Source organism: Umezawaea endophytica, assembly GCF_025061645.1.
Taxonomy (GTDB): Bacteria; Actinomycetota; Actinomycetes; order Mycobacteriales; family Pseudonocardiaceae; genus Umezawaea; species Umezawaea endophytica.
Genome location: NZ_JANYMP010000047.1, coordinates 1 through 55,546, shown reverse-complemented (window position 1 = coordinate 55,546; position 55,546 = coordinate 1). Strand labels below are relative to the sequence as shown.

General features: G+C 70.8%; 42 protein-coding genes and 1 other RNA gene. 21 read left to right on the top strand and 22 right to left on the bottom strand.

The features are described 5' to 3' along the window. Positions 1 to 423 precede the first annotated feature (423 nt). Positions 424 to 4,059: an FkbM family methyltransferase gene (locus tag NZH93_RS51140; protein ID WP_259629959.1), complete on the bottom strand. Its 3,636-nt coding sequence runs from the start codon at positions 4,057 to 4,059 to the stop codon at positions 424 to 426. Positions 4,060 to 4,118: 59 nt separating this feature from the next. Continuing rightward, a complete protein-coding gene (locus NZH93_RS47445; protein ID WP_259629958.1) occupies positions 4,119 to 5,462 on the bottom strand; it encodes a glutamine synthetase family protein in 1,344 nt (447 codons plus the stop codon). Between the two features lie 57 nt (positions 5,463 to 5,519). Here NZH93_RS47445 and NZH93_RS47440 point away from each other — a divergent pair, with 57 nt between their 5' ends. From NZH93_RS47440 to NZH93_RS47430, 3 genes are read left to right on the top strand one after another with little or no spacing between them, the layout of a single operon-like run. Then, the gene (locus tag NZH93_RS47440) at positions 5,520 to 6,176 is read left to right on the top strand and encodes an LppX_LprAFG lipoprotein (protein WP_259629957.1); all 657 of its coding nucleotides are present in this window, start codon (positions 5,520 to 5,522) and stop codon (positions 6,174 to 6,176) included. Then, the gene (locus NZH93_RS47435) at positions 6,173 to 7,672 is read left to right on the top strand and encodes an MFS transporter (RefSeq protein ID WP_259629956.1); all 1,500 of its coding nucleotides are present in this window, start codon (positions 6,173 to 6,175) and stop codon (positions 7,670 to 7,672) included. The genes NZH93_RS47440 and NZH93_RS47435 overlap by 4 nt, the downstream gene beginning before the upstream one ends. Before the next feature lie 9 nt (positions 7,673 to 7,681). Next, positions 7,682 to 8,401, top strand: a complete 720-nt coding sequence (locus NZH93_RS47430) for a DUF3800 domain-containing protein (RefSeq protein ID WP_259629955.1) — start codon at positions 7,682 to 7,684, stop codon at positions 8,399 to 8,401. Positions 8,402 to 8,509: 108 nt separating this feature from the next. On the opposite strand, the gene NZH93_RS47425 is transcribed toward NZH93_RS47430, so the two are convergent. Next, positions 8,510 to 10,081, bottom strand: coding sequence for an alpha/beta hydrolase (locus NZH93_RS47425; protein ID WP_259629954.1), 1,572 nt, complete (start codon positions 10,079 to 10,081; stop codon positions 8,510 to 8,512). A gap of 72 nt (positions 10,082 to 10,153) precedes the next feature. Between NZH93_RS47425 and NZH93_RS47420 the strand changes: the two genes are divergently transcribed. Both NZH93_RS47420 and NZH93_RS47415 read left to right on the top strand, forming a co-directional pair. Then, positions 10,154 to 11,869, top strand: a complete 1,716-nt coding sequence (locus NZH93_RS47420) for an NAD+ synthase (RefSeq protein ID WP_259629953.1) — start codon at positions 10,154 to 10,156, stop codon at positions 11,867 to 11,869. A 139-nt stretch (positions 11,870 to 12,008) separates the two neighbouring features. After that, a complete protein-coding gene (locus NZH93_RS47415; protein ID WP_259629952.1) occupies positions 12,009 to 13,739 on the top strand; it encodes a hypothetical protein in 1,731 nt (576 codons plus the stop codon). Between the two features lie 49 nt (positions 13,740 to 13,788). Here the strand turns inward: NZH93_RS47415 and lysX are convergent, their stop codons facing one another. Continuing rightward, complete coding sequence (gene lysX, locus NZH93_RS47410) at positions 13,789 to 17,100, bottom strand: bifunctional lysylphosphatidylglycerol synthetase/lysine--tRNA ligase LysX (protein WP_259629951.1); 3,312 nt, start codon at positions 17,098 to 17,100, stop codon at positions 13,789 to 13,791. Between the two features lie 35 nt (positions 17,101 to 17,135). Between lysX and NZH93_RS47405 the strand changes: the two genes are divergently transcribed. Continuing rightward, positions 17,136 to 17,975 (top strand): alpha/beta fold hydrolase, encoded by an 840-nt coding sequence (locus NZH93_RS47405; protein ID WP_259629950.1) that lies wholly within the window; start codon positions 17,136 to 17,138, stop codon positions 17,973 to 17,975. Here the strand turns inward: NZH93_RS47405 and NZH93_RS47400 are convergent. After that, the gene (locus tag NZH93_RS47400; protein ID WP_259629949.1) at positions 17,953 to 18,324 is read right to left on the bottom strand and encodes a VOC family protein; all 372 of its coding nucleotides are present in this window, start codon (positions 18,322 to 18,324) and stop codon (positions 17,953 to 17,955) included. The two genes, NZH93_RS47405 and NZH93_RS47400, sit on opposite strands and share 23 nt — an antisense overlap. A gap of 137 nt (positions 18,325 to 18,461) precedes the next feature. On the opposite strand from NZH93_RS47400, the gene panB reads away from it, so the two are divergent. Further along, a complete protein-coding gene (gene panB / locus NZH93_RS47395; protein ID WP_259629948.1) occupies positions 18,462 to 19,322 on the top strand; it encodes a 3-methyl-2-oxobutanoate hydroxymethyltransferase in 861 nt (286 codons plus the stop codon). 23 nt (positions 19,323 to 19,345) lie between these two features. Here panB and NZH93_RS47390 read toward each other — a convergent pair whose 3' ends face one another. Then, on the bottom strand, positions 19,346 to 20,071 hold the full coding sequence (locus NZH93_RS47390) for a helical backbone metal receptor (RefSeq protein WP_259629947.1): 726 nt from the start codon (positions 20,069 to 20,071) through the stop codon (positions 19,346 to 19,348). A 238-nt stretch (positions 20,072 to 20,309) separates the two neighbouring features. On the opposite strand from NZH93_RS47390, the gene NZH93_RS47385 reads away from it, so the two are divergent. Continuing rightward, complete coding sequence (locus NZH93_RS47385) at positions 20,310 to 20,861, top strand: nucleoside/nucleotide kinase family protein (protein WP_259629946.1); 552 nt, start codon at positions 20,310 to 20,312, stop codon at positions 20,859 to 20,861. Positions 20,862 to 20,996: 135 nt separating this feature from the next. On the opposite strand, the gene npdG is transcribed toward NZH93_RS47385, so the two are convergent. The 8 genes from npdG to NZH93_RS47340 all read right to left on the bottom strand — a co-directional run bounded on the left by npdG (position 20,997) and on the right by NZH93_RS47340 (position 31,380). After that, a complete protein-coding gene (gene npdG, locus NZH93_RS47380; RefSeq protein ID WP_259629945.1) occupies positions 20,997 to 21,665 on the bottom strand; it encodes an NADPH-dependent F420 reductase in 669 nt (222 codons plus the stop codon). A gap of 10 nt (positions 21,666 to 21,675) precedes the next feature. Next, the gene (locus NZH93_RS47375) at positions 21,676 to 23,076 is read right to left on the bottom strand and encodes an RNB domain-containing ribonuclease (RefSeq protein ID WP_259629961.1); all 1,401 of its coding nucleotides are present in this window, start codon (positions 23,074 to 23,076) and stop codon (positions 21,676 to 21,678) included. Positions 23,077 to 24,208: 1,132 nt separating this feature from the next. Continuing rightward, positions 24,209 to 25,210 (bottom strand): C40 family peptidase, encoded by a 1,002-nt coding sequence (locus NZH93_RS47365; RefSeq protein WP_372507029.1) that lies wholly within the window; start codon positions 25,208 to 25,210, stop codon positions 24,209 to 24,211. Between the two features lie 7 nt (positions 25,211 to 25,217). After that, complete coding sequence (locus tag NZH93_RS47360) at positions 25,218 to 25,817, bottom strand: hypothetical protein (protein ID WP_259629942.1); 600 nt, start codon at positions 25,815 to 25,817, stop codon at positions 25,218 to 25,220. Position 25,818: 1 nt separating this feature from the next. Further along, a complete protein-coding gene (locus NZH93_RS47355; RefSeq protein WP_259629941.1) occupies positions 25,819 to 27,744 on the bottom strand; it encodes a hypothetical protein in 1,926 nt (641 codons plus the stop codon). Further along, positions 27,741 to 30,566: an ATP-binding protein gene (locus NZH93_RS47350; RefSeq protein ID WP_372507028.1), complete on the bottom strand. Its 2,826-nt coding sequence runs from the start codon at positions 30,564 to 30,566 to the stop codon at positions 27,741 to 27,743. The genes NZH93_RS47355 and NZH93_RS47350 overlap by 4 nt, the downstream gene beginning before the upstream one ends. A 19-nt stretch (positions 30,567 to 30,585) precedes the next feature. Beyond that, positions 30,586 to 31,092, bottom strand: coding sequence for a hypothetical protein (locus tag NZH93_RS47345; RefSeq protein WP_259629939.1), 507 nt, complete (start codon positions 31,090 to 31,092; stop codon positions 30,586 to 30,588). Between the two features lie 3 nt (positions 31,093 to 31,095). After that, positions 31,096 to 31,380, bottom strand: coding sequence for a hypothetical protein (locus NZH93_RS47340; RefSeq protein WP_259629938.1), 285 nt, complete (start codon positions 31,378 to 31,380; stop codon positions 31,096 to 31,098). Positions 31,381 to 31,759: 379 nt separating this feature from the next. Here NZH93_RS47340 and NZH93_RS47335 point away from each other — a divergent pair, with 379 nt between their 5' ends. Further along, a complete protein-coding gene (locus NZH93_RS47335) occupies positions 31,760 to 32,107 on the top strand; it encodes a ParB family protein (protein WP_259629937.1) in 348 nt (115 codons plus the stop codon). Positions 32,108 to 32,428: 321 nt separating this feature from the next. Here NZH93_RS47335 and rnpB read toward each other — a convergent pair. Further along, positions 32,429 to 32,826, bottom strand: an RNA gene (gene rnpB / locus NZH93_RS47330) — RNase P RNA component class A. Positions 32,827 to 33,179: 353 nt separating this feature from the next. Between rnpB and ssuE the strand changes: the two genes are divergently transcribed. Continuing rightward, a complete protein-coding gene (ssuE, locus tag NZH93_RS47325) occupies positions 33,180 to 33,755 on the top strand; it encodes an NADPH-dependent FMN reductase (RefSeq protein WP_259629936.1) in 576 nt (191 codons plus the stop codon). A gap of 21 nt (positions 33,756 to 33,776) precedes the next feature. Here ssuE and NZH93_RS47320 read toward each other — a convergent pair whose 3' ends face one another. Genes NZH93_RS47320 through NZH93_RS47300 form a run of 5 tightly spaced genes read right to left on the bottom strand, consistent with a single transcriptional unit; the run spans position 33,777 to position 38,765 of the window. Beyond that, positions 33,777 to 34,853: a bifunctional RNase H/acid phosphatase gene (locus NZH93_RS47320; protein ID WP_259629935.1), complete on the bottom strand. Its 1,077-nt coding sequence runs from the start codon at positions 34,851 to 34,853 to the stop codon at positions 33,777 to 33,779. After that, positions 34,850 to 35,587, bottom strand: coding sequence for a zinc ribbon domain-containing protein (locus tag NZH93_RS47315; protein ID WP_259629934.1), 738 nt, complete (start codon positions 35,585 to 35,587; stop codon positions 34,850 to 34,852). Before NZH93_RS47315 ends, NZH93_RS47320 begins: the two co-directional genes overlap by 4 nt. Then, positions 35,588 to 36,739, bottom strand: coding sequence for a Nif3-like dinuclear metal center hexameric protein (locus tag NZH93_RS47310; protein WP_259629933.1), 1,152 nt, complete (start codon positions 36,737 to 36,739; stop codon positions 35,588 to 35,590). It lies immediately after the preceding gene. After that, complete coding sequence (gene cobC, locus NZH93_RS47305; RefSeq protein ID WP_259629932.1) at positions 36,736 to 37,767, bottom strand: Rv2231c family histidinol phosphate aminotransferase CobC; 1,032 nt, start codon at positions 37,765 to 37,767, stop codon at positions 36,736 to 36,738. The genes NZH93_RS47310 and cobC overlap by 4 nt, the downstream gene beginning before the upstream one ends. 11 nt (positions 37,768 to 37,778) lie before the next feature. Next, positions 37,779 to 38,765, bottom strand: coding sequence for a polyprenyl synthetase family protein (locus tag NZH93_RS47300; RefSeq protein WP_259629931.1), 987 nt, complete (start codon positions 38,763 to 38,765; stop codon positions 37,779 to 37,781). Between the two features lie 171 nt (positions 38,766 to 38,936). Between NZH93_RS47300 and NZH93_RS47295 the strand changes: the two genes are divergently transcribed. Genes NZH93_RS47295 through NZH93_RS47270 form a run of 6 tightly spaced genes read left to right on the top strand, consistent with a single transcriptional unit; the run spans position 38,937 to position 43,192 of the window. Next, on the top strand, positions 38,937 to 39,290 hold the full coding sequence (locus tag NZH93_RS47295; protein ID WP_259629930.1) for a DUF4365 domain-containing protein: 354 nt from the start codon (positions 38,937 to 38,939) through the stop codon (positions 39,288 to 39,290). A gap of 46 nt (positions 39,291 to 39,336) precedes the next feature. Then, positions 39,337 to 40,494, top strand: coding sequence for a hypothetical protein (locus NZH93_RS47290; protein ID WP_259629929.1), 1,158 nt, complete (start codon positions 39,337 to 39,339; stop codon positions 40,492 to 40,494). Positions 40,495 to 40,526: 32 nt separating this feature from the next. Then, positions 40,527 to 40,982, top strand: coding sequence for a low molecular weight protein-tyrosine-phosphatase (locus NZH93_RS47285; protein WP_259629928.1), 456 nt, complete (start codon positions 40,527 to 40,529; stop codon positions 40,980 to 40,982). Beyond that, on the top strand, positions 40,979 to 41,785 hold the full coding sequence (locus NZH93_RS47280) for a fructosamine kinase family protein (RefSeq protein WP_372507027.1): 807 nt from the start codon (positions 40,979 to 40,981) through the stop codon (positions 41,783 to 41,785). Before NZH93_RS47285 ends, NZH93_RS47280 begins: the two co-directional genes overlap by 4 nt. A 7-nt stretch (positions 41,786 to 41,792) precedes the next feature. After that, positions 41,793 to 42,332, top strand: a complete 540-nt coding sequence (locus NZH93_RS47275; protein ID WP_259629927.1) for a DUF1349 domain-containing protein — start codon at positions 41,793 to 41,795, stop codon at positions 42,330 to 42,332. 26 nt (positions 42,333 to 42,358) lie between these two features. Next, positions 42,359 to 43,192, top strand: coding sequence for an SURF1 family cytochrome oxidase biogenesis protein (locus tag NZH93_RS47270; RefSeq protein ID WP_259629926.1), 834 nt, complete (start codon positions 42,359 to 42,361; stop codon positions 43,190 to 43,192). On the opposite strand, the gene NZH93_RS47265 is transcribed toward NZH93_RS47270, so the two are convergent. Beyond that, positions 43,154 to 44,092: a cobalamin biosynthesis protein gene (locus NZH93_RS47265; RefSeq protein WP_259629925.1), complete on the bottom strand. Its 939-nt coding sequence runs from the start codon at positions 44,090 to 44,092 to the stop codon at positions 43,154 to 43,156. The genes NZH93_RS47270 and NZH93_RS47265 overlap by 39 nt on opposite strands. A 116-nt stretch (positions 44,093 to 44,208) precedes the next feature. Between NZH93_RS47265 and NZH93_RS47260 the strand changes: the two genes are divergently transcribed. From NZH93_RS47260 to NZH93_RS47245, 4 genes are all read left to right on the top strand, one after another. After that, the gene (locus NZH93_RS47260) at positions 44,209 to 45,699 is read left to right on the top strand and encodes a DUF2397 domain-containing protein (protein ID WP_259629924.1); all 1,491 of its coding nucleotides are present in this window, start codon (positions 44,209 to 44,211) and stop codon (positions 45,697 to 45,699) included. Between the two features lie 148 nt (positions 45,700 to 45,847). Beyond that, positions 45,848 to 47,062 carry a TIGR02678 family protein gene (locus NZH93_RS47255; RefSeq protein ID WP_259629923.1) on the top strand — a complete coding sequence of 405 codons (1,215 nt, stop codon included), beginning with the start codon at positions 45,848 to 45,850 and terminating at the stop codon, positions 47,060 to 47,062. Further along, complete coding sequence (locus NZH93_RS47250) at positions 47,059 to 51,123, top strand: TIGR02680 family protein (RefSeq protein WP_259629922.1); 4,065 nt, start codon at positions 47,059 to 47,061, stop codon at positions 51,121 to 51,123. Before NZH93_RS47255 ends, NZH93_RS47250 begins: the two co-directional genes overlap by 4 nt. 526 nt (positions 51,124 to 51,649) lie before the next feature. After that, positions 51,650 to 52,198 (top strand): hypothetical protein, encoded by a 549-nt coding sequence (locus tag NZH93_RS47245; RefSeq protein ID WP_259629921.1) that lies wholly within the window; start codon positions 51,650 to 51,652, stop codon positions 52,196 to 52,198. Here NZH93_RS47245 and NZH93_RS47240 read toward each other — a convergent pair. Beyond that, complete coding sequence (locus tag NZH93_RS47240) at positions 52,169 to 53,365, bottom strand: ROK family transcriptional regulator (RefSeq protein ID WP_259629920.1); 1,197 nt, start codon at positions 53,363 to 53,365, stop codon at positions 52,169 to 52,171. The genes NZH93_RS47245 and NZH93_RS47240 overlap by 30 nt on opposite strands. A gap of 206 nt (positions 53,366 to 53,571) precedes the next feature. On the opposite strand from NZH93_RS47240, the gene NZH93_RS47235 reads away from it, so the two are divergent. Then, entirely contained in the window at positions 53,572 to 55,437 is a 1,866-nt protein-coding gene (locus NZH93_RS47235) for a ricin-type beta-trefoil lectin domain protein (RefSeq protein ID WP_259629919.1), read from the top strand. Positions 55,438 to 55,546: the final 109 nt, after the last annotated feature.

Below are 55,546 nucleotides of genomic sequence, written 5' to 3'. Positions count from 1 at the left end.
TCTTGTCGCTTTCAGCGACCCGATCCGGGGCGTTTGTTTGTATTCGGTGTTTCGTTTGTGTCTGAAGCTTAGCAACTCTGTTTTCGCTTTGTCAAATCGGCCGTTTCGGACCGTTTCGCTCAGCAGAAACTCGCTTCGCATTCAGTTTTGGTATACCCAGACGCTATCCGAACCGCATTTCTCTTGTCAAATCGGCCTCTTGGAGGAAACCGGCCCAGCAAGGAACTGGAGTTCATTTAGTTCTGGGAAGTTCTATCCGAACCGCCACTCTCTCGTCAAATTCGCGCACAGCGATTCTGATTCGAAAGTTGTAGTTCGGGGGCGGCCACAGACGCTACTCGGTTCGAAACGCGGAGTCAACCCCCGCTCGACCCGGTGTGGCTCGTGCGACTTGGAGAAAGTTACGCACCGCGCGCACAGAAGTCAAATCGCCTGGTCAGCGGCCTGCCGGACGGGTACGGCGACCTCCGGGCCCGGTGCTTTGGCCTGAACGGGCCGCGGCCGGAGCCACAACGTGATCGACCGGAGACCTTCCATCGCCGACACGATCTGCTCGGGGAGCGCGGGCTGCCTGGTCGCGACGGGCACCAGGTCGTACCCCCACATGCGGAACTCCTTGAGCACCGTCACCGGGTCGTCCCCGAATCCCTGCGTCGCCGACGCGGAGAACTCCAGGAACACGTGCGGCCGGTCCTTGCGCAGCAGCCGGACGAGTCCCGCCAAAGCGCGGTGCCCCCGCCCCGGCGCGTCGACCCGGACGACGGAGAGGCTCATGCCGTGGAGTTCGGGCATCTCCTCCAGCTCCTTGTCCAACCGGGTGGCGCGCACGCGCGTCACCTCGGCGGGCGCGTCCTCGGCCACCGGCTCGACGGAGATGCCACCGGTCAGCGCCGGTTCGCCGCGCAACTGGCCCGCGCTCTCCCAGGCGGCCGCCTCGACGACGAGGAGCCGTTCGCCGATGCGGTCGGGCAGGTTCACCTCGACGTTGTGCTTCAGCAGCTCCATCGCACCGGCCGACGGCTCGACCGCGACCACCGCGCCGCTGGTGCCGAGCCTGCTGAGCATGCGCACGGTCTGGTACCCGATGTACGCGCCGACGTCGAGGAAGATGCCGTCCGGCTCGACCAGGGAGTCGATCAGCTCGGACAGCTCCGGCTCCCACACCCCGTTGCTGGAGAGCAGCGGCAGCATGAACGCGTCGTCGGCGGGCAGCCGCAGCAGGCCAACGTCGGTGAGCACCAGCGAACTGCGGACCTCGGGTTCGGTCTCGCTGTGCCGCTCGTGCTCGCGGACGACGACCCGGCGGAGCGCGTCCGCGGTCAACTGGGCCTGGCTGGCGGCCCGGACCCCGGCGTCGAGCCGGTGGTCGCGGTCGCGCAGCACCTCCACGACCTTGGACTCCAGCGCGTCGATCCGGTCCAGTGTGCGGTCCAGCGCGTGGGTCAGCTTGTCCAGCCGGGAGCCGAGCGCCTCGTTCTGCTTCGCGCGCTTGGTCGCCTCCCCCACGACGGCGTCCTCGATCTCGCGCAGCCGCCTGGTCTGGGCGGCCATGTCCGCCCGCGTCCGCACGACGCTGTCGTCGGTGCCCACGAGCTGGTCGTTGAGGTGCGCCTGGCGTTCGGAGACCTGGTCGACCTCGGCGCGCACGACCTCCAGCTCGCCGAAGCCGACGCCCGCCTTGATGTCCTCCTGGCGGCGGACCAGCTCGCTCGCGGTCCGCTCGACCCCGTCGACCAGGGTCGTCAGGACTTCGCGCATGTGGTTGTCGTAGTGGTCGAGCACGCGCAGCACGACCTTGCGCAGCGCGGGGGCCATCGGGATCCGGCTCGCGGACGTGGTGTCCGGCTGCCGCAGCAGCGCGTGCTTCGCCGAGTGCAGGGCGCGCAGCGGGTCGACCGCGGCGGCCGGGTTCGCGGCGGAACGGCGTGCGCGCCAGCCGCGGTAGGCGTGTTCGACGCGTTCGCGGAGCTGGTCGCCGACGCGGGCGAGCGAGCGGGTGTGCAGCAGGTGCTCGCGGCCCGCCGCGCCGATGGCGACGGCGGTCGGCAGGTCGGAGGCGAGGCTGCGGATCAGCTTGGACGCGGCCTGGACGTCCGGTTCGGCTCCGCCCTGGTGGCACGGGACCAGCACGGCGGAGTCCTTGTCGAACAGCTCCGCCACGGCGCCGTGGTCGCTGAGCAGCACCGGGACGCCGCGCACCGCGAGTTCGGCGACGTGCCGCGAGATCCGGTCGCAGGCACCGCCCCGGTGCAGCGTGACGAGGCAGTCGACGGTGTCCGGGAGCGGTTCGTCCTCGACCAGCACGATCCGCGGGTCGGCGGCGGTGGCCAGGCGCAGGCGTTCGGCGGCTTCCGGGTGCTCGGCGGCGCCGGTCACGGAGATCAGCAGCCGCACGTCGCCGCGGTCGGGGAACGCGCCGAGGAACGCCGACACGGCGCCCAGGACGTTGCCCGCGCGGTCGACGGCGTGGTCGGCGAACGCGCCGAAGACCAGGTCGCGGCCTTCCGCGTCGAGCGGTTCGCGTTCACCGGTGTCGCGCACGGGCAGCGGGACGACGCGCACGACCGGGCCGCCGATGCGCTCGGAGGCGGCGCGGGTCGCCTCGGACGGCACCCACAGCTCCTGGGCGGTGTGCCGCTCCTCGTGCGCCCCGGCGTCGATGCCGTAGTCCACGACGAACCGGTCCGCGGGCACGTTCTCCTCGTTGCCCACGCGCACGACCACCGGGTAGCCCGCGGTCGTGGACGTCGGCAGGCCGGACGCTCGGGCGAGGTCCAGGACGAGCGCCGCCACCGGGCCCTCCCCCAGCACGGACACGCCGAGCTGGTCGAGCAGGGCGGGGGCGACCACGGCCGGGCCTGGCACGGCGGGCACGGGCAGGCGCCCGCTCGCGACGCCGACCCCGGCGCACCACTCGCGGAACGCCGTGGCGTGGACGCCGAACGGGTCGGGGAACTGCTTGCGCAGCGCTTCGTCGGCCCGCCAGACCGCGGCGGACCAGCGGGTGCTGCCGCGCAGGTCGGGCACGGGCTCGGCGGCCCAGGCCAGGAACGCCGCGCCGCCGTCCTCGCCGAACGCGGGCGGCGGGGCCTTGCGGCGGCTCGCCTCGCGGTAGTCGACGCGCAGCTCGTCGGGGATCGGGGTGCCGTCGACGAGCGCGCCGAAGCCGTACGGGACGGGCTGCACGGTGTACCCGCGGGTCACCAGCTCCGCGCGGTAGGTCGTGCACAGGTCGGCGAGCAGCGGGTGCTCGGACAGCAGGGTGCGCGGCCGTTCGGCGAAGCCCGCCGACAGCAGCCACGGGCGCTTCGGGTCGAACCCGGCGAAGTGGACCGTCCGCAGCGGCGTGCCGAGGATGGTCATCACGCCGTCCTCGCCGCGCGAGAGCTCGCGGTGGTTGGCGTTCCACACCGACAGGCCGATGGTGGAGTCGCGCAGCACGTGGTGGTTGACCAGCGCGGGAGCGGTGTCGAGGACGGCTTTCGTCGCGTCCGGCGTGCGCCGGAGCTGGGCCGCGAGGTTGTGCAGGAACGGCTCGGCCCCCGGCGCCACGACGAGGAAGCCGGGGTCGAAGACGCCCGTCTCCAGCAGTTCGGCGGGCTCCGGGCGCAGGCCGTCGTCCGGCAGCGGCCGCAGCGCGCGCGGCACGAGCACCAGCGGCCCGCGCTTGACCGCGGCCAGCACCGGCTCGGTGACCGAGTCCAGCACCTGGACCCACGGGTCGAGGTACAGCACCGGCAGGCCCGACGCGAGCAGCGTCTCCAGCAGCCGGGGCCGCAGCACGGCGCAGAGCTGGTCGGCGGTGCACGCCGTCGCCAGCTCGGCCAGTTCACCGGGTTCGACGCCCAGGTCGGCGGGCGTGATCAGCCCCGGCCCCCTGCTGGCCGCCGGGGCGTCCACCACGAGCGCGAGGAACTTCGCGTCCGGGTGCTTGGCCAGGAAGGAGCTGGAGAGCACCTTCACCGCGGGCAGTTCGGCGGCTGTCGCCACCGTGCACGCGATGAGCGCGGTCTCCGGCTCCGGCTCGATCAGGACACCTGCGGACGGAACTTCTGTCACGGTGTGCAAACCTAGCTTTTCCGGGCGTGCGCTGTGGACCACCCACACGGGTTTTTCGCTCACAAGACCGGCAACAGGGAACGCAGCTCGTACGGGGTGACGCTGCGCCGGTACGCGTCCCACTCGGTCCGCTTGTTGCGCAGGAAGAAGTCGTAGACGTGCTCGCCGAGCGCCTCGGGCAGCAGCTCCGAGTTCTCCATCTCGGCCAGCGCCTCCCCCAGGTTCTGCGGCAGGTTCGCGTACCCGGCGGCCCGGCGCTCGCGGTCGGTGAGCGACCACACGTCGTCCTCGGCGGGCGGCGGCAGCTCGTAGCCCTCCTGGATGCCCTTGAGGCCCGCGGCCAGGATCACCGAGTACGCCAGGTACGGGTTGCAGGCCGAGTCGAGCGACCGGATCTCCACCCGGCGCGACGCGGACTTGCCGGGCGAGTACATCGGCACGCGCACGAGCGCGGAGCGGTTCGCGTGTCCCCAGCAGACCGCCGTCGGGGCCTCGCCACCGACGATGAGCCGCTTGTAGGAGTTCACCCACTGGTTCGTCACGCCGGAGATCTCACGGGCGTGCCTGAGCAGGCCCGCGACGAACGCCTTGCCGGTGTCCGAGAGCTGGTACGGGTCCTCGGCGTCGTAGAACGCGTTCCGGTCGCCCTCGAACAGGCTGACGTGCGTGTGCATCCCCGAACCGGGCTGGTCCGAGAACGGCTTCGGCATGAACGAGGCGCGCACCCCCTGGGTGATCGCGACCTCCTTCACCAGGTAGCGGAACGTCATCACGTTGTCCGCCATGGTCAGCGCGTCGGCGTAGCGGAGGTCGATCTCCTGCTGGCCGGGCGCGCCCTCGTGGTGGCTGAACTCGACCGAGATGCCCATGGCCTCCAGCGCCTCGATGGCGTGGCGGCGGAAGTGCGTCGCGGTCTCGTGGCTGGTCTGGTCGAAGAAGCCGCCGTTGTCCGCGGGCTCGGGCACGCTGCCGTCCGCCGGGAGGCTCTTCAGCAGGAAGAACTCGATCTCCGGGTGGACGTAGCAGGTGAAGCCCATCTCGCTGGCCTTCGACAGTGTCCGGCGCAGCACGTGCCTCGGGTCGGCCCACGAGGGCGACCCGTCCGGCATCGTGATGTCGCAGAACATCCGCGCCGAGTAGTTCGTGCCCTCCGGCGTCTGCCACGGCAACACCTGGAACGTGCTCGGATCCGGCTTCGCGACCATGTCGGACTCGAAGACCCGCGCGAAGCCCTCGATCGCGGAACCGTCGAAGCCGATGCCCTCGCTGAAGGCGCCTTCGAGCTCCGCGGGGGCGACCGCGACGGACTTGAGGAAGCCGAGGACGTCGGTGAACCAGAGCCGGACGAACCGGATGTCGCGTTCCTCTAGGGTGCGGAGCACGAACTCCTGCTGGCGGTCCATGTGCGCAGCCTATGTAAAGCCGGTTAAGAGCGCGTTGCGGGGCACTACGATCCACCCATGTCCGCACGTCGTGCCCTGGTGGCGCCCCTGCTCGCACTCGTCACGCTGCTAGCGGCGTGCTCCTCCGGCTCCGGTGAGCCCCTCCCGGACGGCAAGGAGGTGCTCACCAAGTCCGCCGCGACCATGGCCGAGGTCAAGAGCACCCACTTCGTCATCAAGGTCGACGGCTCGCTGCCCCAGTTGGGTGTCCAGGGCGCCGAGGGCGACCTGAACGCCAGCGGTGACGCCAAGGGCAAGGCGAAGACCGACCAGTTCGGCCAGTTGCTGGAGGTCGACTTCGTGCTCGCCAAGGGCGACCTGTACATCAAGGGCCCGACCGGCGGGTTCCAGAAGCTGCCCGGCGTGCTGAAGAGCCAGGTGTACGACCCCACCGCGATCCTCGACCCGAAGCGCGGCGTCGCGGAGGTGCTGCGCAGCGCCAAGGACGTGAAGACCGAGAGCGTCGACGACAAGACGAACGTCGTCTCCGGGACCGTGCCGAAGGACGTCGCCGCGTCGCTCGTGCCGGGCATCACCTCGGACGTGAAGGCCCGCTTCACCATGGACAAGGCCAGCCTGCGGCTCCAGACCGCCCGGTTCGAACTGGACGGCGGCGCGGTCGAAATCACCCTGTCCGAGCTCGACAAGCTCGTCGAAGTCGCTCCGCCGGCGTGAGCGGTCGGAGGCTGGCGATCGGCGCGGGCGCCGCCGCCGTACTGCTGGGCGCGCTCGACGCGTACGTCGTGGTCGGCGTCCTGATCGACATGGTGCGCGACCTCGGCATCCCGGTGAACCACCTGGAGCAGGCCACGCCCGTCGTCACCGGGTACCTGCTCGGGTACGTGGCCGGGATGCCGCTGCTGGGGCAGCTCTCGGACCGGTTCGGGCGGCGGGTCGTGCTGCACGCGTGCCTGGCCGGGTTCGCCCTCGGTTCCGTGGTGACGGCGTTGGCCGACGACCTGCCGCTGCTGGTCGCGGGGCGCGTCGTGCAGGGGCTCGCCGGTGGCGCGCTGCTGCCCGTGACGATGGCGCTGGTGGCCGACCTGTGGGAGTCGTCCCGCCGGTCGACCGCGCTGGGGGTCGTCGGCGCGGCGCAGGAACTGGGGTCCGTGCTGGGGACCCTGTACGGCGTCGGGGTCGCCTCGCTGTTCAACGCGTGGTCGTTCTTCGAGTCCATGGAGCCGCAGAGCTGGCGGTGGGTGTTCTGGGTGAACCTGCCGCTGGCGCTGGTCGCGATGGTGATCGTGCAGCGGACCGTGCCCGCGGGTCGGCGCACGGCCGTGCGGATCGACTTCGTCGGCGGCGGTCTGCTGGCACTCGGGCTCGGGCTGCTCGTCGTCGGGCTCTACAACCCCGACCCGGAGCACGCCGTGCTGCCGCCGTGGGGACTGCCGGTGATCGGGGCGGCCCTCCTCGTGCTGGTGGGGTTCGTGCTGTGGGAGCGGCGGTCGTCCGTGCGACTGCTGGACCCGGCCGGGGTGCGGATGGGCCCGTTCCTGGCGTGCCTCGGGGTCTCGCTGTTCGCCGGGGCGGCGCTGATGGTGACGCTGGTGGACGTCGAGCTGTTCGCGCAGACGCTGCTCGGGCGGGATTCGGCGTCCGCGGCGACGTTGCTGGTGCGGTTCCTGGTGGCGCTGCCCGTCGGGGCGGTGCTGGGCGGCTGGTTGGCCTCGCGGCTCGGGGACCGGTGGGTGTCGTTCGGCGGACTGCTCGTGGCCGCCGTCGGGTACGTGCTGATCGCCCAGTGGCCCGCGGACGTCTCGGCCCTCGTCCTGACCCGCGACCTGGCCGTGGCCGGGCTGGGGCTCGGCGTGGTGATCGCCCCGGTGTCGGCGGCGGTGCTGCGCGTCGTGCCCGCGGAGCAGCACGGGGTCGCGTCGGCCGCCGTGGTGGTGGCGCGGATGACGGGGATGCTGATCGGCGTCGCCGCGCTCACCGCGTGGGGCCTGCACCGGTTCCGGGAACTGACGGCGTCGCTGAACACACCGCTGCCGTTCGGGGTGCCGCCGGAGGAGTACCAGCAGCAACTGGCGGCGTACCAGCGAGGGCTGACCGACGCGCTGCTGACGGAGTACCACGAGATCTTCCTGATCACGGCCGTGCTGTGCGCGGTGGGGGCGGGGTTGTCGTTGCTGATGCCCAGCAGAGATCGGTCACTGTCCGTTCGGTAGCGTTACACAGTGCTACTGACCTATGTGGACGAGTCGTACTCGAAGCAGAGCTACTTCATCGCCGCCCTGCTGTGCCCCGAGAACGAGGCGTTGTCACTGACGCGGGCGCTGGACAGCGTCGTCCAGCAAGTGACCGCCACCTTCGCCGACCTGTCCCTCGAAGCCGAACTCCACGGCTACGACCTGTTCCAGGGAAAACGCGACTGGACACCGCTCACCCGCCAGGTCCGCGCCAGGATCGACGTCTACGGCGACGCGTTCCAGGCCATCGCGGACCACGACGTCCGCATCATCATCCGTGGCGTCGACACACCGAAGCTGTGCGAGCGGTACCGGGGTATCGCCGCCGACCCGCACTCGGTCGTGCTCACCCATCTCCTGGAGCGGGTCGACGAGTACGCCGAGCGCGTTGGCGAACTGGCGCTGGTCATCGCTGACGAGCCTGGTCAACAAGGCCATCAGCTCCAGTACCGGGCGGACCTGCTGAGGTACCGGAAACAAGGGACCTGGGGCTACCGAGGTCGCGTGATCACGAGGATCGTCGACACGCTGCACTTCGCGCCGTCGTCGGCGAGTCGACTGGTGCAGGCGGTCGACTTGGTCGTCTTCATGCACAACCGCATCGAAAGCACCGCGCCGGACACGGACAAACGCGCCATCGCGGTCAACGAGTCCCTGTGGCGCCGAATCGAGAAGCGGATCGAACACCAGTACTGCTGGTACCCCTAGATGCACAAAGGCCCCGCATATGCGGGGCCTAGGGCGGGACGGCAGTTTCCTGCTGCAAGGTCCACAGTAGCAGCTAGTGACGGCTCCAGTGGCACCACGATCGGGTGGTCATGAGCACGTCGTCCCCGCGGGTGGCAGCTTCAGGTTGATCAGGTAGTCGGTGCCCGCGGTGTCGACGCAGCGGTTGCCCTGGAGGTAGACGGTGTGCTGGTTGCCCTGGAACGTGACCAGGCCGCCCGCCAGCGCCTTCGCGAGGTTCACGCCCGCCTCGTACGGGGTGGCGGGGTCGCCGGTGGTGCTGACCACGAGGATCGGGGGGACGCCGTCGGCCTTCGGGGTGTGCGGGGTGGCGGTCGGGGGGACCGGCCAGTAGGCGCACGGGTCTAGTGCGGCGGCCGGGGGGTTGCCGTCGTCCAGGAACGGGGCGGCTTCCTTGTACTTGCGGGCGATGTCGGCAAGTACCGCCTTGTCCGTCTGGCGGGGGTCGTCGACGCACTTGATGGCGGTGAAGGCGTCCGTGATGGAGCTGTACTTGCCCTGCTCGTCGCGGTCGTAGTAGGTGTCGGCCAGCAGCATGAGGGTGCTGGCGCGGTTGTTCCTCAGCTCCGCCAAACCCGCGTTGAGGGGGCTCCACAACTGCTCCGAGTACATGGCCTGGATGGCGCCGGTGATGGCGTCCGTGTACGACAGCTTGCGGCCCTCGACGTCGATCGGCTTCTGGATCAGCGGCAGCGTGAGGTCGCGGAACGCCTTGTTGGCCTGCGCGGGGTCGGTGCCGAGCGCGCAGTCCTTGCGGGCGGCGCACCACGTGCTGAACGCGGTGAACGCCTTCTGGAAACCGGCGCCCTGGGCGACCAGGGAGTCCGCCTCGCTCTGGGTCGGGTCGACGGCGCCGTCGAGGACCAGCGCGCGGACGTTCGCCGGGAACGCCTCGGCGTACTCGGAGCCGATGCGGGTGCCGTAGGAGTAGCCGATGAACGAGAGCTTGGCGTCGCCGAGCGCGGAGCGCAGCACGTCCAGGTCGCGGACGACGTCGCGGGTGCCGACGTTCTCCAGGAACTCGGGGCCGTTGCGCTCGGCGCACTTGTCGGCGTACGCCTTGTTCTCCGCCTCGGTCTGGGCGATGCCCTCCGGGGACGTGTCGACGTCCAGGTCCAGGCGGTCGGCGTCGCGTTCGGGGTCGGTGAGGCACCGGACGCTCGGTTCGCTGGCGCCGACGCCGCGCGGGTCGAAGCCGACGAAGTCGAAGCGGGCGCCGAGGTCGGACCTGCCGACGTCCTTCGCCATCGACGCGGCGGCGGCCATGCCGGAGCCGCCGGGGCCGCCGGGGTTGACCAGCAGTGAGCCGATGCGCTGGTCGGACGACGTGGCGCGCTGGCGGAGGAGGCCGATCTTGATGGTGCGGTCGGTCGGCTTCGCGTAGTCGAGGGGCACCTCGACGCGGGCGCACTCGATGTTCGACTTGTTGCTGAACGCCGACTTGGTGGAGCCGGTCGTGGCGTACGGGGTGCAGTCCTCCCAGCCCAGCGCCTGCCCGTAGAACCTCTCCAGCCCGGCGGGGACGACACCGGCCGGACCCCGCTGTTCTATCTCGGTTCCGGGGGTCGCTCTGCCGGGCATGACCGTCGTGCAGGCGGCCAGGACCGGGAGGGCGAGGAGCAGCAGCAGTTGGCGTCGCACCACCCGATCGTAGGTGTGACACGTCCGCCACAACGCGCGCCAAGGCCGGGCGGCGTGGGAGAAGATGGGTGCATGCCGCAGCTTCGCCTCGCCCTTGCCCAGGTCAACGCCACTGTCGGCGACCTCGCCGGTAACGCCGACCTCGTCGTCGAGTGGACCCGAAAGGCCGCCGAGTCCGGAGCCCACCTCGTGGTCTTCCCCGAGATGGTGCTGACCGGGTACCCGGTCGAGGACCTCGCGCTGCGGGAGTCGTTCGCCATCGCGTCCAAGCAGGCCCTCGAAGGGCTCGCGGTCAGGCTCGGCGAGGCCGGTCTGGGCGAGGTCGCCGCGTTCGTCGGCTACCTGGACCGCGACGAGCACGGCAAGCGCAACGCCGCGGCGGTGCTGCACGGCGGCCGGGTGGTCGCGACGCAGCACAAGCACCACCTGCCGAACTACGGCGTCTTCGACGAGCGCCGCTACTTCACCCCCGGCGACCGGCTGGAGGTCGTGCGGCTGCACGGCCTGGAGGTCGGCCTGGTCATCTGCGAGGACCTCTGGCAGGACGGCGGCCCGATCGCCGCGCTCGGCCAGGCGGGCGTGGACCTCGTGGTCTCGCCGAACGCGTCCCCGTACGAGCGCAACAAGGACGACCTGCGGCTGCCGCTGGTGGCCCGCCGCGCCGCCGAGGCCGGTGCGCCGCTCGCCTACGTGAACCTGGTGGGCGGTCAGGACGAGCTGGTGTTCGACGGCGACACGATGGTCGTGGCCGCGGACGGCTCGCTGATCACCCGCACCCCGCAGTTCGTGGAGCACCTGACCGTCCTGGACCTCGACCTGCCCGGCGGCGCCGCCCGCGCGGACGGTGACGTCGGCGGTTTCACCGTGACCCGCCGGACGCTGTCCGACGAGCCGCTCCCCGGCTACGAGCCGCTGCCCGTGCCGAAGACGGCCGAGCCGCTGTCGAACGAGGCCGAGGTCTGGTACGCGCTGGTCACGGGCCTGCGCGACTACGTGCGGAAGAACGGCTTCAACTCCGTCGTGTTCGGCCTCTCCGGCGGGATCGACTCCGCGGTGGTCGCGGCGCTGGCCGTGGACGCACTGGGCGCCAAGGCCGTGCACGCCGTGTCCATGCCGTCGGTGTACTCGTCGGACCACTCGAAGTCCGACGCCGCCGACCTGGCGCTGCGCACCGGCGTGCACTACACCGAGCAGCCGATCGCGGGCATGGTGGAGGCGTTCGTCGGCCAGCTCGGCCTGACCGGGCTGGCGGAGGAGAACGTCCAGGCCCGCTGCCGCGGCGTGACGCTCATGGGCCTGTCCAACCAGCACGGCCACCTGGTGCTGGCGACCGGCAACAAGACCGAGCTGGCGGTCGGCTACTCGACCATCTACGGCGACGCGGTCGGCGGCTTCGCGCCCATCAAGGACGTCCTCAAGACCCTCGTCTGGGACCTCGCCCGGTGGCGCAACGACGAGGCGGAGAAGCTGGGCGAACAGCCGCCCATCCCGGAGAACTCGATCACCAAGCCCCCGTCGGCCGAACTGCGGCCCGGCCAGGTGGACAGCGACTCCCTGCCGGACTACGAGCTGCTCGACTCCGTGCTGGACGAGTACGTGGACGGCGACAAGGGCTACCACGACCTGCTGGCCGCGGGGTTCGACCACGACCTGATCGACCGCGTGCTGCGGATGGTCGACAAGGCCGAGTACAAGCGCCGCCAGTACCCGCCGGGCACGAAGATCAGCGAGAAGGCGTTCGGCAGGGACCGCAGGCTGCCGATCACCAGCGGCTGGCGCGAGGGCTGACCGGAACCGCGTCGACGTCGGCGAGGTTTTCCGCCCCAGCAGGTATTTCAAAGTGGTCGAAACTGCTCTGAACCACATCGCCCCTCCGTACGTGTCGTAGGGGTATCCCGACGATCACTGCGAAGAGGTCCATCCCGTCATGACCGGCACTGGTGGCGCTGTCCCCGAAGTTGCGACGAAGTTCATCCGGCCCACGCCGCCGGGTGACGGTCCCGGCCAGTCCGGCGTGCCCGCGGGCGACTGGGCGACCGGGCTCTTCAAGAAGTTGGCACCGAGGCCGAGTGGGCAGGAGCCGTTGCGGGTCGACGTGGCCGGTGGTGGGCCGGTCGGGCTCTCGTTCGCCTGCACGTTGCGGGCGATGATGGGTGACCAGGTCGTGGTGCGGGTGTTCGACCGGCGGTGGCGCAGGCAGGGCAACCGGGTGCTGTGGCTGGGGCTGGCCGAGGGCAACCACCGGCGCGAGCAGGTGGTGACGTTGCAGAGCAACGTGTGGTCCACGCTGCCCGAGGCGGTGCAGAAGAAGCTGTTCGTCGAGGGCCGGTTCGCGGAGATGTGGCCGCTCGGCCCGGACTCCCCCGGTGAACGCGGGCGCCCGCGCAACCTCAAGATCCGCTGGATCGAGGACTGCCTGCTGGACATGGCGCAGGACGTCTACGGCATCGAGCTGGTGCCGGAGCCGTACACGCCGCCCGCCGAGTGGGGCGACACGCGGATCCTGGTGATCGCCGACGGCGCGAACTCGCCGACGCGCGAGAAGCTGAAGGAGCACTTCGGCACGTCGGACCGGAACTTCTACTCGGTCGGCGGCGAGCAGCTCGTGGAGACCGTGCTCGGGATCCGGGTGAAGGGCAACTTCCCCGACGAGTTCACGGTTCCGCTGACGGTGAGCCAGAACCGGTTCCTGTTCAACTCGCTGGGCGGCGGGTTCATCAACATGCGGCTGACCGCCGAGGAGGCGTCGGAGATCGTCGCGATCGGCGAGAACAGCCCGGTCGAGTGCATCAGCCGCTACCGCTGCATGATGCTGCCGCGCGGCGACCGGTTCGTCTGCGACCGGCACCGGGCCATCTTCAAGCCGTCCATCGACCGGCTGTCGTTCCTGTGGCCGCGGATCCTCGACGGCGCCCGCTTCTTCGGCGCGAGCCCGCAGGACATCCTCGGCATCACCATGTTCCGGCTGAGCATGACGCAGAACTCCCGGTTCACCGCGCAGCTCAACTCGAAGACGTTCGGCTTCCTGATCGGCGACGCGGCGAACTCGCTGCACTTCTGGCCAGGTCGCGGCCTCAACACCGGCGTGAAGAGCGCGCTGTCGCTGGCGGGCACGCTGCGGTCGCGCTGGCAGGGCAAGCAGTTGCGCTCGTCGGACTTCTCCGCGCACGAGGGCCTGATGCAGCAGCTCCAGTACCGCGAGAAGGCCCGCGCGTGGACCACGATGGTCATGCCGCAGGACGACGGGATGCCGCGCGGCATCGAGGCCCGGATCCGCGACGGCCTGACGACCACGACGGATCGGCAGGCGCTGACCAACGAGCTGTGGTCGCGGATGCGCACCATCAAGAACCGCCTCGGCAGCCGCATGGGCCACATGCCCGCCGACGACTGGTACCTGAGCCGGATCAACGGGTTGCAGACCAAGACGTTGCAGGTGCTGGTGGAGACCGGGTCGTGGATCACCCGCGAGATCGGCGGCGACGAGATCTCCGTCGACGTCGAGTTCCCGGTGCTCGACGCCCCGTCGGTGGTCGCGGAGCCCGTGCCCGCCGCGCCGTCGCGGCCGGTGATGATGCAGATCGACGCCGAGCAGACGGTGCTGAAGCCGATGCGCGACGTGATCGCCGCCCAGCCCGTCGTCGCGCCGACGCCCTAGACCGGAGGCCGTGCCCGGCACCGGTGGGGTTGCCGGGCCCGGCCTGCCGTTACTGGGGGCGGACGAACGGGAACAGGACGCTCTGCCGGATCGTGGTGCCGGTCAACATCATCAGCACCCGGTCCACGCCCATCCCGAGCCCGCCCGTCGGCGGCATCCCGTGCTCCAGGGCGCGGAGGAAGTCCTCGTCCAGCTCCATCGCCTCGACGTCGCCGCTGGCCGCCTTGAGCGACTGCGCCTCCAACCGCCGCCGCTGCTCCAGCGGGTCGGTCAGCTCCGAGTAGGCGGTGCCGATCTCGGCCCCGAAGGCGACGAGGTCCCACCGCTCGGCGAGCCGGGGGTCGTCGCGGTGCTGGCGGGTCAGCGGCGACACCGACGTCGGGAAGTCCGTGTAGAACGTCGGTTCCACCGTGGTGGCCTCGACGAGCTCGTCGTAGGCCTCCTGGAGCAGCGTCCCGTGGTCGGCGTCCTCCGGCACGGCGACACCGCGCGCCGCCAGCAGCGACCGCAGGTGCTCGGCCGGGGTGTCCGGGGTGATCTCCTCGCCCAGCGCGCGCGACACGGCGGTGTGCACGGGCACGATCGGCCAGTCCCCGGAGATGTCGAACTCCGACCCGTCCGGCCGGACGGCGATCTGCTTGCCGTGCGCGGCGAAGGCGCAGTGCTGCACCAGTTCGCGCACCAGGTGCAGCATCGTCGTGTAGTCGGCGTACGCCTGGTACGCCTCCAGCATCGTGAACTCCGGGTTGTGCGTGGCGTCCGCGCCCTCGTTGCGGAAGTTCCGGTTCAGCTCGAACACCCGGTCCACCCCGGCGACGCACAGCCGCTTCAGGTACAGCTCGGGCGCGATCCGCAGGTACATCCGCATGTCGTAGGCGTTGATGTGCGTCACGAACGGCCGGGCGTTGGCGCCGCCGTGCACGGCCTGGAGCATCGGCGTCTCGACCTCGAGGTACGACCGCTCGTGCAGGAACTCCCGGATCCCCCGCACGACGTCGCTGCGCATCCGCAGCAACTGGGCGGAGTCCTGGTTCACCATCAGGTCGAGGTACCGCTGCCGCACCCTGGTCTCCGGGTCCGCGAGGCCCTTCCGCTTGTCCGGCAACGGGTGCAGGCACTTCGCGGTGATCGTCCACTCGTCCACCAGCACGGACAGCTCGCCGCGCCGGGACGTGACCACCTCGCCGTGCACGCCGACGTGGTCACCGAGGTCCACGGTGGACTTCCACGAGCGGAGTTCCGCGTCGCCCAGCCGGTCCCGCTCCAGCATCACCTGGAGTTCGCCGCTGAAGTCCCGCAGCCGCGCGAAGCACAGCCCGCCGACCTCGCGGACGGCGACCACCCGCCCGGTGACCGTGACCCGTTCGCCGGTGTGCTTGTCCGGCGCCAGCTCGCCGAACCGCTCCCGGACCCCGGAGAGCTGCCCGTCGCGGGCGAAGCCGACCGGGTACGGGTCGACGCCCGCCGCGCGCAGCGCCTCCACCTTGGCGATCCGCACCCGCACCTGCTCGGGCCTGCGGCTGGGCTTGAGCACGACCTGCGAGGCCGCGGCCTCGATCTCCGCGACGTAGGTGGCGAACTGGACGGCGTCCGGGTCGTTCACGTCGTCCTGGAGCACCCGGTCCGAGCCGCGTTTGAGCAACGACCTCAAGCTGGGCACGAACCCCTCGGCGATCCCCGCCGCGACGCTCACCCGCGGCAGGTTCCTGGCCTTCGAGTAGCACAGGTACCGGGGCATCCACTCCGGCCCGTACTTCGCGTTCGACCGGTACAGCGATTCGAGCTGGGCGAACCGGGAAGCGATGCCGAGCACCTTGCGCCACAACCGCAGCACGGGCCCGGCACCGATCTTCTCGCCCTCCTCGAACACCGCCCGGAACATCGCGAAGTTCAACGAGATCCGTTGCACGCCAAGGCGTCCGCTGGCCTCGACCAGTTCGGCCACCATGTACTCGTTGAGCCCGTTCTCGGCCATCCGGTCGCGCCGCATGAGGTCGAGCGAGACACCGCGACGGCCCCACGGCACGAACGACAGCAGCCCGCGCAGGGCACCGGCGGCGTCGTAGGCCTCGACCATCACGCACCGGCCGTCGGCCGGATCACCCAGGCGCCCCAACGCCATCGAGAACCCGCGCTCGGTCTCCGCGCCGCGCCAGCGTTCGGCCAGCGACAGGATCGACCCCATCTCGAACGCCGGGATCTCCGAGTGCCGCCGCACCCTCGTCGTGTAGCCCGCGCGGGAGATCCGGCTCACGGCCTGGCGCACGGCCCGCCGCTCCGGACCGGCCAGGGTGAACTCGCGGACGTCCAGCACCGCCTCGTCGCCGATCTCCAACGCCTTGAGCCCGGCCTCGGTGTACACCCGCGCGCCGCGCTCGCTGGCCCCGAGCACGCCGGGGCTCCAGCCGAACTCGCGCGCCTCGGCCAGCCACGCCTGCACGGCCTGCGGCCACGCCTCCTCGTCGCCGATCGGGTCGCCGCTGGCGAGCGTCGTGCCGCCGAGCACCCGGTAGGTCAGCGCCGCGCGGCCGGTCTCGGCGAACACCACGCTCTTGTCGCGACGGGTCGCGAAGTAGCCCAGCGAGTCCGGTTCCCCGTGCGCGGCCAGCAGCCTGCGCACGCCCAACTCCTCGGTGTCGTCGAGCCACCGGCTGGACCGCTCGCCGCGGAAGAAGAAGTACATCGCGTAGATCGCGACCAGCGTCCCGGACAGGCCGAGCACGATGCTCAGCCACTGCGGGCCCTCGCCCACGTCGAGCCGCCGCAGCGGCAGCACCTCGCCGGTCACCTGGTTGGCGGCCCAGATGAACTTCTCGCCCATGTCGACGAGGCTGCCGGGGAAGATCTCCGTGAGACCGAACCCGACCAGGCAGAACAGGACCATCCCGCCGAGGAACCGACCGATCGCCCGCAGCCACGCCCCCGGCGCCAGCCGGGCCGGGAACGCGGGCCGCGCGATCCACAGGAAGCCGATGATCACCAGCGAGGCGACGACCCCGCCGCCGAAGAACCCGCCCAGCTCGGACCAGGTCACGCCCTCCTCGACCATGGAGTCGGGGTCCAGGGCGAACAGCGCGAGCACGGCGGACACCAGCAGCAGGCCCAGCGCCTCGAACACCAGCAGCGTCCACAACGCGGCGCGCTTGCGCCTGCGCAACGCGGCGCCCAGCACGACGAAGACCAGGACGATGAAGAGGTTCGCGTCGACCGGCAGGCCGAGCCAGTACCCGGCCAGCCGGATCAGCCCGGCGACCGCGCTGTCGTCGGGGATGACCAGCAGGACGAGGGAGCCCAGTGCGGCGAGTTGGACGACGGTGGCGACCGTTCCGGCGATGCGCCACTTCCACTTCGGCACGGGCACAACGTCTCCACAGGTTCGTAGGTCACCCTGAACAGGTGCGAACCACGATCATGACCGAGGCCGGAGAGGTGCACGTCACCTCCGCCGGGAACGGCGGCGGCCCGGTGGTCGTGCTCAGCTCCGGACTCGGCGGGGCCTGGTTCGACTGGACTGCCACGGTAGCCCTGCTGGCCGGTGCCGCGCGGGTGATCGTGTTCGATCGACCCGGAACGGGCGACAGCGCGCCGACCTCGGTGGATCCGACGCTGGCCCGCGAGGTCGCCGTGCTGGAGGCGGTGCTCGGCGACGAGCGGGCGGCGGTGTTCGTCGGCCACTCGATGGCGACCATGCACGTGGAAGCGTTCGCCCGGCTGCGCCCGGACCGGGTGACCGGTCTCGTGCTGCTCGACCCCGACCCCGAGTCGCCCGGCGCCGGGCGGCCGTTCGACCTGTCCGCGCTGGTCGCGCACTGGCTGCTCCAGCTCGTGCCGCGCGGCGCGGGCGCGGCGTTCGTGCGCAGGCACGGCCACCTGGTGCGGCGGTGGGCGATCGAGGGTTCGACGCTCGCCAAGCGCGATCCGGCGCCGGAAGCCCTGGTCAGGGCCGTCTACCGGCGACCGCACGTGGCGAAGGCCGTGCTCGCCGAACTCGCCGCCTACCCGGACCAGGTGGCGGACCTGGAGCGGCTGCGGGTCGAGCACCCGCTACCGGAGGTGCCGTTCCAGGTGCTCACCGCGGGCCGCAAGGTGTGGCCGGAGCACACGGCGCTCGCGAAGCTCGTGCCGTGGGGGCGCAACGTGCTGGTGCCCGGCAGCAGGCACATGATCCCGGTCGACCGGCCGGACGCCGTGGTGATGGCGGTCCGGGACGTCCTCAGGGCGTCACACGCCGTTTGAGCAGGCAGAACTCGTTCCCCTCCGGGTCGGCCAGCACGTGCCAGCGCACCGCCGACTGGCCGATGTCGATCCGCGTCGCGCCCAGCGCGAGCAGCCGTTCCAGCTCGGCGGACTGGTCGCGGTCGGTGGCGTTGACGTCCAGGTGCAGGCGGAGCTTCTGCTTCTTGGGATCGTCGGAGCGGCTGAGGATCAACGTGATCCGGTCCTCGGGGGCCTGGTCGGCCCGCCCGATCTCGATGCCCTCCGGGTCCCGGTCGAGGACCTGGTAACCGAGCACGCCGCACCAGAAGTCGGCGAGCTTCTCCGGGTCGGCGCAGTCGAGGACGAGTTCCGTGATGCGACAGGCCATAACACTCCTCTGAGCGGTGTGAGGCTACTCGCACACACTGCCGCGAGGAGCCCTCTGGTGTCACCCTGGACGGGTAACCGTGCAAACAGACCCGGGGACCCGCAACGAAGCGGGCGTCGAGGGAAGGACGGTCCACCATGACCTCTGCGGCTGAAGTAGCGGCGCCGTACGGAAACGGCCCCGCGCAGTCCGCGACACCCGCCAAGCGGGTGCGCATCCCCCACCTTCGCGAGATGAAGGAACGGGGTGAGCCGTGGCCCATGCTCACGGCCTACGACATGTACACCGCCGAGCTGTTCGACGAGGCGGGCATCCCCGTCCTGCTGGTCGGCGACTCGGCCTCGAACAACGTCTACGGCCACGAGAACTCGCTGCCGGTGACGGTCGACGAGCTGGTCCCGCTGGTCCGCGCCGTAACCAGGTCGGTGAAGAAGGCGCTCGTCGTCGCCGACCTGCCGTTCGGCAGCTACCAAGTGTCGGTCGAGCAGGCCGTCGCCACCGCGGTCCGGTTCATGAAGGAGGGCCAGGCCCACGCGGTCAAGCTGGAGGGCGGCAAGCACTTCGCGCCGCACGTCCAGGCGATCGTGCGCGCGGGCATCCCGGTCATGGGGCACATCGGCTTCACCCCGCAGAGCGAGCACCAGCTCGGCGGCTACCGCGTGCAGGGCCGCCGCGAGTCGTTCGACTCCGTGGTCGCCGACGCGAAGGCCCTCGAGGAGGCGGGCGCGTTCGCGGTGGTGCTGGAGATGGTGACCTCCGAGGTCGCGAAGCAGATCACCCACGACCTGCGCATCCCCACGGTCGGCATCGGCGCCGGTCCGGACACCGACGCCCAGGTGCTCGTGTGGCAGGACATGATGGGTCTGCGCCGCGGCAGGGCACCCAAGTTCGTGAAGCGCTACGCCGACATGGCGGGCCTGATGAGCGGCGCCGCCCAGGCGTTCGCCGCCGAGGTCCGCGGCCACCAGTTCCCCGGCCCGGAGCACACGTTCCACTGAGCTGAACGACGTTAAGGACGTCCTTAACGGAGTTGCAGAACAGCACGGGCCTCCACCAGCGACGGCCCGTACCAGGTGAGGTGGCGCCCCGACACGAGCACGCACCTCGTGTCGGGGAACGCCTCCGGCCCGTCGGTGGCGCTGAACGCGTACGGCTCGTCCGGCAGCACGACCAGGTCGGCGCCCGCGGCCCGGATCTCGTCCAACGACGGCCGCGGGTACCGCTCGGCGTGGTCGGCGTAGGCGTTCTCGACCCCCAGCCGCCGCAGCACGTCACCCGCGAACGTGTCCCGACCGAGCACGACCCACGGCCGCCGCCACACCGGGACGACCGCCGTCGCCCACACCGGCTCGACGTGCCGCCAGGTCTCCTCCGCCGCGACGAGCCACTCGGGCTCCTCGTCCCACGCCGTCGCCAGCAGCCTGCGCAGTGACGCGAGGGCCAGCGGCACGGTCGCGGGCGCGGCCGTCACCCACACCGGTATCCCGTTGGCGCGCAACCGCTCCACGTCCTCGGCCCGGTTCTCCTCGACGTTCGCGAGCACCAGGTCCGGCGCCAGCGCGAGCACCCGGTCGACATCCGGGTACTTCGACCCGCCGACGCGCGCCACCTCGACCGGGCAGTAGTCCGTCACGCCGACCAGCGACGAGACGGGCACCGACTCCGTCAGCGACGGCACCAGGCTGACGACCCGGCGGGGCCGGTCCGGGATCGGGACCGGCTCGCCGAGGTCGTCGACGGGCAGCATCAGATGTCGGTGATCTGTTCGCGCACAGCCGCTGAACAGGCGTTTCGGCCCGTTTCACACTTCTGGACCGTCACTGGGCCGTCGCTGGTCGTCACGCCCGGAGTAAACACCATCGATCACCCGCGCCCACCACACTTGGTCACTTTGACGGCGTGCCGTACCTGTCCTTGGTACTGACTCGCATCCAGGTGCCGCTGGAAGAAGGGCTACTACTTTGCAGCCAGACTCATTCGAGGCGTTGCTCATCGGAGGCCGCGCCGGCGTCGGCAAGACCACCGTCGGCTGGGAGGTCTCCGTGCAACTGCAAGCCGCACACGTCCCGCACTGCCTGATCGAGGGTGACAACCTGGACCATGCGCACCCAGCCCCGATCGGGGATCCGGCCCGCACGAAACTGACTGAGGCGAACCTCGCCGCGCTGTGGGGCAACTACGCCTCCTTGGGATATCGCAGGCTCATCTACACCAACACCGTCTCCGTGCTCGAGCCCGACTTGATCGCCCGCGCCATGGGCGGATCACCTCGCATCACGGCAGTGGTCCTGACTGCCGAAGACGCGACCGCTCAGCACCGCCTCCACGCCAGGGAGATCGGTAGCCAACTCGACGCCCACGTGACCCGAGGGGCTGCGATGGCCCAGCGCTTGGAAGCTGCCGCACCCAGTTGGGTCGTGCGGATACCGACAGACGATCGACCTGTCGTCGACATCGCACGCGATGTCATCACCGCAACCAACTGGTTGACATGCGTAACGCCGGCCTTGGATGACGATCCACGGCTGGAGTGCTAGGGGCATTGCCCTCGCCGGGCCGCGCAGGGGTCGCCGAGTGGTGCTCGACGACGAGAACGGCGCTGACCGACGGAGGCAATTCCGCCGGTCAGCGCCGTTCTCAGCTCCCTGACCCAGGTCTTTCCAACCTTCCCGTCAAATGTCGGTGATCTTCAGACCTGCGTGGGCCTTGTAGCGGCGGTTGATCGCGATCAGGTTCGCCGTGAACGCCTCGACCTGGTGCGCGTTGCGCAACCGCCCGCCGAAGACGCCGCGGAAACCGGGCACCACCTCGGCCAGCTCGCGCACGACGTCCGTCGCCTCGCGGTCGTCACCGAGCACGAGCACGTCCATGTCCACGGACTCGATCGACAGGTCCGCCAAGGACACCGCCGACACGTGGTGGAACGCCGCCGTCACCCGCGACTCCGGCAGCAGCGCCGCCGTCTGCTGCGCGGCACTGCCCTCCTCGACGGCCAGCGCGAACGGCCCCTGCTTGTCGAACCCGAGCGGGTTCACGCAGTCCACGACGATCTTCCCGACCAGCGCTTCCCGCAACGACGCCACCAGCTCGCCGTGCCCGTCCCACGGCACCGCGACCAGCACGACGTCCGACTGCTCGGCACAGCCCTGGTTGTCCGCGCCGGTCACGTGGTCCACACCGGCCAGTTCCCGCAACTCCTCGGCCGACTTCTCCGCGCGCTCAGCCGCACGGGAACCGATCACGACCTTCAGCCCGGCCTTGGCCCAGCGCAGCGCGAGCCCCTTGCCCTGCGCGCCGGTACCACCCAGTACACCCACGGTCAGCTCACGAATCGCAGTCACCGGGTCATCTTCACACGGCTTCGAACGCGACCTTGCGCCGAGCCGCGTCGGCCTGCACCAACCGCACCCGGATCCGCTCCCCCTCGGGCACGTCCTCACCCGAACAACGCCCCATCACCGGCGGCTCGGCCACGAACACATCAGCCCCGTTACCTTCGGACCGCAACACCACCGCGTCGAACTCCTGCCCGACCCGATCCTCCATCACCCACGCCTCGACCTGGTCAAGACAGGCCCGATCGACCTTGCTCGCAAGCGCGTCCGACCCACCCATCAACCCAGGCAGCTCGGGCAACGCCTTCTGCAACCACTCAGGCACCTCACGCCCCTCGGTCACGGCGAGGCACACCTCAGTGGCGAACCGATCGACCAACCGCCGGAGCGGCGCCGTCACGTGCGCGTAGGAAGCCGCGATCCCCGCGTGCGTGGCGATCTCCGGCACCACCCCGTTGAACGCCGTGTACCCCGCACCCCGCAACAACCGGGTCGCGTCCACGAACAACGCCAACGACTCCGGCCGAGACGGATCCAACCCGGCGAGCAACTTCGCCGGACTAACCCCATCAGCCCACGGCACGTTCAGGGCGTGCGCCGACCGCTTGATCGCCTCGACCGCACCCTCATCGGCGTCGGGAAGCGTCCGCAAGATCCCCACACGAGCGTCCACCATGATCTTGGCGGCGGACATGCCGGTCAACAGCGAGATCTCCGCGTTCCACGCGTCAACCTCAACACGAGGCCGCAGGACCAGCTTCCAATCACCATCACCGTTCGGCTCGATCTCCTGCTCGGGAAGCTGGAGTTCCACGGCACCGCGGTCCAACGCCCGCTCCCGCCGCAACCGACCGAAGTCCGGCAACGCCTCGATCGAGGGGTGCATCGTCCCAGCGGCGATCGTCGCCTGCACCGACTCGTAGTCGAACTGCGCAGTAGACCGCACCACAGCCCGCCGCACCCGAACAGACTCGGGCTCACCATCCGCACCACAGTCGAACGTCCACAACACCGCAGGCCGCGTCTGCGTAGGCAGCAAACTGGCCGCACCCTCGGACAACACGGTCGGGTGCAGCGGAACGTTCCCATCAGGCAGGTACAACGTCTGCCCGCGCTTGCGAACCTCGGCGTCCAACGCCCCACCGGGCACCACGAACCCACCGACATCGGCGATGGCGTAGTGCACGCGGAACCGCCCGCCAGGACGACGCAAGATCAACAGCGCCTGGTCGAGATCCTTCGCACCAGGCGGATCAATCGTGACAAGAGGAAGCGCGGTCGCGTCCTCCCGCTCACCGGGCGCACGCAACACCGCTTGCTCCGCCTCGGCCAACGCCAAAGCCGGAAACTCCTGCGGCAACCCGAACTCGGTACGGATCCCGCTGAAATCCAACTCGGCGCGACCGGTCCTGATCACCAAGGAGGCCACGCCCAACCATAGCCGCGATCGATCAGTCGCCGTCCCATTTACGCGACGCGTCATCAGCAGCAGCAGTCCGCTCCCGAGCAATATCAAGCGCGCGCGCAGCAGTGGCCTCATCAGGGTAGGGCCCCATCCGATCCCCACCCCGACAACCAACACCACGCTCAACAGCCTTGTGCGTCAAGCAGTAGTACCAGGCGTTCTCATCACCAGCCATGCCACAAGCGTTCCATGCAATGCCACGCATGTCACTTCGACAGGCGACCCACTACGAGACCGGCAGCCACCGCCCTAGAACCGTGGCCGATTTTACTTGGGGGATTCGACCCTTAAACTTTCGCCGGGCGGCAGCTTCACCCTCCGCCCTAAGTGCCCGGCGAAGGGTCGAATCTAGGGGCCCCAAGTCAAATCGGCCACACCACGCTGGAACCGGCACCCGCCCGCCGACCACCCTGGAACCGGCAGCCGCCCCCAAGTGACCACGTCGAAACCGACACCCTCACCACCGAGGCGCCTGCACAGGCAACGGCCCAGACGGATGCCCCGTCACCGCCCCAGGACCCCCAGGCCCTCCCGGACCTCCAGGCCCACCCGGCCCAGACCCTCCAGGCACCCCCGGATAAGGCGCAGCAAACCCCCGAGGCGGCGTATTCTGATTCGCATTAGCGAACTCCCCAGGTATCGGATCCACACACGACACCATCACCGTCCGACTCTCCGGGTTCGAGATCCGCCCCCCATTCCTCTCCCGATAAACCAACTCCCCATCAGAGTCGATCTCCATGATCGCCCCGACCTCGGCCAACTGCTCCTCATCCAGATCCACCAGCTTCTCCACCCGAGAAGGCACCACCCGGTAGTGCGGCCAGTGCAGGTGGGCGGCGTTGTGGTGCAACTCGGCCAGCAGGTGGGCCATGTGCTGCTGCCAGGGCAGCGGCATCGCCTCGACCAGCGACCGCGGTAACACCACGTACGACTTGTCCACGCCGGGCTTCGGACTGGACAGGTAGTCGCGCACCGGCGTGGTGGACGCGGGTGGCCCTACCGGACGCGGGATCGGGTCGGGGGTGAACATGTTCGGCGCTCCCTCCTCACAGGCGCTGCACCTCGCCTGGCCTTCGCAGACCTACACACCCGGCCGAACGGCCAGTGGCATCAACTCGAAGTAGTCCCAGTTGATCTTGCTGATCTTCACCACGTCACCCGTCTGCGGCGCGTGGATGTACTCGTCGCCACCCAGGTACATGGCGACGTGGTGGACCGTGACCGGGTCGGACGGGTTCGTGGCCCAGAAGATCAAATCACCTGGCTGCGCTTCCCGCACGGGGAGGAAGGCGCCGCCCTTCATGTACTGGTCGTTGGCCACCCGCGGGATCTGGATGTCGGCGGTGGCGAACGCCTTGACCAGGATGCCGGAGCAGTCCCAGGCGTCCGGGCCGTTGCCGCCCCACAGGTACGGCTCGCCCAACTGCTCCCTGGTGAACGCGATGGCCTTGGCCGCCGCCACCGACGTCGGCAGGAACGCCCCGTTGCTCTGCCCGCAGCCTGCCGGGTCGGCGACCTGGCCGAGTTCACCGATGAGGAAGGCCGCCATGGCCTCCCAGTTGTGGTACCGGTCCGGGAACGCCGAGCGCTCCACGGCCTGCGCGGACTCGCCGGGGCGCCTGGCCTCCCACTCCGGCACGGCCAGCAGGACGTCGTAGAACTTGTTGATCGCGTAGACGGGGTCGGTGACCTGGGCGGGCGTGCCCCACCCCATGGAGGGGCGCATCTGGAAGATGCCGAGCGAGTCGCGGTCGCCGTAGTCGAGCGGCCGCAACCCGGACTCCGTCATGCCCGCCTGGATCGCGATCTGCCACGCGAGCGGCGGGAGCTTGCGCTCCTGGCCGATGGAGATGATCTTGGCGACGGTGCCGCGCTGCTCTTCCTTCAGGTTGCTGGCGTCGTTCTTGCCCTTGTCCGCGCCGCCCGCGTCCCAGGGGCCGATGGAGGCGTTGCAGCTCATGTTGACGAGGCCGATGTTGCCCAGCGCGTTGCTGTTGTTGCCGACGACCGTGGTCACACCGTTCGTCAGGACGACCGTGAGCAGCACGGTCACCACCACGGACACCAGGACGCCGACCTTCAGCATGCCGTCACACCCTGTCGTACTTGTGCACGAGCCAGACCTCGGCCCTCTTCACCACCGTCATCTGGAGGGTGCCTCCGCCCTTCAAGCCGACCTCGAACACGACGGAGTCCGTGTGCGACTCCTTCTCCTGCACCCGGCCTTCCAGCGCCGTCGGCAGGTTGCCGGGGTCGACGGTCGCCATCTGGGGCAACAGCTCTTCGGTTGTGTACTTCCTGAGGGTCTCAAGCCAGGTGGAGTTCTTGTTGTCCGCCGGACGGGTGATCCACGCTTCCGCCCAGAGATCGGCCGTGACGGCGGCGTCCGGGTCCACGGGAGCCGAAGCGGGCGTGGACGACGGCGGGGCCGCCTTCGTCGGCAGCGAGATGGTCGGGACGCCGGACGGGAGCACGCCGACCTGGCCGGGCACCTGGGACGTGGTGGTGGCGGCGCCGGTCGAACCGCCGCCCCTGGCGCCCTTGGTGATGGCCGGGATCACGCTGGTGAACACGATGATCACCACGGCGAAGCCGACGATCGTCGCGATCAGGTGGTTCGGCGACCGCAGCGGCCAGCTCCACAGGCGTCGGTAGACCGCCGCGCGGCCCCTGTTCGTCCGGATCGGCATCTCAGTTGTCCCTGACTTCGAGCCCGCGCGACGGGCGGTAGATCACGTGCACCTGCCGCCCCGCGACGACCTCAGTCTCGGCCCGGCGGGGGCCCGGCACCACGGGGTTGTCCGAGACGCGGGCGAAGCTGCTGCTGTTGCTGCTGCTGTACGTGGGGACGCGGGAGGGCACGAAGACCGCGTCCTCGTGCCGGTCCCAGCCCCGGTCGGACGCCGGAGCCGTGTCCACGACGCGGCTGGAGCGGCCGGACGGCAGGGCCGCCGGTCCGCCGTGACCGCGGGCGGGCAGCGCGCGGTCGCCACCGCTGCCCGACGACGACGGCAGTTCGGCCGGGCCGGAGCCGCGGTCGAGCCGCTGCGCCGTCGCCATGACCGGGTTGTTCGCCTCGGGCCGGACGCGAGTCCGGTCGCGCTGCGGGGTCGGGTCGCCGTCCGGGTCGGTGTCGCGCACGGTGTCCCAGAACTCGTCCTGCGGCGTCGGGCCGTTGTCGGCCTTCTTGCCGCGCATCCGCGACAGCAGGCCCTGCCCCATCGGCAGCGCCTGGCTGGCCGACCCGACCGACATCTCCACCATCTGCCACATGCGGCGCAGCGGTTTGCCGATCATGAAGCAGATGACCGTCAGCATCAGCCCGAGCAGCGTCCTGGTGAGCAGCGACAGCCCGTTGGCGTTGAGGATCGCCTGGAGCAGCAGCGCGTGCGTGCCCGCCAGCACGGCGAGGATCAGCACGTTGAACACCGTCACCGCCGCCGCGCGGCCGACCTTGCGCAGCAGGTCGTGGTGGATCAGCGCGACCAGGCCGATCAGCGGTCCGGCCAGCGTCAGGATCCGCAGCAGGAGCTGGGCCAGCAGCACCGCGGCCTTCGCGAAGAGCTGGAACAGCGAGAACGCCACGGCCTGGAGCATCGCCAGGAAGCCGGAGCCCATGCGGCTGCCGTCCTCGCCGGTGAAGTAGCCCTTCGACGTGCCGAGGCCCGCGAAGATCGCCTTGTACTCGGCCTTCTTCGCGTCCAGCGCCGCCTGGTCGCCGTCCTTGTGCTGGGCCAACTCATCGGTCGTCCACGCCTGCGCGTTCAGCAGCCGCGACCCGAACTCGGTGGCCTGCGGGGCGTCCGGCGTGCCGAACTCGCCGCGCAGCCAGCTCTGGTAGACGACGGTGTCGTGCAGCTTGGACGGCAGCACGTGCAGCGTGCCCTGTTCCTCAGGCGACTCCACGAAACCCGCTTGGATCTCCGACGTCTTCGTCACCAGCGTGCTGTCGAGCAGCGTGTAGAACTGGGGTAACGCGAGCGTCGACGTCGCCAGCCACATCGCGGCCAGCGCCCACATGCCCCGCTTGCTGATCGTGGCCAGGTCGCCCTGCCAGATCTGCCGGAACATCAGGATCGCCAGCAGCAGCGCCACCAGGCCGAACCAGCGCAGGTAGACGTTGTCGTAGACCTTCTGGACACCGGACTTCACCGCGTCGTCCAGCGGCACCAGCAGGCCGCGGCCCATCACGGTGTAGTGCAGGGCGTTCGTCGCGCCGACGATGTTCTTGCCGACGTTGAACAGCTCGTTGCCCATCCAGGTGTCGATCACACCGGGCGAGTCCGGCAGGACCGTGCACTTCTCCTGGTACGTGTGCCAGACCATGCCCGCGTACCCGAAGTTCAGGTACGGCGTGTCCTTGAGGCCGTTGCCGATCGGCGGGTCGATCGCGCCGACCATGCCGGACCCCGGCCGTTCGGGGTTCGGGGACTCACCGCACGCCGCCGCGTTCGCCGCGGGCGCGCCGATGACCGCCTGCAACGCCAGGATCGCCACCACCACGCCGAGCGGGCGCCACCGCTTGGGCCCCGGTCCGGCCGGGCCCCGGAACCGCTTGTACAGCCGCCGCGCACTCGGCGCGGCGGCTGTCGCGAGGACGATGAGGAGGAGCGTCATGCCGCGCCTTCCCGGCCCGGTCGACGGTTCCCTCCCTCGCCGTGTGTCGAGTCCACCAGCTCGTCGTCGTCGACCAGCCCGACCTCCAGGTCGGCGGCCAGCTCGTCGTCGTAGTCGTCGGTGTGGTTGCGCTCGTTGTAGGTGAGCCGCTCCTCCAGGGGCGCGGACACCTCCACGACGTCGCCCTCGTTGTGCCGCAACGCGTCCGGCGTCGTGTCCAGGCCCTCGCGCAGGTGCGCCAGGTGCGGGCCGCTGAAGTCGATGCGGATCCGCTCCACGCCGCCCGCGCCGTCGCCGAAGATGAACTGGCGGGGCGCGCGGTCGCGCTCGGCGGCGTTGCGCACACCACCGGGTCGACGGCCGAGGCTCGCCACGACCTGCTCGTAGCCCGCGCCGATCGGCACCTTGAGCAGCCGCAGCGCGTCCGACTGGGCCTGGTCGTCGTCGAGCCTGCCGACGAAGACCGAGTCCAGCAGCGTGACGAAGCCCTGGATCTTCAGGAAGTCCGCCGGGACCTGCGACGACAGCAGCACGCGGACGTTCCACTTGCGCGAGTCGCGCGCGAAGCGGTTCATCAGCACGCGGCCCGTCGGGACCTCGGACAGGAAGAACGCCTCGTCGATCCAGACGCCCTTGCGGAGGTCCTTGGGGCGCTCGTAGATCGACCGCTGGGTGAGCCACGCGGCCAGGTTCAGCATCTCGACGCCCAGCGCCTCGGCGTCCGTCCAGTGCTCGCGGCCGACGTTGTCCTTCGGCAGGTTCAGGCCCGCCATGGTCAGCACCGTGAGCCGGTCGTCGCGCTGCTCGTCGTACGGGTCGGCGTTGCGCTCGGGGATGAGCAGCGACATGCGCTCGCGCATCTCGTCCAGGAAGTCCGCCACGACCACCGCGTGCTCGTGGTGCTCGCTCGCGTCCCGCCGCAGCGCCTCGAAGACCTGGCCGGGGTGGGCGTCGAACCGGCCGCCGACCGTCCGCACCGCGCGCAGCAGCACGATCCGGGTCTGCGGCAGCTTCGCCACCTCGTACGGCAGCAGGCCGCTCAGGACGTCCAGCACCAGCCGTCGACGGGTGGCCGCGGCCAGTGCCTTCTCCCGGCGCCAGGCCCGCTCGGGGTCCTCCTCGTCGATGAAGTGCTCCAGCATCGGCTCGGCGACCACCCGGTACGGGTTGAGGATGCCGGGCTGGGCGTTGAGCAGGTTGATCGGCCGCGCGTACGGCTTCAGCTCGGGCAGCTCGCAGAGCGCCGCCAGCGGACCCGACGGGTCGAGCAGCGTCCAGTGGGCGCCCGCGCGCAGCGTCTTGTAGACGATGCCGCCGCCGAGGAACGACTTGCCCGCACCGAGGCCCGCGACCATCGCCGTGAGGCCCGACGCGTCGCGCAGCTCCTGCGCCATCCACGGGTCCCACGCCACCGGCCGCCGGGTGGCCGTGCACGTCTCGCCGAGCAGGATGCCGCGCCGGTCACCGACCTCAGCCGTCGCCGTCGGGACGGCCGAGGCCGCCCACAGCACCGAGCCACGGCGCAGGTACGCGCCGGACGACAGCGACTCGCCGGGGATGAACTCCCTGGCGATGGCGAACTGCGCCTCGGGGTGCTCGATGGCGACCTTCGGCTTGTAGAGGTCCAGCAGCGACTGCGCCAGCCGCAGCGCGTCGCGCTCGGTCGGCCCCGAGACCGCGAGCCGCCACCACGAGCGCACACGGGTGCCCATCGCGGTGAAGCCCGACGTCATCTCGTCGTCGATGTCCAGCACCCGCGACGCCTGGCGCGCCAGCGACTGCGGCGGCTCCAGCTCGTGCTCGTCGGTGTAGTGCCGGACCTGCGAGCGGACCTTGTTCATCTGCCGCTGGAGCTCACCCGAGACGTCCTCGGGTTTGCGCACGTAGATCCGCGCGGACCACTCGACGCTCGCGGGCAGGCGGTCGGCCCGCTGCACCCACGGGTCGTCGACCTCGGGGATCTGCAAGCCGTGCATCAGGCCGACGGTGAGCACCACGACGTGGCGGCGGATGCCCGCGTTCGACCCGGTCCGGCCACGCACGGTGACGGTCGGCGAGTACGGCTCCTGGTGGAAGTCCGCCGCGTCGGTAAAGCTGGCCAGGTCCTCCGGCTCCCACGCGGCGCCCGGCACGGCCGGGAGGTTGCGCGGGGCGGGCAGGCCGAGCGAGCACGACCGGTGCATCAGCCAGGACATCTCCTCGGCCGTCGCCGGACGCCCTTCGAGGCCCGCGGAGCCGATGACCTGGTCGAGGTGGTCGACCTCGCTGTCCAACGCCACCAGCTCGGCGTCCACGGCGTCCGGGAAGACCTTGCGCAGCACGGGAGCGGCGCGTTCGACGGCGCGGTCCATCATGTTGCGGGTCTGCACCTGGACGCCCAGGTAGACCTCCTTCTCCGCCATCGAACGACCCATGAGCTGCTGCTGCTCGCCGACCATGTAGTCGTCGAACGACAGCGTGCCGGGGGTGTCCGGGAGGCGGCGCACCGCGTTGTGGACGTGCGCCTCGGCCCACATCCGGATCGGGTACGGGCGCGTGGTCACGCGCAGGTGCATCCAGCGGCCCTGCAGCTCCGCGTACTGACCGGCGATGGCCGCGATCAGGTCCTGGCGCTGCGAGTCCGACCGGAACGACCAGCGCTGCGGCGCGAGCTTGTACCAGGCGTAGACCTCCTGGCCGGTGCGCAGCAGGTGGCCGTCGATGCTGCGGGCGGCGATGGACGGCGTGTAGCTCGGGATCGCCTGTTCACCGGTGAGGCGGCGACCCCGCTTGCTGTACACCTTGCGATCCGAGTGGTCCGCGGCTGCCGCGTGCTGGGCCACGTGCGCCGCGGAGCGTCGGTCACGGTCTCGCCGGCGTCCGAACACCGCGTACCTCCTTCTTACGGCCGCCTGACCGCCGTCGATTCTTCTGGGCCTGTTCCGAGACCTGGACGGTGGAAGCTGTGGAGCGTCTCGAACCCTTCCCCCGCTTTTTCTGACGCCTGCGGGGGCGTTGGGGGTTGACCCGAATCCGGGCGGCGCTGGCCGCTCCGCCCACGCCCGCGGTGCGTTCACGCGGGGCGAGCAGTTCGCGGACCCACATCGCCATGGCGGCCGACAGCGGCCTCTCGTGGCTGATGCGCGCGCAGATGAACCGCGTGAGCACCACCGTGATGATGAGCGCCCAAGCGGTCGTGAAGAAGCTGAAGCCGAAACCGAGCTGCCGCTCGACCGTCAGGACCAGGAGGAACACCGCGATCCCCACGCCCCAGGCCACGTAGCGCGCACGCCAGGGGAAGGTCGCTTTCGGTGGTCCCAGCCAGACGGCGTCGACCCGGTAGACCTCGTCGTCAGTGCGTACCCGCACCCGTCAGCCTCCGGTGAACAGGCCAGCGAGCCACGTGCCGATGTTCGCGCCGGCGTTCGTGGTCACGGCCAATCCGATGATCGCCAGCGCGACGATGACACCACCGAGCCTGCGCATCACGCCGGCGTTGTCACCCTTGCCGCCACCGAGCCAGAGGAGGAGGACTGCGACGGTGAGGAGGAGCAGCGGAACCAGGTTGTTCAGGATCCAGTCGCGGATGCCTGTTGTGCCCAGGCCGCCGCCAGGCTGCTGCTGCTGCGCGAGTGTTACCAGGGCCATGGCGGTCATCTCGTACTCCTGAGTACGCCGAGCGACTCCGGGCGGTGTAGGGGGTCCCGTCCGGGGCTTGCGCTATCGAGTAGAACACGTCTTCGTCACGAGGTGTATCAGTCGCCGAGCCGTCCGTTGATCAAAAGCCGTTCCCCTCGCACTCGATTACGTCTAATCTGGCACGCACATCATGGTTGAGGGGGTGTCGTTGGTGAACCACCCAGGCCCGATTCTCCCGGTTGCCGAGATAGTTCACCCGACCGCGAACTTGCGGGTCACGCACAGTGCGCACGCCCGCCGCTCCCTTGCTCCCCTGATCACCTGACTGACCTGTTCGGCCGGACCACTAGCCCGAACAGGGGTACGTCCCGGTCTCGCGCTTCGAGGAGGCTCGCCGATGACCCTGCCGCCCGAAACCGCTGCCACCACGGACGCGGAGGTGAAGGAAATCACCGTCTCCACGACCGAGCTGGGTACCGCAGAGGTTACCGGTGAGGACCGGCAAACCGGGCGGCGGGTGCAGCGGACGATCAACTTCGACAGCGAGGTGCTGGAGAGGGCAAGAGCAGCCGCCACCTACCTGGCGGCGTACGAGCCACTGGCAGGCGTGAGAAGCCTCGCGGACATCGTCAACCCCGCCGTGGAGGAGTACGTGGGCGAACTGGAGGAGCGCTTCAACGGCGGCCGACCGTTCCGCCCGGTACACCGCATGCCACCAGGACGACCAGCACGACGGTCTTCGTAGGGCCTTCCAGGCCTTGACTGTCATCCCAAGGCGCGGCCGACCGATTTCCTGCCGCCAGGCACCAATCACCCTTGCCCAGCATTACCGGACCTCACCTGCACCCATTATCTGTGCACTCTGACCAGCCCGGACACGACGCAAGGTTCCACTAGCCCGCAACTGTGTTCGATTTTACTTGGGGGATTTGCCCCTTAAACTCGCGTCGGACGGCAGCTTCACCTTCTGCCCTTTATTGTCCGACGAAGGGGCAAATCTAGGGGCCCCAAGTCAAATCGAACACACCCCGCCGGAACTGCCCTTAACGCCAACCCGGGAACAGGGCGGATGAGCCGGCATGTAAGCCGGATCCTGTTCCACGGGCACCTCACGGTGCACCGCTCAGCGGCCATCCATCTCGACCCGCCGTTGCCGACGGGCTCTTGCGGCCTACCCGCAGGCATCGGGCGGGCAGCCCTCGAACGCCTGCGCAGGTGCCTGAGCACCCTCTTGGCCTTGCTCCGGGTGGGGTTTACCTAGCCGCCCCTGTCGCCAGGGGCGCTGGTGGTCTCTTACACCACCGTTTCACCCTTACCCCGGCTCACGCCGAGGCGGTCTGTTTTCTGTGGCACTGTCCCGAGGGTCGCCCCTGGTTGCCGTTAACAACCACCCTGCCCTGTGGAGTCCGGACTTTCCTCGGCGACAGACATAAATTCTGTCGACGCGGCCGCCCTGCCGACTCATCCGCACACCCAGGATAGTGGGCACGTCCCAGGTCGTGGAATCCGGGGGACGTGGGGTTGTTGTGGCCGGTCGGGACTGCTCTACTCGACGCATGGTCGGAACCGGGGTGTTGACCCGTCGCCGCCACGTCGACTTCGGTCGGGTGGCCGCTTCCTTCTGTTGTATCTGACGACCTTTCCCCTTTCGCCTCCACGGTTTTCCCGCGCGTTCGAGGGAGTCGGGTTCGTCCGCGGAATTCGCTCGTCGATCGTGACCGCAAACCTTCCACGTCACTGATCCCCGGAGGCCACCCGGCGTACTTCGCGAGCGCCGGGAGGCCTCCGGCCCCGCCCGAACCGAGGTGTCACACCTGATGTCCACGATCCTCACCATCTCCGGCAGCCCTTCGGCGTCGGCCCGAACCGGAGTGCTGGTCGGCCACGTCAACACCCGGCTGGTCGAAGCGGGCCACGACGTGCGGACGTTGCAGGTCCGCCAACTCCCGACGTTGCCGCTGCTCACGGAGGACATGAACGACCCGGCCATCGCCGAGGCGGTGACCTCGATCCTCCAGGCGGACGGCATCGTCGTGGCCAGTCCTGTCTACCGGGCCGCCTACAGCGGACTGGTGAAGGCGCTGCTGGACCTGCTCCCCAAGCGCGCGCTTCGGGGCCGGGCGATCCTGCCGCTGGCCACGGGCGGCAGCCAGGGCTTCCTGGTGGCGATGGACTACGCGCTGAACCCGCTGCTGGCCAGCAAGGGCGCGGACCACGTCGTGCGCGGCGAGTTCGTGCTCGACAACCGCATCCGCCCGGAACTGGGCGAATCCGCCCTGGACCACGACGCCGCGGTGGCGGTGTCGGCGGCGGTGGACCGGTTCACCGCCGCGCTGGGGGACGTCAGCTACCGACGACGCCGCGGCACGACCCAACTACGACCCGCGGTCTGACCAGGGGCCGCTCCCCCGGCACTACCCGGCCAGATGCGAAGTGTCGTTGACCAACCGAACAGAAGCGTGACCATCCGGGTAGAACTCCGTCACCGACAGCGACGCCAAGTCCAGGTGAAGCCGGAACAACAGGCTCGGACCGACGTCGAGCGCCATCCGCAGCAGCGTCTTGATAGGCGTCACGTGGCTGACGACCACCAGGTTCTGCCCGCCGTACCGCGCGACAAGATCATTCCGAGCCCGCCTCACCCGCTGGTGGACCGCGTCGAAGCTCTCCCCACCGGGCGGCGCGACCGACGTGTCCCCCAGCCACCTCCGGTGCAGCTCCGGGTCACGTTCGGCGGCCTCGGTGAAGGTCAACCCCTCCCAAGCCCCGAAGTCGGTCTCGATCAACCCGTCGACGACCACGGCCTCCAGGCCGAGCGCCCCGGCAACGGCCTCGGCCGTCTCGCGGGCACGCCCCAGGGGTGAGCACACCACCGCGGCCACGTCATCCAGCTTCGCCAACCGCCGCGCGGCCCCGGCCGCCTGCTCACGGCCGACCTCGGTCAACGGCGGGTTCCCCCGCCCCGAGTACCGACGACCGACGGACAACTCCGTCTGACCGTGCCTGAGCAGGTGCAGCCGGGTCGGCGTGCCGCCAGCGCCGGACCAGGACGCCGGGGGCTGGGTGGCGGCGGCCGGTTTGGCCGCGTCCGCCTGCTCGTCCATGGCCCGGTTCGCCAGCCGGTCCGCGTCCTTGTTCCGCTCGCGCGGGATCCACGTGTAGCCGACGTGCCCGAACCCGGCGGCCAGCGACCGGGCCTCGGCCGCGAGCGGCTGCATGGACGGGTGCTTGACCTGCCACCGCCCGGACATCTGCTCGACCACGAGCTTGGAGTCCATCCGTACCTCGACGGACTCCGCGCCCAGCTCGGCCGCCGCGCGGAGCCCGGCGATCAGGCCCTGGTACTCGGCCACGTTGTTGGTCACGTGGCCGAGGCCACCGAAGCGCTCGGCCAGGAGTTCGCCGGACTCCGCGTCCCGCACGACCGCGCCGTACCCGGCGGGGCCGGGGTTGCCGCGCGAGCCGCCGTCCGCCTCGATGACGACCTTCACAGGCCGGATTCCGCCGTCCGCACCATGATCGCGCCGCACTCCTCGCACCGGACGACCTCGTCCGGTGCGGCTTCGCGGACCATCGAGTACGCGCTGCGGTCGAGCTCGATCCGGCAGGCGCCGCACCGGCGGGACCGCAGCAGACCGGCACCGATCCCCTTGTGGGCGCGAACCTTCTCGTACAGCGCGAGCAGGTCGGCCGGGAACCCGGCGCCCGCCTTCTCCCGGTCGGCCTTGCGCTTGGCCTCGATGGAGTCCAGGTCGGCGAGCGTCGCGTCCCGGCGACGGGCGGCGTCGGCCAGCGCCTCGGTCGCCTTGTCCAGCTCGATCCGCGCGTGCTGCACGTCGGCCTCGACGGCCTCGCGCCGTTCCATCAGCTCCAGCAGGTCGTCCTCCAGAGCCGCCTGGCGGCGCTCCAGGGTCGCCAGCTCGTGCTCCAGCTCGGTGAGCTGCTTCGCGCCGACCGTGCCGCCCGACATCAGCTTCCGGTCGCGCTCTTCCCGCGCCCGGACCTGGTCGATCTCGGTCTCCTGGCGCTTGACGTCCCGGTTGAGGTCCCCGAGCGTCGTCTCGATCGTCGTCAGCGCGTCGGTCTTGACCCGGAGCTGCTTCTCCGCTTCGGCGATCTCCACGATCTCCGGCAGCGTGCGCCTGCGGTGGTCGACGCGCGAGAGTTCGGCATCGACCTCGGCGAGCGGGAGCAGCCTGCGCTGCACGGCGGGATCGGCCTTCATTTAGTTGGTCCTCCTGTGTCGGCTCGTCGCACCGACGGTCCACGGATCGGTTCGGCGGGTGGAGACGAGTGCTTCGACCGTACCGCCGAAGGCCTCGCGGACCACCCCCGCCGCCTGCTCGCACCACGGCCACTCGCTCGCGAAGTGGGCGACGTCGACCAGCGCCGGCGCGTCGGGGCTCGACGCGAGGTGGTCGGACGCCGGGTGGTGGCGCAGGTCGGAGGTGACGTAGGCGTCGACGCGGGCCTTGGTGGCGGCGGTCAGGTAGCTGTCGCCGGCGCCGCCGCAGACGGCGACCCGGTGGATCATGCGATCAGGATCACCAGCGGCGCGGACGCCCCAGACGGTTTTCGGGAGGGCGTCGGCGACGCGCTGGGTGAAGTCGCGCAGCGGTTCGGGCGCCGGGAGTTCGCCGATGCGGCCGATGCCGGTGCTCGACGGGAGGTCGGCCATCTCGTGGAGGTTCAGCGCGACCTCCTCGTACGGGTGGGCGGCGCGCAGGGCGGCGACGACCTGGGTGCGCAGCCGTCGTTCGAGCACGACCTCGACGCGGGTCTCGTCCACGTGCTCCAGGGCGCCGACGGTGCCGATGGCCGGGTTGGCGCCGTCGACCGGGCGGAACTGGCCGGTGCCCGCGACGGTGAACGCGGCGTCGCGGTAGTCGCCGATCCGGCCCGCGCCCGCGGCGTGCAGGGCGGCCAGGACGTCGGCCGCGGCGGCGTGCGGGACGAACGTGGTGAGCACGTCCAGCGGCGGCACGGGGTTGGGGCTGAGCGGGCCGGTGACGGTGAGGCCGAGCAGCGCCGCGAGCGCGTCGGACACGCCGGGGTCGGCCGCGTCCGCGTTGGTGTGCGCGCTGAACAGCGCCACGCCCGCGCGGATCAGCCGGTGCACGAGCCTGCCCTTGGGGTCGTTCGCGGGCACCCCGGTGACGCCGCGCAGCATCAGCGGGTGGTGGGCGACGATCAGCTCGGCGCCGACCTCGATCGCCTCGTCCACCACGGTTTCGGTGACGTCGACGACGCAGAGGACGCGGGTGACCGGTTCGGCCGGGTCGCCGCAGACCAGGCCGACCGCGTCCCACGACTCGGCGGTCTTGGGCGGGTACACGACCTCCAGCGCCGCGACCACCTGCCCGAGGGTGGTGCTCACCGTTCCTCCAGCGCGACTCGCAGTGCGTCGACCAGCAGGTCGAACTCGGTGGGCGGCCGGGTGGCGACCCTCAGGTGGTCGGGGGTGAGGCCGGGGAACGTGTCACCGCGGCGGACCGCGAAACCCTTGTCCCGCAAGGATTCCCGGACCCGTTGCCCGTCGGGCACGGTGATCAGCAGGAACGGTGCTCGCGGCGGCACGACGAGCAGGTCGGCCAGTGCGCGGGCGGCGTGCGCGGTGTGCGGCACGGTCTCCTCGGCGACCAGCTCGGCCGCCGCGACGGCCTCGGGTTCGCAGCAGGCCGTGACGGCTTCCAGCACGAGGCTGCCGACCGGCCACTGCGGACGGTGGTGGGCGAGCCGCGCCAGCAGGGCGGGATCGCCGAGCAGGTAGCCGGCGCGCAGACCGGCCAGGCCCCACGTCTTGGTGAGGCTGCGCAGCACCAGCAGACCGGGGAGTCGTGCACCGGCCAGCGATTCCGGCTCGCCGGGCACGGTGTCCGCGAACGCCTCGTCCACGACCAGCACCCGGCCGGGGCGGGCCAACTCGGCGATGGCGGAGGCCGGGTGCAGCACGGACGTCGGGTTCGTCGGGTTGCCGATCACGACCAGGTCGGCCTCGTCCGGCACCAGGTCGGACCGCAGCGCGTACCCGTCCTCGGCGCGCAGCGGCACCCGGTGCACCGGCACGCCCGCGTCGGCCAGCGCCACCTCGGGCTCGGTGAACGACGGGTGCACCACGGCCGCGAGCACCGGCCGCAGCGCGGGCAGCAGCGCGAACCCCTCGGCGGCGCCCGCGAGCACCAGCACCTCGTCCGGCGTGCGGCCGTGGCGTTCGGCGACCGTGCGGCGGGCGGTGAGGTCGGCCAGGTCGGTCGGGTAGCGGCCGAGGTCGTCCAGCGCGGCCACGAGCCGGTCGCGCAGCCACGCGGGTGGGCGCGGCAGGCGCACGTTCACGGCGAAGTCGACGAGGCCGGGGGCGGCGTCGACGTCTCCGTGGTGGCGCAGGAGGGCGCGCTCGCTGGTCATCGCCCGGAATTCTAGGCGATGAGCGTGGTCGCCCAGTTCAGGTAGGCCAGGGGCAGTTCGCGCAGGATGTCGGCGGTTTCCGAGGCGGGCAGCACGGGCAGCGCCTCCACCGTCCGGCGGGCCAGCGCCCGGCAGTAGGCCAGGGTGTCCTCGACCATCGGGCCGCGGCGCAACCGGGCCAGCACCTCCGCCACCTCGTCGTCACCCGGCTCGCGGGTCAGCAGCGCCCGCAGGTCCGGGTCCATCACCCGGAGCAGCGGCACCGTGTAGACGCCCTGGCGGAGGTCGTTGCCGACCGGCTTGCCCAGCCGCAGCCGCGTGGACGCCAGGTCCAGCAGGTCGTCGAGGACCTGGAACAGCAGCCCGAAGCTCGCGCCGTACTCGGCCATGCGCGTCGCCGTCGCCTCGTCGGCGTCCGCGCAGTGCGCCGCCAGCACGCAGCCGACCCGGAACAGCGCACCGGTCTTGAGCGCGATCGACCGCAGCGCGTCGTCGACCGTCCGGTCCGGGTTGTGCAGGTCCAGAACCTCCAGCACCTGGCCCTCGACCAGGTCCGCCACGGCCGCCGCGAGCTGCTCCGCGGCGAACGGCGAGATCTCCCGCAGCGCCACCTGGCTGGCGCGGGCCAGCATGAAGTCACCCACCAGCACCGCCGGGCCGGGCCCCCAGTCGGCGTTGACGGTCCGCACACCCCGCCGTTCGGTCGCGCCGTCCATCAGGTCGTCGTGCACCAGCGACCCGGCGTGCAACACCTCCACGCACGCCGCCGCCGTGACGGCCTTGTCGGTCACGGCACCGCGCATGGCCAACGTGCCAGCCAGGATGAGGACGGAGCGCAACCGCTTGCCGCCCGCCGCCGTGACGCGGCCGGAGAACTCGTTCACGATGGGCAGCGAGGACGAGGTCGCCATCCGGCGGATCTCGACCTCCACCCGCGGGAGTGCTTGAGCCAGGGCCGGGATCGCCAGGCCGATGGTCGGAGCGGTCGTGGTGGACACGTCGTGGTCGCGCGGACGACCTTAGAGGCCGCTGAGACGTTCTCCTGGCTACCACCGCGACCAGGCGCCTCCCTCGACTCTTTCGGATGAATCGACGGTGGAACGCGCCGCATGGGCGAAACAGCCTCACTAGCGTGCTGCCGATTCACCTCTCGATGGGAAGGCAGGTGCATGTCCGACGTCGACGACGGCCCTCGGGCAGTGGGAACGATCGACGCGCCGGACGGCGATCTGCCGCACAACGCCCGCAAGGAGCACTTCAGCCTGGCGTTCGTCCGGATGGTGGTGGCCGCGGCGGGCTGTTCGATCAAGGCCCACGAAACCGACTACGACGGCGTCGACATCACCATCGCTTCCTCGGCGGAGTACAGCACGTTCTACTGCCCCGACTTCGAGCTGCAGGTCAAGTGCACGACCCGTCACGACCTGCTGACCGAAGAACACCTGGCGTGGCCGATGGAAGCATCGGCGAGGATCAGGGCTCGAGAACCGTGCACCTGCCAAGACGCAACCTGTTCGACGTGAACGGGCTGTCGGGAATCATGCGGACGATCGGCGAAGGAGGCCAGTGGTGAACACCTCTTCACCGGATGGCTACTGGGCCATCGCGACGGCCCTGACTCCTCCCGCCGTTTCGCAGTACCTCGCGGCCCACGACTGGGAGCTCGAGTCGAAGCACCCGAACGTCCGGGAGATCTGGCGTCTCGTCGGTGAGCGTGGCCCGATGGGGCGGATCATGCTTCCGCTCGCCACCGACTTCGTCGACTTCTCCCAGAGGTTCCTGGACGCCCTGCACGCCCTGGGCAGGATCTACGACTGGGACCCCTCCCAGTTGGCCGAGCGGATCATGGCCGCTCGCGCCGACCTGTTCTTCGTGCGCCTCGACCAGGCGATGACCGACGGCACGATTCCGTTCCGCCAGGCCGAGAAGACGATGGACGCCCTGTTCAAGATGATGAAGGCCGCAGCCACCACGGCAGCGGATCCGGCTCATCCCCACCGGGGCAGGCGTCCGTCCAGCGTGACCGACTTCCTCGACGACGACGTGAGGCTCGGCCACACCAAGACCGGCAGTTTCGTGTTCACCGTCGTCACCCGCCTCGGCGACCCGCTGCCTCCACTCGACGACGGATCAGCGGCGGTGTCCTTCCCGCGCAGGGTGATGGAGACCTTGGCCACCGGGCTGGAGACCACGCGCGACCTGGCCCGACGATGGGACAGCGGCACCGCGGACCAGGCGGGGCACCTCGGGCTCAGCGCCGGTCTGGTGGAATCGCTCCAGGACCTCACCCAGCCCGAGGCGCTGCGTTCGCTCGACCTGTCGTTCGACTGGGCGTCGTCCGAGCCGCGACCCTCGGTCGGACGAACGCCCATCGTGGTGGACCGGGACGTCATCGCCGCGTTGCCGCGGGTTCGCGAGAGGCTCGTCCGCCAGGAGGAACCACCGCGCACCGAGACCCTGGTCGGAACCGTGCGGGCCCTCACCCGCGAGGATCCCGGCGGCCAGGACCTGGAGACCGCGACGATCGTGCTGGCGACCTACGTCCGCGGCCGAGCGCGCAGCGTCCACATCACGCTCAACGGGGAAGACCACGAGTGGGCGATCCTCGCCTACCACCGCAAGCTGCCCTTCACGGTCACCGGTGATCTGGTCTTCGAGCGCGGGGCGTGGCGGCTCACCGGTGTGGTGACCGTGGATTCGAGCTTCCTGGAGCACCGCGGTCCCTGAATCCGCCGGGCCGCTGAGATTAGGGTCGGGGCATGCATGTGACCTTCGTCTGCACGGGCAACATCTGTCGTTCGCCGGTGGCCGCGATCGTGTTCCGGGAGCACGTTCGGCGGGCCGGGTTGGCTGGCGTGGTGGAGGTGTCCAGCGCGGGTACGGGTGGGTGGCACGTCGGGGACGCGGCGGACGAGCGGGCGGCGAAGTCGCTCGTGGACGCGGGGTACCCGGCTGAGCACGTGGCGGCGCAGGTCGGGGAGGCGCACCTGGGGGCGGATCTGCTGGTGGCGTTGGACTCGGGGCACGCGCGGGAGTTGCGGCGGTTGTCCGGGGACGCGGAGCGGGTGCGGTTGCTGCGGTCGTTCGACCCGGACGCGGACGGGGTGGACGTGCCGGACCCGTACTACGGGGACCGCGAGGGCTTCGACCGGGTGCTGGAGATGACCGAGGCGGCGGTGCCGGGGTTGTTGGCGTGGGTGCGCGAACGGCTGTGACCGCGGTCGTCGAGCTGGCCGGGTTGGACGCCCGGTCGGCGACGGCGATCAGCGGTGGCGTCTACGACGTCGCGGTGGCCGGTGGGCACGTGGTGGCGAAGGACACCCCGTCGGCACCGGCCGAGGCGGCATCGCTGCGGTGGTTGGCCGTGCCCGGTGGACCGCCTGTGCCGCGGGTGCTGGGGCAGGACGGGACGTGGCTGGTCACCGACCACGTGCCGACCGGACGGCCCACCGCCGAGGCCGCGGAGGCGTTCGGGCGCGAGCTGGCCGTGCTGCACGACAGCGGCGCGCCCGCGTTCGGCTCTCCCCCGCCGGGCGGGCCGGTGGACGCGGCGATCGGGCTCGCGCCGATGCGCAACGAGACCGGCGAGCGCTGGCCGGAGTGGTACTGGGCGCACCGGGTCGAGCCCTACCTGCGGACGGCCGTCGACCAGGGCCTGCTCACCGCATCGCAAGCACAGCTCATCACCGCGCGGGTCGAGCGGGCCGAGGACCCCGGTGAGCCGCCCGCCCGGCTGCACGGCGACCTGTGGAGCGGCAACGTCCTGTGGGCGGCGGACGGGCGGGTGTGGCTGGTCGACCCGGCGGCGCACGGCGGCCACCGGGAGACGGACCTGGCGATGCTGCGGCTGTTCGGCTGCCCGCTCCTGGACCACGTCGAGCGGGCTTACCAGGAGGTCGCGCCACTGGCCGACGGGTGGGAGGACCGGGTCGGGCTGCACCAGTTGTTCCCGCTGCTCGTGCACGTCGTGCTGTTCGGCGGCGGTTACGCCACTCAAGCGGTCGCCGCGGCGAGATGATGGCCCCATGGACGAATGGATCAACGAGCCCGCGAAGTGGTCGACCGGTCCCGACGGGGAGCTGTTCGTCACAGCGGACCCGGACACCGACTTCTGGCGCACGACCCACTACGGCTTCATCCGCGACACCGGTCACGTCCGCGGGCGGTGGGTCGACGGCGACTGCGCGGTGTCGACGACCTTCTCCGCGGACTACGCCGAGCTGTACGACCAGGCCGGGATCGCGTTGCGGATCGACGAGGAGAACTGGATCAAGGCCGGGGTGGAGCTGGTCGACGGCGAGTTCCAGATCAGCGCGGTCGTGACCAGGGGCGTTTCGGACTGGTCCGTCGTACCCACCGCGACCGCGGACCGGGTCACCATCTCCGCCGAGCGGGTCGGTGACACGGTGACCGTCCGGTACGGGCTGGGTGACGACGAGCCGGTCACGATGCTGCGGCTCGCGTACTTCCCGCCGGGGGTGCCCGCGCTGGTGGGCGTGATGTGCGCGGCCCCGACCGGCAAGGGGTTCAACGTGAGGTTCGAGCGGACCCTGATCCGCTCCTGATCCGCGCAGCGCCTACCGTGGAGGCCGTGCGGTTCCGGTTCCTGCTCCGACCTGGGTGGCTCGCGTTGACGCTGGCCGTCTGGGTGTTCGCGGGCGCGTGTTTCACGATGCTCATGCCGTGGCAGTTCGGTCGCAACGACGAGCGGGTGGCGCAGAACGACGCGCTGACGACGGCGATGAAGACCGACCCCGTCCCGGTGGGCACCGTGCTCGACCGCCCGAACGCCGAGGTCGAGTGGAAGCGGGTGGCGCTCACCGGGCGGTTCCTGCCCGACGGCGAGGCCGTGGCCAGGCTGCGGACCGTGCAGGGCGAGGCCGCCTTCGAGGTCGTGACGCCGTTCCGGCTGGACAGCGGGCAGGTCGTGCTGGTGGACCGGGGTTACCTGCGGCCCGCCAGCGGCGTGAGCGTGCCGGAGATCCCCGTCGCGCCCACCGACGAGGTGACGACGGTGGCGTGGGTGCGGGCCGGTGAGTCCGACGACCGCGAGGCGTTCACCGAGGACGGCCGCAGGCAGGTATACGCGATCAACTCGGCGGTCGTCGGCCGGGCGGCCGGGCTGGACGTCCGGCCGGGCTACTTCCAGCTCTCCGAGGGCCAACCGGGGGTGCTGAACGCGCTGCCGCTGCCGCGGATGGAGTCCGGGCCGTTCTTCTCCTACGCGTTGCAGTGGATCGCGTTCGGCGTGATGGCGCTCGGCGGCTGGGCGTACTTCACCTGGCGCGAGATCCAGCCCGGTGGGGCGCTCGCGGAGCCGAGGCCGAAGCGGAAGTCGGTCGCGGAGATGCTCGCTGAAGACGAGGCCGCCGCGTCGGGGTCCGAGCTAGCGGCGGCGGGCGAACAGCGCCAGGGCCGCGGCTAGCACCGCCGACAGCCCGCCTACCACCCTGGACAGCTCGACGGCCCTGGTCACGTGCCCGGCGTCGGGGTTGCGGCCGTGCCCCATGACGGCGCGGTCCTCGGCTCCGTAGGAGTAGACCGTGCGCCCGCCGAGCCGGATCTCCAGCGCGCCCGCGAACGCGGCTTCCACCTGGCCCGCGTTGGGGCTGGGGTGCGCCGACGCATCGCGCCGCCACACCTCCCACGCCTCAGCGGCCGAGCCGCCGACGACGGGGGCGGCGACGACGGTGAGCAGTGCCGCGGCGCGGGCCGGGACGAGGTTGGCGAGGTCGTCGAGCTTGGCGGCGGCCCAGCCGAAGCGCAGGTAGCGAGGTGACCTGTGGCCGATCATCGCGTCCAGGGTGTTGACCGCGCGGTACGCCAGCAGGCCGGGCACGCCCGCGACCGCGCCCCACAGCAGCGGCGCGACGACGGCGTCGGAGGTGTTCTCGGCGACGGACTCGACGGTGGCCTTGGCCAGCGCGAGCGTGTCCAGCGAGGCGGGCTCGCGGCCGCACAGGTTCGGCAGCCGGTCGCGCGCGGCGGCCAGGTCGCCGCCGTCGAGCTCACGGCCCATCGCCGTGCCCTCCTTGGCGAGCGAGGCCCCACCGAGGACGACCCAGGTCGCGGCGGCCGTGGTGACGGTCTTCAGCAGCTCGCTGCGACCGCTCAGCCGCTCGACGACCACGCCCAACGCCACGACGCCGCCCGCGAGCAGCGCCGTGTGCTGGACGCCCGCGGTGCGGCTGTCGCGGTACGTGGTCCGTTCGGTCACATCCGCGGCACGGCCGAAGAACGCCACCGGGTGGTGTCTCCGGGGGTCGCCGAAGACCGCGTCCGCCGCTACTCCCAGCAACAATCCGGCCGCTCGTCCCACGCCCAAGGCAGACCTCCCCGAAGTCGACACGGCACCGTATAGCGTCGGCTGTCACCCGTTCGAGCTAGGGGCGCGGTTCCCGATGTCCGGGGGTGTCGGTGGCCGGCGTTAGGGTGCCGACCGTGGAACCAGCGGGCCGGTTGAAGCTCTACGCGTACCTGGACGCGCGCGACTACCAGCGCACGTACCTGGCGATCATGCGCCTGTTCACGTCCACCCTGCTCGCCGACCTGCCCGCCGGGGAGGTCGCAGGCGCCCTCGCGGGGGCGGAGCGGCTGGGCACCGTGGACGCGGGAGAGTCCCGGATCGAGAACGTGATCAACAGGCTCAAGCAGCTCGTGGAGTGGGGCAACCTCGTGCAGGGCCGTCGCGAGGTCGTCGCGACGAGCATCGCCGAGTTCCAGCACGGCAGCGTCCGCTACCAGGTGAGCAAGCTCGCGGTGCGCGTCCAGCGGGACGTCGACCAGCTCCTCCGGGTGCCGGAGGGCGCGCGCGAGGTGTCGCGGGAGCTGCTGCCCGCGATCGAGCGCGGGCTGAGCGAGCTGGGCGGCGCGCTGTCCGAGGCGCTGGTGACGGGCGAGGGCAGGCGGTCCCGCGAGGTGCTGGCCGAACGGGTGACGACGGTCTTCCTCCAGCACGCCGAGCTGGCGGCCACGGTGCGTGACTTCTACGCGTACCTCGGGCAGGTCGTGACGCGGCACCACCTGGCGCCCGAGGAGATCTCCGGGTTCCGGAACCTGCTGGTCGAGTACATCCAGATGGTCGTGGAGGACGTGCTGCGGCACACCCCGGCCATCGCGGACGCGCTGGCGGGCCTGGCGCGGGGGCGTGGCGAGCTGCTGCGGCTGCTCGGCGCCACGGACGGGCTCGGCGTCGAGGTCGAACGGGCGCGGGGCCGGTCCGCGGCGGACTGGCAGGAGCTGGCGGGCTGGTTCGTCGACCGCCCCGGCCACCCGAGCCAGGTGACGGCGCTGCGCGAGGCGACCGCGCGGGCCATCGGGTCGCTGCTGGCGTCGGTGAAGCGCGCGACCTCCGGCGGCGGCCTGCTGCCGGGGCGGCGCGCGGAGCTGCTGAAGCTGGCGGCGTGGTTCGACTCCGGCACCCGCGCGCAGGGCCACGAGCTGTACGCGGCGGCGTTCGGTCTCTACTCGGCGCGGCACGTGCTGCCCGCGCCGGAGCACGACAGCGACAACGAGCGGACGGCGTGGCGCGACGGGCCGGTGCGGGACGTGACGGTCAGCGTCCGCAGCCGGGGCGACCGGGGCGCGCGCGGGCGGACGTCGCGCATCCTGGACGACCCGATCACCGAGCAGTCGCTGCTGGCGGCGGCCCGCGAGGCGGACGAGCACCGGGCCGCGTCGGTGGCCGAGCTGGCGTCGGCCGCGCCGCGGCTGGCGTCGACGACGCTGTCCGGCGACGCGCTGGGCGTGCTGTGCGAGCTGCTGACGCTGGCGATGGCGCAGCGGGAGAGCGCGGCCGACTCCGGTTCGGCCGCCGACCCGGTGCGCGGCCTGCGCGTCACCGTCGACCACTCGCCGGGCGAGACCACCAGGATCACCTCGAAGGCGGGGACGTTGACCCTGCACGACGCGCGGCTGGCGTTGAGCGAGTGAGCACCCCCGACGCGCGGCGTTCGACGACCGGCGGCCCTGCGGCACGACCGGTCCTCGGCGAGGGCGCACCAGGCGACCACACCCGACCAGCCCTGCGGCCCCACGAGGTCGAATGCGCCGGCCAGACCCCGGCACCCCGGAGGAGCGAGTGAGCACCCCGCTGGACGACCTCCCGGACATCGACGCGGCGAACGTCGTGCGCTGCGCGCGCACGCTGCTGCGCAGGCCGCTGCTGCGCGGCGACGGGCCGGACGGGGAACTGCTGGCGCTGGTGTACCGGCACCGGTTCGCGTTGCAGGACCTGTTCGCCGGGCTGCTCGGCTACCGGCTGGTGGTGGAGCGGCGGTTCGCGCGGCTGTACAAGTCCGGGCCCGGCGTGGACGACACCCGCGGCGTGCCGGGGATGTCGCCGCGCGGGTACGCGTACCTGGCGCTGACGCTGGGCGTGCTGACCGGGGTCGGGCGGCAGGCGCTGCTGTCCCGCCTGGTGTCGGACGTGCGGGCCGCCGCCGTCGAGGCCGGGATCGACGTGGTGGACGACGTGGTCGACCGGCGGGCGCTGACGGCGGCGCTGCGGCACCTGGTGTCGCTGGGCGTGCTGCACGAGACCGAGGGCCAGGTGGGCGCGGACCTCCAGACCGAGGCGCTGATCACGATCGACACGGACCTGCTCGGGCAGCTACTGACCGGGCCGGTCGCCGAGGCGGACTCGCCGGAGCGGCTGGTGGCGCTGGCGGCCCGGCCGGGGCCGCGCGGCGTCGAGCACGCGGTGCGGCGCAGGCTCGTGGAGACGCCGCTGGTGCTGTACGCCGACCTGCCGCCGGAGCAGGCGGACTGGTTGCGGCGCAACCAGCGCAAGGAGTCCGTGCTGCTGGAGAAGTGCTTCGGGCTGTACACCGAGTCGCGCCTGGAGGGCGTGCTGGCGGCGGACCCCGAGGACTACCTGACGGACATGTACTTCCCCGGTTCCTCCACGGTCGCGCGGCTCGCGCTACTGGCGCTGCCCACGCTGCTGGAGCTGGAGTACGACGCCGAAGACGAGCCGATCACCCGCGCGGACGGCCGTCACCTCGTGTCGACCGCGCGGTTGCGCGAGGTGCTCGACCGGCTGGTCGAGGACTACCCGGCGGCGTGGTCGAAGCAGATCGTCGAAGACCAGGACAAGCTCGTCACCGAGGTGACGGAGCTGTTGCGCCGCATGGGGTTGGCCGTCGCGGGCGAGGACGGCTGGCTGCTGAACCCGGCCGCGCACCGGTGGATACCCGAACCCGACGGCGACCCCGAGCGCGAGGTCGTCACCCCCACCCCGATCGAGCCCGGAGAACCGAGCTGGTCGTTGTTCGACGAGGAGACCGTGTCGTGACGCTGGAGCGGGACAGGTGGCGGCTGCACCGCGGCGGCATCGTCAACGTGTGGCAGTACACCGAGCAGACGTTCGACTTCTCCGGCGGGCGGGCGATCTTCCAGGGCACCAACGGGTCCGGCAAGTCGCGAACGCTGGAGCTGCTGCTGCCGCTGTGCCTGGACGGCGACCTGCGGCAGGTCGGCTCGAAGGGCTTCGACACGGTCAGCCTGCGGCGGCTGATGCTGGACGACTACAACGGCGGCCCGAACCGGATCGGCTACGCGTGGATCGAGCTGCGCCGGGTCGTCGACGGCGTCGAGGAGTTCCTGACCTGCGGGCTCGGGGTGAAGGCGTCCAAGACGTCGCAGGCGATCACCGACTCGTGGCGGTTCATCACGTCCGCGCGCGTCGGGCGCGACCTCCAGCTCGCGGGCCACGAGCGGATCCCGCTCGGTCCGGCGCACCTGCGGGAGGCGATCGGCGCGGACTGCGTGCTGGAGGACGCCGCGTTCCGCGCGAAGATCGCCGAGACGGTGTACGGCGTCCCCGCGGCCCGGTACGGCGACCTGCTGCACCTCCAGCGCACGCTGCGGAACCCGGACGTCGGCCTGAAGGTGCTCGAAGGGCAGTTGGAGCAGATCCTGTCCGACGCGCTGCCGCCGCTGGACCAGTCGATGGTCGAGCAGTTGGCGACGTCGTTCGACGACCTGGAGTCGATCCGGGAGAACATCACCCGGCTGTCGTCGGCGGACGCCGCGCTCGGCACGTTCCTCAAGACGTACTCCGACTACGCGTTCGGCGGGCTGCGCTCGTCGGCGGAGCGGCTGCGCGGCGCCGAGGACGCGGTGCGGAAGCTGGCGCGCGCCTGCTCCCGGCTGGAGGGCGAGCTGGAGCGGACGCGGTCGTCGCGCGCCGAGGCGGAGAGCGCCCAGTCGGCGTTGGAGACCGGTGAGGGCCAGGCGGAGGAGACGATCGCGGCGCTCAAGGAGCTGCCCGCGTTCCGCGACCTCCAGGACCTGCAAACCCGCGAGAAGCTGGTGGCGGAGAAGCGGTCGTCGGCCATCGCCGCGCTGGAGATGGCGAGCAAGCAGCGCCTCCAGGAGGACGGCGCGGTCGACGCCGTGCTGCGGTCGCTGCGGCGGCTCCAGGAGGAGCTGGGGTCGGCGGACGAGCTGACCGAGCCGCTGCGCCAGCAGTTGCGCGCGGCGGGGCTGGACTCGTCAGCGGCGCCGGTCGTGCCGAGGGTCCCGCACGCCGAGGCGACCGTGACCACCCACCTCGTGCGGGCGAAGCCGGACCCCGAGGCGGAACCGCTGCCGACCGAGCGGCGCGTGCCGCCGACGGCGGCGACGGACACCGTGCTGGCCGGGTTGGAGGCAGCCGCGGCGGCGACGTCGGGGATCGCATCCACGGCCCGGCAGCGCGGCGCGCTGGCGCTCGCGCTGCACCAGCGGGCCGGGGAGCTGGACCGCGAGCAGCGGCAGGTGGACGCGGTGCGGCAGAAGGCGAAGGACGCCCAGGTCGCCGCGACCGAGGCGGCGGCGCTGCGCCACCAGGAGGGCCAGGAGCTGACGGCGGTCGCGGCGACGTGGCTGGCCGAGGTCGAGCGCTGGTGCGGTGCCGGGCCGCTGGCCGACGGCCTGCCGAACCAGTCGTTCGAGCTGCCGGAGGCCGTCGACCCGGAGGTCGCGAGGACCGTGACGGCAGCGGCCCGCGAGTGGACCGCTCCCCTGGTCCGCGCGGCGCGCGACGCGGCTCAGGCGTTCGTGCTGCGGCAGGAGGACCTGCGCGGCCGGATCGGCCAGCTCGACGCCGAGCTGGCCGGGCTGCGGTCGGGTGGGGAACGGGTGCCGGAGCCGGGTCGTTACGCATCGGCTTCGCGCGATCCGCTGGCGGGGACGCCGTTCTACCGACTTGTCGACTTCCAGCCGACCGTGGACGAGGCCGGGCGGGCGGGGCTCGAGTCGGCGCTCCAGGCGAGCGGGCTGCTGGACGCGTGGGTGACCGGCGACGGGTCGGTGGCCGACGACGTGACCGCGACCCCGCGGGACGCCGTTGCCGGGCCGTCGTTGGCGTCGGTGCTGGTCCCGGCCGTGGAGCCGGGGTCGGTGGTGTCGGCCGAGGTGGTCGCGGGGCTGCTCGCGGCGGTGTCGCTGGACGCCGGGAGCGGGCTGGCGCTGTCGACCGACGGCCGTTGGCGGGCAGGTGTGCTCGGCGGGACGTGGCGCAAGCCCGCCGCGGAGTTCATCGGCGCGGGAGCACGCGAGTCCGCGCGGCGGCGCCGGATCGGGGTGCTGGAGGACGAGCTGACCGAGCTGCGCGGTGAGCTGGGCGTGGCCGAGGGCGAGCTGGCGGGCGCGCGGGACCGGGTGACCCGCTGGGAGTCCCACCTGGCCGGGTTCCCGTCCGACGGCGATCTGATCGCCAAGCACAGCCGTGAACAGGCCGCGCGCGAGTCGGCCGACCGCGCCGAGACCAGGGCGCGGGAGCTGCGGGCCGAGCTGGACGAGGCGCAGGCCCGCGGTGAGGCCGTGCGCGGTGAGCTGGTGCGGCAGGCGGGCGAGGCCGGGCTGCCCGCGGAGACCGAGGGCCTGCGGCAGTCGCAGCAGGCCGCGGGCGAGGCGCAGCGGACCGCGGACCGGCTGGGCGACCTGCTGCGGAGGCAGTGCCAGGGCGCCGTGGCGGACCTGACCGACGCGACCCACCGGTTCCACGCGGCGGGCGAGGACAGGGCGGCGGCCGAAGCGGACGCCGAGAGCCGGTGCGTGGACCACGCGACGCAGGCCACGACGCTGGCCGAGCTGACCGAGGCGATCGGCGGCGAGGCGCGCGAGATCGCGGGCCAGCTCAGCTCGCTGGAGTCTTCGCGGCGGAAGTACCGCGAAGACCTCAGGTCGACGCGCGAGCAGGTCGCGTCGGCCCGTGAGCAGGCGGCGAAGCTCGAAGCGCAGCTCGACGGCGCCCGTGAGCAACTGGCGGGCGCGACGGCCGAGCAGACCAGGGTCGCCGAGCAGTTCGGGGCGACCGTGGCGGCGCCGGGCGTCCTGGTGGCGGCGCTGCCGGACGTGGACGGCGACCTGGACGCGGTCCGGGAGGCCATCACGGCGGAGGGCGACCGCCGCGGCGCGGGCGAGGCCACGGTGATCACCAAGCTCCAGGCGTTGCAGACGTCGCTGGCGGGCAGCCACGACATCGCCGCCGAACAGCACGCGGGCCTGCTCACGGTGACCGTGACCGGCGAGGAGGGCACCCGGCCGGTGGCCGTCGCGGCCCGGCAGGTGACGGCGAAGCTGGCCGACCAGCGCGGGTTCCTCAACGAGCAGTACCAGGGCGTGTTCGCGGACTACCTGATCCGCGACCTCGCCGAGTGGCTGCGCGGGCAGGTCGCCGTGGCCGAGGACCTGTGCAAGCGGATGAACGACGTGCTCGGCAAGGCGCGGTCCAGCCAGGGCGTGCACGTGAAGCTGTCGTGGAAGCCGTCGTCCGCGCTGGACGAGGAGACGCGCGGAGCGCTGGCGCTGGTGCGGGAGCCGTTCGCGAACCGGACGCCGGAGCAGGACGAGGCCCTGCGGCGGGTGTTCACCGAGCGGATCGAGACCGAGCGCGACGCCGACTCGGGCAACTACGCCGAGGTCCTGTCACGGGCGTTGGACTACCGCACGTGGCACCAGTTCACCGTGACCGTCGGCGACACCGGGCCGGACGGGAACCCGCGGGAACGGCGCTTGAAGCAGCTCTCGTCCGGCGAGACCAGGCTCATCTCGTACGTGACCCTGTTCGCCGCGGCGGCGTCGTTCTACGACGCGGTCAGCAGCGGCGCCGAGTCGTTCGACCCGCTTCGGCTGGTGCTGCTGGACGAGGCGTTCGAACGCCTGGACGACCCGACGATCGCCCGCATGCTGGGGCTGCTCGTCGACCTCGACATGGACTGGGTCATCACCTGGCCCAGCGGCTGGGGCGTTTCCGACAAGATCCCCAGGATGCACATCTACGACGTCCTGCGTCCCCGCAACGGCCGCGGCGTCGCCTGCACCCAGACGACCTGGGACGGGGCGGCTTTGGACCGGGTCGACCCGTAGCGGTAGCCGCCGTGCTTCACGGTCGTGGAGCACGAGGAGATCCGCGCACGAAAACGTTCCGGGTGTCGTGGGCCGTCGAGGAAATCACACATGTGAATGTCCTGTCGCAGTAGCGGTGAAGCGTCTTCGTCGAGACGCTTCCGCCGCCGTCGGCACGGGTACCAGCACGAACACCGGCCCCTAATCTCGTTCCAACCTTGGTGGTCGACTTGACCACGAGGCCGGGAGGCGGGTCAACAATGATCAACAAAGGCTGCCCGAACACGCCTCCGGCAGCTTCCCGGATGAACGTTCCGGGTTTGTCGGAGCAGACCGGTCGGTATTGGCGGTCTTGTCCCCGGAACGATTGGTCCGGCGGTCGTGGGGGTGGCCAGTTCGTTGATCACCGCAAGGAGAAAACGGCGACCCCGGCCGCGGCGGCCGTTGATTTTCCAGTGCGATCGATCATCGTCGTCGTGCGGTGGTGATTGTTCGCGCCTTTCTTCGGCCGGGGAGGCCGAGCCGGTCCGGTCGTTAGGCTTGCCGGGTGGATGACGAGCTGCGGGCCCGCTACTCCGTTCCGGCCCTGGAGGGGTTCTGGCGGTCGGCCCTCGACACGATGGAGTCGGGGCGGTCCGCGTTCAGCTTCCGCGTCGAGGACCGGCCGACCGCCGAGGCGGTGGGGCTGGTCCTGCACAAGGCGGTCGACTTCCCCGCCCGACGGCAGGTTTCGCTGGTGCGCCTGGACGAGCACCTCCGCCGGGACGGCACGTCGCTCCTCGACGTCCTGGCGGAGGTGCACCGGCGGGCGGTGGGGCGGCCTGCCGGGCAGATGGCGTGGCGGTCGCGGTGGCTCGCGCAGGTCAGGCGGTACGACGAGGTGCCGGCGGCGGAGTTCGACGCCGTGGTGGCCAAGGCCGACGCGGTGTTGGCGGTCGTGCTGAGCGGACGGCCGTGGGAGTGGCCGGCCGCTCTCGACGAGCCGCTGGTGCGCAAGGTCGTCGTCCGGGCCGTGGCGCTCGACCGGGACGTGCCGACCGACACCGACGAGGCCGACCTCTGGCGGTCAGCCGGTCGGGCGCATGAGGGCGGCTGAGCGGACGCCGCCCGCGCCGAGGAATTCGGCGACCGGAAGGGTGGCCGCGCCCATGGCCACCGATTCGGTGCCCAGTTCGCAGAGGCTGATCTTCGCCTGTTGGTAGGGGTGGTGGAGGGCGTGCTTGGCGGCCACCTCGCGAATGGCGGGGAGCAGTTGTTCGCCGAGGATCAGGCCCGCCCAGCCGCCCACTATCACCCGTTCCGGGTTGAACAGGTTGATCAGGTTGCCGATACCCGCTCCGGCGTAGCGCGCGGTTTCCTCGAGGACCTCCCTGGCCGCCTGCGAGTCCTCCGCCAGCAGTTCGCGGAGGGCCACCTCCTCGTCGACGATCTCCGGGGGCAGGCCCGCCGCTTCGCGGTGGCGGCCCAGCACTCCCTTGGCGCCGATGTAGGCCTCCAGGCAGCCGTGCGCGCCGCAGCGGCAGGGCCTGCCGTCGAGCGACAGGGTCGTGTGGCCCCACTCGCCCGCGCCGCCGGACGCTCCCCGGTACGGGACGCCGTCGGCGATGACGGAGGCACCGACGCCCGAGCCGATGAGGGCGATGACCGCGTTGCGGGCGCCGCGGCCCGCGCCGAACCACATCTCGGCCTGGCCGAGGGTGTTGGCGCCGTTGTCGATGAACAGCGGCAGGTCGGTGCCCGCCCGGAGCATCCGCTCCAGCGGGACGCCGTTCCAGCCGACGGTCTGGGCGTGGACCAGCAGTTCCGAGCCGCGCTCGACCAGACCGGGAACGCCGACGCCCACGCCGAGGATCCGGCCGGGGTCCACGCCGCTGTCCTCCACGCACTGGTCGAGGCCCGCGAGGACGCGTTCCACGACCGCCTCGCCGCGGTTGGCGATGGTGTCCATCTGGAACGTGCTCATGGCCAGCCTGCGCAGCGTGAGGTCGAAGACCTCCACCAGGACGTGGGTTTCGCCGACGTCCACGCCGACGACGCAGGCGTGGTCCGGGTTGACGCGGAGGAGGACCCGCGGCCTGCCGCCGTCGGAGCCGACCAGACCCGCTTCGACGACGACCTGGTCCTCGACCAGCTCGCCGACGACGTTGCTGACCGACGCCTGGCTGAGGCCGGTCGCGCCTGCCAGCTCGTGGCGGCTGAACTGGCCGTCGAAGTACAGCCTGCGCAACACGCGGGCGCGGTTGCTCGTCCTCAAGTCGCGCATCGTCCGCTTGCTCCGCTGCACTGTCGCTCCCTTAACCAAGCCTTGACGTCCCAAGGTCACCTGGGTTAAATCACATCTTGAAATAAGGCGTGATGCCGGACACCTCGACTATGCCAGCCGACACCTGAACCCGGTAACGCAAGGTCGCCACCACGCCTCAGCCGATCCTGACCGGCTGCCTTCCGCACGGAACGAGGAACCCTGCCATGCCGAAGTCCTCGCCTCGAAGGTCCCTACTATCCGCGCTCGGCGTCACGGTGCTGGCGGCGGCCGTCATCGCCGTTCCGACCGCGCCCGCCGTGGCCGCGGGTGAGCAAGTCAACGTCTGGCTCACGTCCACCAACGCCGCCGACCGCGGCACCCAGGTCACTCGGGGGTTGCAGCAGCAGACCCCGGTGGCGTTCGTCGCGGGTACCGGGACCGGGGGTCAGACGATCACGGTCAACGAGAACACCCGGTACCAGACGTTCGAAGGGGGTGGCGCGTCGTTCACCGACAGCGCCGCTTGGCTGATGAACAGCAGCGGCTACCTGAGCGCCGCCACCCGCGAAGACACGATGAAGAAGCTGTTCGACCCGGTCAACGGCATCGGCCTGTCGATGACGCGGAACCCGATGGCGTCCACCGACCTCGCGCGGTTCGACTACTCGTACGACGACACGTGCTGCGACGTCAACGACTTCAAGATCGATCACGACCTGGCTGATGTGCTGCCGCTGACCAAGCGGGCGAAGGAGTTGAACCCGGCGCTGCGGGTGATGGCGTCGCCGTGGAGCGCACCCGCGTGGATGAAGGACAACAACTCCATGCGGCAGGGGTGGTTGAAGGCCGAGTACTACGGGACGTACGGGCAGTACTTCGCGAAGTACGTGCAGGCCTACCAGTCGCGGGGGATCCCGATCGACTACGTGACGCCGCAGAACGAGCCGGGGTGCTGTCCGGGGTACCCGTCGATGCAGTGGAACACCGCCGGGTTGATCAACTTCACCAAGAACGGGATCTACCCCGCGTTCCGGGCGGCAGGCATCAACACCAAGGTGCTGATCCACGACTGGAACTGGGACGGGTACAACACCTGGGTCAAGCCGCAGTTGCAGGATTCGGGGATCGTGAACGACCCGCTGTTCGGTGGGATCGCCTGGCACGGTTACGTCGGGGACGTGTCGGCGCAGACCACGGCGCACAACGAGTTCCCGAACGTCAAGGCGTTCGACACGGAGCACTCCGGCGGCACGTGGATCTCCGACCAGCACCGGGAGGACATGTTCAACATCATCGACTACACCCGGAACTGGGGCAGTTCGGTGGTGAAGTGGAGCCTGGCGCTGGACGAGGCCATGAACCCGCACAACGGAGGGTGCGGGACGTGCACCGGGTTCATCACCGTGCACAACAACGACGGCAAGCGCGGTCAGGTCACCTACAACGTCGAGTACTACACGATGGGGCACCTGACGAAGTTCGTCCGGCCGGGGGCGCAGCGGATCGAGACCAATGACAACGGGTCGGTCAAGAACGTCGCGTGGCGCAACACGGACGGGTCGAAGGCGCTGATCGCGTACAACACGACCGGTAGCACGCAGAACGTGAAGGTGAACTGGGGTGGGTCGTCGTTCGACTACAGCCTGCCCGCCCGGACCACGGCCACGTTCACCTGGAACGGGACGCAGGGCGGTACTCCGCAGCCCGTTGGCGGGACGATCACCGGGTTGGGCGGGAAGTGCCTGGACATCGCTGGGGCCAGTAGTGCGAACGGCACGGCGGTGCAGTTGTACGACTGCAACGGGAGTGCTGCGCAGAAGTGGGTCGTGGGGGCGGATGGCACTGTTCGGGCGCTGGGGAAGTGCTTGGATATCAAGGATAATGGTGTTGTGGATGGGGCTAAGTTGCAGATCTGGGATTGCGCTGGCGGGAACAACCAGCGGTGGAGCGTCACCGCTGGGCGGGATATTGTGAATCCGGCTACTGGTAAGTGTTTGGATGCTACTGGGAATTCGTCGGTCAATGGGACTTTGGCGCAGATCTGGGCTTGCACTGGGGCTGCTAATCAGAAGTGGACTGTGACGGCGTAGGGCCGGGTGGGAGGGGGCGGGAGGGGCTGGGAGGGGCTGGCGGGTCTCTTCTGCTCCCTTCATCTCTTGGCCGGTCTGGGATTTCGCGAGTCCGGTGGTGGGTGGCCGA

Bases quoted from the DNA above. Each gene is read 5' to 3' on its own strand.
- NZH93_RS47445 (WP_259629958.1), bottom strand. From the start codon at position 5,462: ATGGACCGCCAGCAGGAGTTCGTGCTCCGCACCCTAGAGGAACGCGAC.
- NZH93_RS47440 (WP_259629957.1), top strand. From the start codon at position 5,520: ATGTCCGCACGTCGTGCCCTGGTGGCGCCCCTGCTCGCACTCGTCACG.
- NZH93_RS47420 (WP_259629953.1), top strand. From the start codon at position 10,154: ATGCCGCAGCTTCGCCTCGCCCTTGCCCAGGTCAACGCCACTGTCGGC.
- NZH93_RS47415 (WP_259629952.1), top strand. From the start codon at position 12,009: ATGACCGGCACTGGTGGCGCTGTCCCCGAAGTTGCGACGAAGTTCATC.
- NZH93_RS47400 (WP_259629949.1), bottom strand. From the start codon at position 18,324: ATGGCCTGTCGCATCACGGAACTCGTCCTCGACTGCGCCGACCCGGAG.
- panB (WP_259629948.1), top strand. From the start codon at position 18,462: ATGACCTCTGCGGCTGAAGTAGCGGCGCCGTACGGAAACGGCCCCGCG.
- NZH93_RS47390 (WP_259629947.1), bottom strand. From the start codon at position 20,071: ATGCTGCCCGTCGACGACCTCGGCGAGCCGGTCCCGATCCCGGACCGG.
- NZH93_RS47360 (WP_259629942.1), bottom strand. From the start codon at position 25,817: ATGCCGATCCGGACGAACAGGGGCCGCGCGGCGGTCTACCGACGCCTG.
- NZH93_RS47355 (WP_259629941.1), bottom strand. From the start codon at position 27,744: ATGACGCTCCTCCTCATCGTCCTCGCGACAGCCGCCGCGCCGAGTGCG.
- NZH93_RS47340 (WP_259629938.1), bottom strand. From the start codon at position 31,380: ATGACCGCCATGGCCCTGGTAACACTCGCGCAGCAGCAGCAGCCTGGC.
- NZH93_RS47335 (WP_259629937.1), top strand. From the start codon at position 31,760: ATGACCCTGCCGCCCGAAACCGCTGCCACCACGGACGCGGAGGTGAAG.
- ssuE (WP_259629936.1), top strand. From the start codon at position 33,180: ATGTCCACGATCCTCACCATCTCCGGCAGCCCTTCGGCGTCGGCCCGA.
- NZH93_RS47315 (WP_259629934.1), bottom strand. From the start codon at position 35,587: ATGAAGGCCGATCCCGCCGTGCAGCGCAGGCTGCTCCCGCTCGCCGAG.
- cobC (WP_259629932.1), bottom strand. From the start codon at position 37,767: ATGACCAGCGAGCGCGCCCTCCTGCGCCACCACGGAGACGTCGACGCC.
- NZH93_RS47295 (WP_259629930.1), top strand. From the start codon at position 38,937: ATGTCCGACGTCGACGACGGCCCTCGGGCAGTGGGAACGATCGACGCG.
- NZH93_RS47285 (WP_259629928.1), top strand. From the start codon at position 40,527: ATGCATGTGACCTTCGTCTGCACGGGCAACATCTGTCGTTCGCCGGTG.
- NZH93_RS47275 (WP_259629927.1), top strand. From the start codon at position 41,793: ATGGACGAATGGATCAACGAGCCCGCGAAGTGGTCGACCGGTCCCGAC.
- NZH93_RS47240 (WP_259629920.1), bottom strand. From the start codon at position 53,365: ATGCGCGACTTGAGGACGAGCAACCGCGCCCGCGTGTTGCGCAGGCTG.
- NZH93_RS47235 (WP_259629919.1), top strand. From the start codon at position 53,572: ATGCCGAAGTCCTCGCCTCGAAGGTCCCTACTATCCGCGCTCGGCGTC.